Consider the following 56,234-nt stretch of genomic DNA (forward strand, 5'->3'; position numbering starts at 1 on the left):
GGGCTGCTTTGGGACCTAGGACAGGGGGGTTTACGTGGGCGGTGAGGAAAACCGTATCGGGGTTTTGGGGAGAGGGTTCTTTTTCTCCGGGCCTTGGGGGGGCAACGCTGATTCCTTCCTTTTCTCCCCCCGCGGGGCGGAGTGCTACGCGGTGCTGAACCTGTACCCGTACAACTCGGGGCACCTCATGGTGCTGCCCTACCGGCACGTGTCCGGATATGTCGACCTCACGGCGTCCGAGACCGCCGAGCTGGCCACGATGACCCAGACGGCGATCCGCACCCTCGGCGCGGTCTACGGACCGGCCGGCTACAACATCGGGATGAACCAGGGCGAGGTCGCGGGCGCCGGCATCGCGGCGCACCTGCACCAGCACGTGGTGCCGCGCTGGCTCGGCGACGCGAACTTCCTGCCCGTCGTCGGGCAGACCAAGGCGCTGCCGGAGCTGCTGGCCGACACACGGGCCCGGCTCGCCGCGGCCTGGCCCGGCGCGGGCACCGCCACCGAGCCCGACGGGGCGCGCTGATGCTCGGCGGCCTGCGGGCGACGATGCAGCGGCTGTTCACCCCGCCCGCGCGGCTGCTCCTGAGGCTCGGGGTGTCGCCGGACGCCGTGACGATCGCGGGCACGGTGGTCGTCGTCGTCCTCGCCCTCACGCTGCTGCCCACCGGGCACGTCCTGCTCGGCGGCGTCCTCATCGGCCTGTTCGCCCTCGCGGACTCGATGGACGGGGTCATGGCGCGCCTGTCGGGCCGCACCGGGCCGTGGGGCGCGTTCCTCGACTCGACCCTCGACCGGATCTCCGACGGCGCCGTGTTCGCGGGCATCACGCTGTGGTTCGTGCTCCACCCGGACCTGCCGCACGCCACGTGGGGGATCGTCGCCTCGCTCGCGTGCCTCGTGCTCGGCTCGGTCGTGCCGTACGCCCGCGCCCGCGCCGAGAGCGTCGGCGCCACCGCCGCCGTCGGGATCGCCGAGCGCACCGACCGGCTCGTGGTCGCCCTTGCGGCCGTCGCGTTCACGCAGGTGGGGCTGCCGGTCCTCGTGACCGAGATCGCGCTGACGCTGCTCGCCTTCGCCAGCCTCGTCACCGTGGTGCAGCGGGTGGCGACCGTGCGGCGTCAGCTCGCCCCGGCGGGGCCCGTCCCGCACGCACCCACCGACCGTCCCGACCCGGAGGCCTGATGCGGATCGACGTCGCCCGCCTGTACACGTTCGCCTGGCGCCACGCGCCGAAGATCCCGGAGCCGGTGCTGCGCGCGGCGTTCACCGCCGTCGCCGACCTCACGTGGCTGCGCCGCACCGAGGGGGTGCGGCGGCTCGAGGCGAACTACGCGCGCGTGCGGCCCGACCTCGACGGGCCCGAGCTGCGCCGCCTCACCCGGGCCGGCATGCGCTCGTACATGCGGTACTTCCGCGAGGCGTTCACCCTGCAGGGGGCCACCGCCGAGCAGATCACCGCCCGCGTGCGCGTGGACGGCTACGAGAACCTCGCCGGACCGGTCGCCGACGGGCAGGGCGTCTCGCTCGCGCTGGCCCACCTGGGCAACTGGGACCTCGCCGGCGCGTACGCGACGCCGCACATCGCCCCCGTGCTCACCGTGGCAGAACGGCTCAAGCCCGAGGAGCTGTTCGTCGAGTTCGTCGAGTTCCGCCGCTCGATCGGCATCGACGTGCTGCCGCTCGGCGACCACGACGTCTTCCGCAACCTCGTCCGCGGGGCCGTGAAGGGCGGGTGCATCGTGCCGCTGCTCGCCGACCGAGACCTCACGTCGTCGGGCGTCGAGGTGGACCTCTGCGGGCACCGCGCCCGCGTCGCCGCGGGGCCGGCCGCGCTGGCGCTCGCGGCCAAGGTCCCGCTCGTGCCGGTGGGGATCACCTACGAGCGGCTCACCGGCGAGCGCCGGCGGGCCGCCGGCACGGCCTGGGGCATCGTGATCCGGTTCTACCCGCCCGTCCCGGTCCCCGACGACTCCGGGCTGCACCGCAAGGAGCGCGTGGCACGCATGACGCAGGGCTGGGTGGACGCGGTCGCCGTCACCCTCCAGGAGTCCACGCAGGACTGGCACATGCTGCAGCGCGTCTTCGTCGACGACCTCGACGCCGAGCGGTACGCGCGCACCAGGGCCGAGGCGGGCGAGGCATGAGCGCCGTCCCCGGCGGCGCCACCGTCGCCGCCCCGGAGCGCCCGCTGCGCGTCGGGATCGTGTGCCCGTACTCGTTCGACGCGCCGGGCGGGGTGCAGTTCCACGTGCGCGACCTCGCGCAGGCGCTGCAGCGTGCCGGGCACGAGGTGTCCGTGCTCGCCCCGGCGGACGACGACACGCCCGTCCCGGAGGTCGTCACCGCGGCCGGCCGGGCGATCCCCGTGCGCTACAACGGCTCGGTCGCCCGACTGACGTTCGGCCCGCGGGCCGCCGCCCGGGTCCGACGGTGGGTCGAGGCGGGCCGGTTCGACGTCGTGCACGTGCACGAGCCGATGGTGCCCAGCCTGTCCATGCTCGCGCTGTGGCAGGCCGACGGGCCCGTCGTGGCCACGTTCCACACGTCGCAGGCGCGCTCGCGGGCGCTGCAGGTCGCGTACCCCCTGCTGCGGCAGTCGCTGGAGAAGATCGCGGCGCGGATCGCCGTCTCCGAGGACGCGCGCCGCACCCTCGTCGACCACATGGGCGGCGACGCCGTCGTCATCCCGAACGGCGTCTACGTCGACACCTTCGCCGCGGCCGTGCCGGACTACCGGTGGCACGGCACCCCCGAGGCGCCGACGATCGCGTTCCTCGGCCGGCTGGACGAGCCGCGCAAGGGCCTCCAGGTGCTCGCCGCGGCCGCCCCGCAGGTGCTCGAGCGCATCCCCGGGGCACGCTTCCTCGTCGCGGGCAAGGGCGACGACGGCCGGGACGACGCCCTCGAGGCGCTCGGCCCGCACGCCGGCTCGTTCGAGTTCCTGGGGGGCGTGAGCGACGAGGACAAGGCGTCGCTGCTCGCGTCGGCGGACCTGTACGTCGCGCCGCAGACGGGCGGCGAGAGCTTCGGCATCGTGCTCGTCGAGGCGATGAGCGCCGGCGCCGGCGTCGTGGCCAGCGACCTGGGGGCGTTCCGCCGGGTGCTCGACGAGGGCGCCGCGGGGCGGCTGTTCCGCACCGGCGAGCCCGACGACCTGGCCCGGACGGTCCTCGAGGCCCTGGGCGACGCCGCCGGCACCCAGGAACGGCGGGACCGGGCCGCGGCGTTCGTGCGCCGGTTCGACTGGTCCGCGGTGACCCAGCAGGTGCTCGCGGTCTACGAGATGGCCGTCGCCGCGGGGGAGGCGCTGGGCTCCCCGGTGGCCCCGTCGCGGACGGAGAGCGCCGTCGGCTGGCTGCGCACCCGGCGCGCCGCAGGAGGTGAGGGAGCATGACCTGGTCCGAGCTCGCGCTCGTCGTCCTCGTCGTCGCGGCGGTCGCGGTCTGGCTCGCCTGGATCTCGGCGTCGCGCCTCGATCGGCAGCACCGCAAGGTGGTCGCGTCACGCATCGCCCTGCAGGCCCAGCTCGCGCGCCGCGCGGGGGCCGCCGTGGACCTGGCCTCCTCGGGGCTGCTCGACCCGGCGGGGGCCGTGCTCGTCGCCGACGCCGCGTTCGCCGCCCTGGAGGACGCGGGCCCGGCGCCGACGCCCGGCGCGGAGCTCGCGCTGGACGGGCTCGGCCTCGACCGCGAGCGGGCCGAGAGCGAGCTCTCCGCGACGCTGCGCTCCGCGCTCGGCGACGACGAGGCGCTGGCGGAGCTGCGTGGGGCGCCCGGCGGCGACGAGCTCGTCGGGCAGCTCGCGGCCGCCTGGTACCGCGCCCAGCTGGCCCGGCGGTTCCACAACGAGGCCGTGGCCCAGGCGCGGCGCGTGCGGCGCACCTGGTACGTGCGCCTGCTGCGGCTGTCGGGGCACGCGGCGCTGCCGCGCACGGTCGAGCTGGACGACCAGATGCCGGAGGGGCTCTCCGCAGCCTGACGCGCGGAACTAGGATGGAAGGCGCGTGACAGCGGTCACGCGTCCTACTGCGACACGAGCGAGGTTGCGTTGAGCGAGACCATCGGCAGCGACGGCCGGATCCCCGCGGGAGAGGTGGGCACCGCCCGCGTCAAGCGCGGCATGGCCGAGATGCTCAAGGGCGGCGTCATCATGGACGTCGTCACGCCCGAGCAGGCGAAGATCGCCGAGGACGCCGGCGCCGTGGCCGTCATGGCCCTCGAGCGGGTGCCCGCCGACATCCGTTCCCAGGGCGGCGTCGCCCGCATGAGCGACCCCGACATGATCGACGGCATCATCGACGCCGTCTCGATCCCCGTGATGGCGAAGGCGCGCATCGGGCACTTCGTCGAGGCGCAGGTGCTGCAGTCCCTGGGCGTCGACTACATCGACGAGTCGGAGGTGCTCACCCCCGCCGACTACGCCAACCACATCGACAAGTGGCAGTTCACCGTGCCGTTCGTGTGCGGTGCCACCAACCTCGGCGAGGCGCTGCGCCGCATCACCGAGGGCGCGGCGATGATCCGCTCCAAGGGCGAGGCCGGCACGGGCGACGTCTCCAACGCGACGACGCACATGCGCCAGATCCGCGCGCAGATCCGCCGCCTGACCTCGCTGCCCGAGGACGAGCTGTTCGTCGCGGCCAAGGAGCTGCAGGCGCCGTACGAGCTCGTGGCCGAGGTCGCGCGCGCCGGGAAGCTCCCGGTCGTGCTGTTCACCGCGGGCGGCATCGCCACCCCGGCGGACGCCGCGATGATGATGCAGCTCGGCGCCGAGGGCGTGTTCGTCGGTTCCGGCATCTTCAAGTCGGGCGACCCCGTCGCGCGGGCGAAGGCGATCGTGCAGGCCACCACGTTCCACGACGACCCGGACGTCCTCGCGAAGGTCTCCCGCGGCCTGGGCGAGGCGATGGTCGGCATCAACGTCGACGAGATCCCCGAGCCGCACCGGCTCGCCGAGCGCGGCTGGTAGGTCCAGCGAGGCGTGCTGCTGCCCGAACCGTCCGTGCCGGGTGCGGACCTGCCTGTCCGGGCGGTCCTGCCCGCCACGGTCGAGGCGGTGCGGTCGCGCGGCACCGCGGTGCTGGTCGCGCCGCCAGGGTCGGGGAAGACGTCGCTGCTGCCGCTGGCGCTGGGCGACGCGCTCGGCGGCACGATCGTCGTCGCCGAGCCGCGACGGATGGCGACCCGCGCGGCTGCCGCGCGGCTGGCGACGCTGGTCGGCGAGCCGCTCGGGCAGCGGATCGGCTACGCGATGCGCGGGGAACGCAGCGGGGGCCGAGGTGTCCGCGTCGAGGTGGTGACCACCGGGCTCCTCGTCCGGCGCCTGCAGCAGGACCCGGAGCTCCCCGGGGTCGCCGCGATCGTGATCGACGAGTGTCACGAGCGGCACCTGGACGCCGATCTGCTGCTCGCGCTCTGCGTCGACGTCCGCGCGAACCTTCGGGACGACCTGGCGATCGTCGCGACGTCGGCCACCGCGGACACGGTCCGGCTGAGCCGCGCGCTGGGCCCCGACGTCCCGGCGCCCGTGATCACCGCGTCCGCGGCGCAGTTCGACGTGGCGACCGAGTGGGTCCCACCACCGGTCCCCGCGCCGCTGCTGCCCGGTGGGCGGGTCGACCCGCGCCTGCTGGACCACGTCGCGACCGTCGTCCGGCGCGCGCTGACCGAGAACGACGGCGACGTCCTCGTCTTCGTCCCGGGCGAGGGCGAGATCGCCGCGATGACCCGCCGGCTGGCCGGCCAGAACGTCCTGCCGTTGTTCGGCCGCCAGTCCCGGGCCGAGCAGGACCGCGCGCTGGCTCCGTCCGCCACGCGCCGGATCGTGGTCACGACGTCGGTCGCGGAGAGCTCGCTCACCGTGCCCGGAGTCAGGGTCGTGGTCGACGCGGGCCTGGCCCGGGAGCCGCGGACCGACCAGTCCCGTGGCCTCGGTGCGCTGGTCACGTGCCGGGTCTCGAGGTCGTCGGCCGACCAACGAGCGGGTCGCGCCGGGCGCGAGGCGCCCGGCCGCGTCTACCGGTGCTGGTCCGCCACCGACCACGCCCGGCTCGACGATCATGCGGCGCCGGAGATCGCGACCGCCGACCTGGCGTCCTTCGCGCTCGACCTCGCGGCGTGGGGTGCGCCCGGCGGCGCTGGCCTGACCCTGCTCGAGGCGCCGCCGGTGGCGGCGATGTCCGCGGCCACCGAGCTGCTGCGCCGCGTCGAGGCCGTGGACGACGCAGGACGGATCACCGAGCGCGGCCGGCGGATGGCGGCGATCGGGGCGCATCCCCGGCTGGCCCGGGCGTTGCTGGACGGGGCGCCGCGGGTCGGCGCCGACCGGGCGCGCGAGGTCGTCGCCATGCTCTCGGACGACTCCGGCCGCGGCTCCGGCGACGACCTGCCGGCGCGCTGGCGAGCCCTGCGCCGTGGTGAGGACCGCGCGGCCACGGCCCGCTGGCGCGAAGAGACGAAGCGCCTCGGCCGGGGCGCGACGACGGGCGACCCCCCAGGTGGGCGGGCTGGTCGGGAGACCCGCGAGGTACCGGACGACCTCGCCGCGGGGATCGTGGTGGGGCTGGCGTACCCCGACCGCATCGCCCGGGCCCGCGGGACGGACTCGACGACCTACCAGATGTCCGGTGGCACGGGAGCTGCCCTGGACCCGCAGTCGCCGTGGCGGACCACGACCTGGCTGGCGATCGCGGTCGCCGACCGGGCGCCCGGTCGCGCCGACGCCAGGATCCGTTCCGCGGCACCGATCGACGAGCAGACCGCCCGCGACGTCGCCGGCGACCTGGTCACGACCACCGACCGGATCCGGTGGGACGACGGCCGAGTCGTGACGCGACGCGTCGAGGCGCTCGGCGCGATCGTGCTGAACGACGTCCCGCTGGCGAACCCCGACCCGCTGCTCGTGCAGGCGGCCGTCCGTGACGGCATCCGGTGCAGCGGCCTGTCCGTGCTGCGCTGGTCGGAGGCGGCGCTCGCTCTGCGCGAGCGGCTCGCGTTCTGCCACGCCCACCTCGGCGCCCCGTGGCCCGCGGTCGACGACGAAGCGCTGCTGGGCGGGCTCGACGGCTGGCTGGGCGCCGAGCTCGCCTCGGTGCGAGGCGCGCGCGATCTGGCCCGCATCGACGTGGCCTCGGCGCTCCGGCGGCTGCTGCCCTGGCCCGCCGCAGGCCGGTTCGGCGAGCTCGCACCGGAGCGGCTCCAGGTCCCGTCGGGCACGCAGGTCCGGCTCGCGTACGACGGTGTCGAGCCACCGGTCCTCGCGGTGAAGCTGCAGGAGGTGTTCGGCTGGGCCGCTGCTCCGGCGGTCGCGGACGGTCGTGTCCCGGTCGTGCTGCACCTGCTGTCGCCCGCACGACGTCCGGTCGCGATCACCAGCGATCTCGCCTCCTTCTGGAAGCAGGGCTATCCCCGGGTCCGGGCCGACCTGCGAGCCCGCTACCCCCGCCATCCGTGGCCGGAGGATCCCCTCACCGCCCTCCCGACCGCACGGGTCAAGCCTCGCCGGTGAGTCGGGGTGCGACCTGATCACGTCGGTCGCGGTGACCGGCGACAGCGTGCCGGGAGCGGCCGTGCCGGTGGCTGGTTCGTGGGGTGCTCGTGGCTAGCATGGGCCTCATGGATGCACGTTCCCCGTCACTCGTGAACCACGGCATCGACGTCGAGGCCGAGCCGGCGCCCGTGCGCCTGGTGGAGCGGGGCTGGTGACGCCGGCCCTCGGGGACGACTGGGCGGTCGGGCCGGACGGGCTGCGGCAGCGGCGCGCCGCGCGAGTGATCGTGCTGGACGACGCGGACCGGGTGCTGCTGGTGCGCGGGCACGACTCCGACCAGCCGGAGCGCTCGTGGTGGTTCACCGTCGGCGGCGGCATCGACGACGGCGAGAGCGAGGTCGACGCCGCCCTGCGCGAGCTGCGCGAGGAGGCGGGGCTGGCTCTCGCCCCCGGCGACCTCGTGGGCCCGGTGCTGACCCGCGACGCGTTCTTCCACTTCTTCGCGGAGACGTGCCGCCAGCAGGAGGTCTTCTTCCTGGCACGCGTGGACGGCGGCCACCGGCCCACCGACGACGGGTGGACGGCGGAGGAGCGGGACGTGCTCGACGAGATGCGCTGGCTGACCACGGCCGAGCTGCGCGCCGAGACGCGCGAGATCTTCCCGACCACCTTGCCGGACGTCGTCGACGCCCTGGCCCGCGGGTGGGACGGCACCGTGCGCCACCTCGGGGTCCAGCACGACGACGAGCCGTCCGACCCGGAGGAGCTCGGCACCCCCGCGCCGTGACCACCGGACGCACGACGCGCGCCCCGGGCATCCGTTGGTTACCGTCGATGTGAGGCGCGTCACGCACGACGGGTGCGGTCGCGCGTGACCGGCACCGACGGGGGGCGTCGACGTGAACCGACTGACGAAGGCTGCGATCGCCGTGGGAGGTGCCGCGGTCCTGCTGGTCGGCGGCGCCCAGACGATCGCGTACTGGACCGCCGAGGGCACCTCCACGGGCACCGACGTGTCCGCGGGCACCCTCACGATGACCGACGGCGCCTGCGGGGAGTGGACCCTCGACGGGGGCGGGGCGGTGACGGACGGCATCGTGCCGGGTGACACCGTGACCACCACCTGCGCACTGACCGTCGGCGGCACCGGCGACCACCTCGCGCTGGGCGAGATCACCGTCTCGTCGCCGACGTGGGGCGAGGACAACGCCCTGACGGCGGCGCTCGACCTCAGCCTGACCGAGGCGACCCTGGGTGGTGAGACGCTGACCCTCCCGCTGACGGACCCCGTCCCGGTCGGGGCGTCGGACGAGCTCGTGGTCAACCTCGAGGCGGCGTTCGACACGGCGGCCGGGAACGACACGCAGGCGCTGACCGCCGCGCTCGAGGACGTCACGGTCCAGGTCACGCAGGCGCACGTCGTCCCGACGCCCTGAGCGCCGTGGCGCCGGCACGCCCGCGCCCGGGCACCGTGCGGCGCGCGCTCGGGCGCGTGCTCGCCGGTGTCGTGCTGCTGGTCGCCGGTGGGGCGTTGCTGCTCGTGGTCGTCGTCCCCCGCCTCGGGGGCGCGACGCCGTACGGCGTGGCGACCGGGTCGATGCGGCCCGCTCTCGACGTCGGCACGCTCGTGGTGGCGCGTCCCGCCGACGTCGAGAGCATCACCACCGGACAGGTGGTCACCTACCAGCTGCGCTCCGGTGACCCGACGGTCGTGACCCATCGCGTCGTCGGGCTGGGCACGACGGCCGGCGGTGAACGTACCCTGCTCACGCAGGGGGACGCGAACGACGTCGCCGACGCGCAGCCAGTACGTGACGTGCAGGTGCGGGGCGTGCTCTGGTACGCCGTGCCGCAGCTCGGCCGCGTCATGGGCGTGGGATCGCCGCAGCAGCGGCAGGTGATCACGACCGCCGCGGCCGTCGGCCTGCTCGGGTACGCCGGATGGCTCGTCGCAGGGGAGGCCCGGGAGCGGCGCTCCCGGAGGGGCGAGGGGCCGTCGCCGGGCCTGGAGACCTGGTGGCCGGAGCAGGTGTCGCCGCCCGGCGCGTCACGTGCCGTCGAGCCCTCCGCGGAGCCTTCCTCGGGGGAGCCTCTCTCGGGCCGGGAGCCGGTGCGGTGAGCGGAGCCCGCGAGGTCCCGTCCCCGCCTCGACCTCGTCGCCGCGGGTGGGCGGCGACTCCCGCGCGCCCGCTGGCGGCCGTCCTGGCCTCGGGCGCGTTCCTCCTCCCGGTCGCCCCGGCCGCGGCCGGCGTCGTCCCCGTCGCGGGAGGGGGAACGGGAGGAAACGCGGGAGGGGACCCCGACGGAGGCGTCGCGCTCAGCGTGGACGGCCGCGAGTGGTCGGACGACCTGAAGGTGCCGCTGTTCGAGGCCTCGCCGTGGGTGCCGGGGGAGACGCGGCGCTCGGTGCTGCTGGTGCGCAACGACGGTCGCGGCACGGCCGACGGTCAGGTGGCCGTGGCCCTGGGGGCGGGGACGGGCGACGGGGCCGGGGCGCTCGCCGACGCCCTGCGCGTCCGGGTGCGCCCCGCGGGCGACCCGTGGACCGCCACCGGGCGGCCGGTGCCCGTGCGGCTCACGGAGTCCGAGGTGCTCCCGGTGTCGCTCGAGGTGACCCTCGCTGCGTCGGCGGGCGACGACACCCAGGGCGCGACCGTGCCTCTCGACGTCGTGGTGACCCTCGTGGGCGACGCGCCGACGGGCGACCGCCCACGCGACGAGCCGGCGCCGGACGACGACGCGCGTGCCGCCGCCCTCCCGCGCACCGGCGGGTCCCCGGCGCTGCCGCTGCTGGCCGCGGCCGGCGCGGTCCTGCTGGGCGCGCTGCTGCGGTGGGCGGCCGCGGCGAGGGAGGGGCGTCGTGGTTGAACGGTTCGGCCGGCGCCCGGCGGGGATGCGCCGGGTCGCGGTCCTGGCGGTGGTGGCGCTCGTCGGCGTGCTCGCGGGCGGCGGGGTCGCGTGGGCCTGGTGGCAGGGGGAGGCCACGGCGACGGCCCCGACGTCAGCCCTCCGGGCCGGCGCCGTCGACGTCCAGGTCGTCGGGCTCGGCAACGAGCTCGTCGGTCGTGGCGGCAGCGTCACGGCGACCGCGCTGGGGCTCACCGGGGCCGTGCCGGGGTCCGGCGACTCCGAGATCATCACGGTGCGCAACGGCGGCTCGCGGCCGACGACGGTGACCGCCACGCCGACGCGGACCGGGACCCTGGGCACGTCGTTCACCACCAGCGCGTCGTTCGGCGCCGCCGACACCGGGACGGGGTGCGGCACGGGCAACGGCACCTCCACGACCATCCCCGCGGGAGGGACGGCCGCGCTGTGCGTGACCGTCGCGCTCTCCGCGTCGGCGCCGTCGTCGGTGCAGGGGCAGGCAGGCGGGGTGTCCGTCGCGCTCGCGGCCTCGCTCGGGGGCACGGCGTGGACCGACACAGGCACGGTCGTCAGCGGCGCCGTGAGCGCGGCGACCGTCCCCGCTCCCACCCTCTCGTGCGGCGCGCTCGGTCTGGTGTCCGTCACGTTCAACTGGACGGCGGTCGCCAACGCGACCCGGTACCAGTTCACCTTCGGCCCTGCCGCCACGCCGACCACCGTGCAGGTCCCCGCCGGCACCACCGCCTACCAGGTGACCGGCGTCGCGACGAACGCCACGGCACGGGTGCGCGCCGAGCGGGTCTTCACGGGCAACGTCGTGTGGACGTCCGTGTCGTCGAACACCCGCACCTACAACATCGCCCTCGGCCTGATCGGGACGTGCGCCTGATCGGGACGTGCGCCTGAGCGGCCGTCGGCCGGGCGGTTCCGTGGCCCCTACACTTCCCCGGTGACCACGACGATCGGAGTCCTCGCCCTGCAGGGCGACGTGCGCGAGCACGCCGCGGCGCTCGAGCAGGCGGGGGCGCGCGCGGTGAGCGTGCGGCGCCCGTCCGAGCTGGACGCCGTCGACGGGCTCGTCCTGCCCGGTGGGGAGTCGACGACGATCGACAAGCTGCTGCGGCTCTTCGAGCTCGCCGACCCGCTGCGGCGGCTGATCGGCGAGGGTCTGCCGGTGTTCGGCTCGTGCGCGGGCATGATCCTGCTCGCCGACCGCATCGAGGGCGGTACCGCCGACCAGCGCACGCTGGGCGGGATGGACGTCGTCGTGCGGCGCAACGCGTTCGGCCGCCAGGTGGACTCGTTCGAGGCGGACCTGCAGGTCGAGGGCGTCTCGGACGCACCGGGCGGCCGCCCGGTGCGCACCGCGTTCATCCGCGCGCCGTGGGTCGAGGAGGCGGGGCCGGACGTCGAGGTGCTCGCCCGCATCCCCGACCGCTGGGCGGACGGCTCCGCGGTGGGGCCCGCCGCCGGTAAGATCGTCGCAGCACGTCAGGGACGGCTGCTCGCCACCGCGTTCCACCCGGAGATCACGGGGGACGCGCGGGTGCACGGGCTGTTCGTCCGGATCGTCCAAGCATCGCGAAGGAGTTAGGGAGCGCATGTCAGGTCACTCCAAGTGGGCCACGACCAAGCACAAGAAGGCGGCGATCGACGCCAAGCGCGGCAAGCTTTTCGCGAAGCTGATCAAGAACATCGAGGTCGCCGCGCGCACGGGTGGCGGCGACCCTGCCGGCAACCCCACGCTGTTCGACGCCATCCAGAAGGCCAAGAAGTCGTCCGTCCCGAACGACAACATCGACCGGGCCCTCAAGCGCGGCTCCGGCGAGGGCGCCGACGCCGTCGACTACCAGACGATCATGTACGAGGGCTACGGCGCGAACGGCATCGCCGTCCTCGTCGAGTGCCTCACGGACAACAAGAACCGCGCCGCCTCCGAGGTGCGCCTCGCGTTCTCCCGCAACGGCGGCAACCTGGCCGACCCGGGCTCCGTGTCGTACCTGTTCTCCCGCAAGGGCCTCGTCGTCGTGCCCAAGGCCGACGGCGTCACCGAGGACGACGTGATGCTCGCCGCCCTCGACGCCGGTGCCGAGGACGTGAGCGACGAGGGCGAGGCCTTCGAGGTGCTCTGCGAGGCCACCGACCTCGTCGCGGTCCGCTCCGCCATCCAGGAGGCGGGCCTCGAGTACGACTCCGCCGACTCCATCTGGCACCCGTCCATGGAGGTCGAGGTCGACGTCGAGGGCGCACGCAAGATCCTGCGGCTCATCGACGCCCTCGAGGACAGCGACGACGTGCAGAACGTCTACGCGAACTTCGACGCCTCCGACGAGGTCATGGCGGCCCTCGACGAGGACTGAGCCCCCCTGGGCGGGTCCCTGAGCCGCCGAGGTCGTTCCCGATCCCGCGAGGTAGGACCTGCCTCGGCGTATCTCGGACCCCCTCGGCCCGCCGCGTGAGAGGGTGACGACGTGCGCGTGCTGGGGGTGGATCCGGGGCTGACCCGGTGCGGTGTCGGCGTCGTCGACTCGCTGCCGGGACGGCGGGCGCGGCTCGTCGACGTGGGTGTGGTGGGCAGCGACCCCGCCACGAGCATCGACCTGCGGCTGCTGCACGTCGCCGCCGGGCTGGACGAGTGGCTCGACCGGCACGTGCCCGACGTCGTGGCCGTCGAGCGGGTGTTCGCCCAGCACAACCTGGGCACCGTCATGGGCACGGCCCAGGTGGCGGGTCTGGCGATGGTCGCGGCCGCGCGCCGCGGCATCCCCGTGGCGATGCACACGCCGAGCGAGGTGAAGGCCGCCGTGACGGGCTCCGGCCGCGCGGGCAAGGAGCAGGTGCAGCGCATGATCGCGCGCATCCTCGGGCTCGACGACCTGCCGCGACCCGCCGACGCGGCCGACGCGCTCGCCCTCGCCGTGACCCACCTCTGGCGCCCGGCGGGCGCGCTCCAGGGCGGCGAGCGACACGAGCTCACCCCCGCGCAGCGCGCCTGGGCCGCGGCCGAGCAGTCGGCCCGCAAGGGCAAGCACCGCGGGGCGCCGTCCCGCACCCCGCGCTGACGGGCTGCCGCTCCCGGTCGATGCTCGTTCCGCTCGTGTCGCGGCCGACGGCGTCGGCGCCCGTTGTTACAGTGACGCCTCGTACGGGTGTTCGACACCAGACCGGCTCGACGGAAGGACCACGGTGATCGCCTCCCTGACCGGCACGGTCACGCACGTGACGCTGGAGCGGGCCGTGCTCGACGTCGGCGGGGTCGGGTACCTCGTGCACGCCACCCCGGGAACCCTGGCCGGCCTCCGGGTGGGGGAGCGGGCGCAGCTGCACACCACGCTCGTCGTCCGCGAGGACTCGATGACCGTTTTCGGCTTCGCCGAGGCGGACGAGCGCGAGGTGTTCGAGACGGCGCAGTCGGTCTCGGGCGTCGGCCCGCGCATCGCGCTCGCCATGCTCGCCGTGCTGACCCCCGACGCGCTGCGGCGCGCCGTCGCGTCCGAGGACCTCGCGGCGCTGCGGCGCATCCCCGGCGTCGGCCCCAAGAGCGCCCAGCGCCTCGTGCTCGAGCTGTCCGGCAAGCTGGGCGCACCGACCTCTGCCGCCACCGGCGCCGCCGTCCCCGATGCGCCGCCGGTCGCGGTGGGAGACCCGGCGCGCGACCAGGTGGTCGAGGCGCTCGTGGGCCTGGGCTGGGCCGCCAAGGTCGCCCAGGACACCGTCGACCGCGTCCTCGCGGACGCCGGTGACGGGGCAGCCGACGGCCCGGTCGACGTCGCCGCCACGCTGCGGGCGGCGCTGCGCTCCCTGGGCGGCCGGCGTGGCTGAGCCGCTGGAGCCGGAGTACGGCGGCGAGCGGCTCGTCACCTCCTCGGCCGACGACGTCGAGCGCGCGGCCGAGGCGGCGCTGCGGCCCAAGAAGCTGGACGAGTTCGTCGGGCAGCGGGTGGTCCGTGACCAGCTCTCCCTGGTGCTCCAGGCGGCGCTCGCGCGGGACGCGTCTCCCGACCACGTGCTGCTGTCGGGGCCTCCCGGGCTCGGCAAGACGACGCTGGCGATGATCATCGCCGCGGAGCTCGGCACGTCGCTGCGGGTCACGAGCGGCCCGGCGATCCAGCACGCGGGCGACCTGGCGGCGGTGCTCTCCTCGCTCGAGGAGGGCGAGGTCCTCTTCATCGACGAGATCCACCGGCTGGCCCGTCCGGCGGAGGAGCTGCTGTACGTCGCGATGGAGGACTTCCGCGTCGACGTCGTCGTCGGCAAGGGGGCGGGGGCGAGCGCGATCCCGCTGGCGCTGCCTCCGTTCACCGTCGTCGGCGCGACGACGCGGTCCGGCCTGCTGCCGGCCCCGTTGCGGGACCGTTTCGGGTTCACGGGGCACCTCGACTTCTACGACGCCGCCGAGCTGGAGCGCGTCATCATCCGGTCCGCCGGGCTGCTGGGCGTGGACATCCAGCACGCGGCCGCGCACGAGATCGCCGGCCGCTCGCGCGGCACGCCCCGCATCGCGAACCGGCTGCTGCGCCGCGTGCGCGACTGGGCGCAGGTGCGCGGGGACGGCAGCCTCGACCTGCGGGCGGCCCGGGCCGCGCTGGAGGTCTACGAGGTCGACCCGATCGGCCTGGACCGCCTGGACCGCGCCGTCCTCGACGCCGTCTGCCGCCGGTTCGGCGGCGGGCCCGTGGGCCTGGGCACCCTCGCGATGACCGTGGGGGAGGAGCCGGACACCGTGGAGACGGTCGCGGAGCCCTACCTCGTCCGCGAGGGGCTCCTGGGCCGTACGCCGCGCGGCCGGGTCGCGACGCAGGCCGCCTGGGAGCACCTCGGGCTCGAGCCGCCGCCCGGGGCGTGGGGAGCCCCGCTCGGGGGGACGCTGTTCGACGGGTCCGGCGCCGCCGACGGGGACGCCGGGACGCCCCAGTAGACTGGGAGAGCCCCCTGCCGCCGACGGCCCGGGGCCGGAACTCGACGGGTGCCGTGCTCGTTGGGGGCCGTGTGCGCAGGATCCTGCGCCGGCGCGCCGACCGGTGCGCCCCGACGCCCGGCAGTCGGTCGACGACCGTCGGGCAGCGACAGACAAGGACGCTCCGTGGAACTCATCATCCTCTTCGTGGTCCTCGCCGGCCTCATGTTCTTCATGAGCCAGCGGACGCGCAAGCAGCAGAAGCAGCAGGCCGAGTTCCGGTCGCAGCTCGCGCCGGGCCAGGAGGTCATGACCGGTTCGGGACTGTTCGGCACGGTCGTGGAGATCGACGAGGCGGCCGACACGGTCACCATCGAGACGGTCCCCGGCGGCGCGCAGACCCGCTGGCTGCGCGCGGCCATCGCCAAGCGCGTCGACACGCCGGTCGAGGAGCCCGTGGACGAGGCCGACGAGACCGAGGTCACAACCGACTCCTCCGCGACCGGTACGATCACCTCCGGCGACGGTCACATCGACGTCCCCGACGACCTGTCGAGCCTGGACACCGCGCAGCGGGAGTACCGGGAGCAGCAGCGTCGCGACGAGGGCGAGACCGGCACCACGAAGTGACAGCACCAGCGACATGGGACGGCGGGCGCTCGCGCCCGTCGGCCTGACGACGCGCCGGTCGGGGTGATCCCGGCCGGCGCCATCACGCGTCGGCCCCGCGGCGGCGCGCAGACGGGAAGAGACAGAAGTTGGCGAACTCACGCACGAAGCGGTCGCGTCCGGTACGCACCCTCGTGGTCTTCACGATCCTGACGATCGTCCTGCCGTTCCTCGCCCTCGGCGCCGGCGTCTTCTGGGACGCCAAGTCCGACGCCAACCCGGACGGCGCGAGCTGGGCCCCGGGGCTGGCGCTCGACCTGCAGGGCGGCACGCAGCTGATCCTGAAGGCGGACACCACCGACGGGTCGCAGGTCACGTCGGAGACGATCGACGAGTCGATCAACGTCATCCGCCAGCGCATCGACTCCTCGGGCGTCTCCGAGGCGGAGATCACCGCCCAGGGACAGAACAACATCGTCGTGGGCATCCCCGGCGAGGTGTCGCAGGAGACCATCGACCTCATCTCGCAGCCGGCGCAGATGCGCTTCCGCCCCGTCCTGACGTACGCCGCGGGCACGCCGACCCCCGAGCCGTCCGCGTCCCCCAGCGCCGACGCCGGTGACGCGGCCGACGGCGCCACCGACGAGAGCGCCACCGACGAGAACGCGGCGGACGAGGACGCTTCCGGGGACAGCCCGAGCGGCAAGGGCGCGGGCGCGCCGCTGTCCGTCCCGGCGGACGTCGACCCGTCGGCCACGCCGACCGCCACCGCGACCTCCGGCGACGACGCCGACCCGTCCCCGACGGCGACCGACGGGACCGAGGCGGGCGAGGACGCCGCCGCGGCGTCCGACCCGAGCGACCTGGCGCAGATCACGCCGGAGATCCAGAAGCAGTTCGAGGAGCTCGACTGCACCGACCCCGCGAACCTCAAGGGTGGCGGCGGGGACGACCCGGACAAGCCGCTGGTGACCTGCGGCGAGCAGGACGGGATGAAGTACATCCTCGGCCCGATGGAGGTCGACGGCGTGCACATCGCGTCGGCGAGCTCCGGCCTGGTCCCGGGCGCGAACGGCACCACCACCAACGAGTGGGGCGTCTTCCTCAACTTCGACTCCGTGGGGACCGACGAGTTCCGCGAGACCACGACCCGCCTGCAGGGCCTCGAGGCGCCGCGCAACCAGTTCGCCATCGTCCTCGACGGGCTCGTCGTCTCGGCGCCGTCCCTGTCCCCGGGCACGATCATCTCGAACGGCCAGGCGACCATCTCCGGCTCGTTCACCCGGGACACCGCCGCGACGCTCGCCAACCAGCTGAGCTTCGGCGCGCTGCCCGTGCAGTACACGGTCGAGAGCCAGGAGGTCATCTCCGCGACCCTCGGCTCCGAGCAGCTGCGCAACGGTCTGATCGCCGGCCTCATCGGTCTCGCGCTGGTCGTCGTGTACTCGCTGCTGCAGTACCGCACGCTCGGCCTGCTGACGGTCGCGTCGCTGGTGGTCGCCGGCGTCATCACGTACGTGTCGATCGCCCTGCTCTCCTGGGGGATGGGCTACCGGCTGTCGCTCGCGGGCGTCGCCGGCCTCATCGTCGCCATCGGCTTCACGGCGGACTCGTTCATCGTGTACTTCGAACGCATCCGTGACGAGCTGCGCGACGGGCGCACGCTGGCCTACGCCGTCGAGCGCGGCTGGGCCCGTGCCCGGCGTACGGTCCTCGCCGCCAAGGCCGTCAACCTGATCTCCGCGATCATCCTGTACTTCCTCGCCGTCGGCGGCGTCCAGGGCTTCGCGTTCACCCTGGGTCTGACGACCATCATCGACGTCGCGGTCGTCTTCTGGTTCACGCACCCGATGATGGAGGTCATCACCAAGGTCCCGTTCTTCCGGGACGGCCACCTCTGGTCCGGCCTGTCGCCCGAGCGGCTGCGCGCGGGCTCCGGCCCGCGGTACGCGGGCGCCGGGCGCGTGCGGATGCCGCAGCCCGCCGTGGCGGGCGCCGCGGCCGCCGCCGAGGTCCCGGACGACGCCGGGGCGTCGAGCGAGCGCGTGACGCCGGAGCCCGTGCACAGCGGCGCGCGTCAGGCGCCCGCGGCCCCCGTGACGGACGCCTCCGGGCGCCGGCTGACGATCGCCGAGCGCCGCGCGGCGGAGCGTCGGGCGGCCGCCGAGGAGGCGGACCCGGGGCCCGGCGCAGGACCGGACGACGGATCGCCCTCGGCGACCGGTGAGAACCCCTCTGGCACGAACGAGGAGAGCCGCTGATGGCCGGCATGAACTTCGCCCAGTGGGGCAACGACCTGTACACGGGCCGTCGGTCCTACCCGATCGTGCAGCGCCGCCGGCGCTGGTTCACGGTGGCGGGCGTCCTCGCGGTCGCGTCGATCGCGGTGATCCTCATCAAGGGCCTCACGCTCGGCATCGACTTCCGCGGCGGCACGGAGTTCACGGTCAACGACGTGACCTCCACCGAGCAGCAGGTGGCGATCGACACCGTGCACGAGGTGCTCCCGAACGAGGAGCCCCGCGTCGCGATCGTCGGCGGCTCGGCGGTGCGTGTCCAGACCGAGGAGGTCACGCCGGAGCAGGAGGCCGCCCTGGTCACGGGGCTCGCCACCGCCTACGGCGTCGACGAGTCCGCCGTGACGACGTCCTTCGTCGGCCCCACCTGGGGCGCCGGCGTCTCGATGCGCGCGCTGTGGGGCACCGTGGTGTTCGTCGTCGCCGCCGCGCTCTTCATGGCCGTGTACTTCCGTGCCTGGCGGATGTCCGTGGCGGCGATCGTCGCGATGCTCGCGGACCTGCTCATCTCCGCCGGCGTCTACGCGGCGATCGGCTGGGAGGTCACGCCGTCGACCATCATCGGCTTCCTGACGATCCTCGGCTTCTCGCTGTACGACAAGATGGTCGTGTTCGACAAGGTCCGCGAGAACACGGCGGACGTGCTCACGCAGACCCGCAGCACGTACGCCGAGCGGGCCAACCTCGCCGTGAACCAGACGCTGGTGCGGTCGATCAACACCTCCGTCGTGGCGCTCCTGCCGGTGGCGAGCATCCTGTTCGTCGGTGCGTTCCTGCTGGGCGCGGGCACCCTGCGCGACCTGTCGCTGTCGCTGTTCGTGGGCATCGCCGTCGGTGCGGCGTCGTCGCTCTTCCTCGCGACGCCGCTCGACGTCTCCCTGCGTGAGCGCGAGCCGAAGATCGCCGCGCACACGAAGGGCGTCCTCGAGGAGCGTGCCGGCCTGGTCGCCGAGGGCGGCCACGACGCCGAGGTCGCGGCGTACACGACCGGGTCCGCGCAGCTGATCCCGGGCCAGCACCAGGGCAACCGTGCCCAGCCGCGCCGCAAGCGCGGCCACTGAGCCGGGGGCGAGCATGGTCGACGAGACGACCGGCCCGACCGGCGGCGCCGTGGACGACATCGTCGTCGACGGGCTGGGAGGGCTCGGCCCGGAGCGGGCGGCGGAGGTCCGGGCGCTGATCCGGGACGTCCCGGACTACCCCCATCCGCCCGTCGTGTTCCGCGACATCACCCCGCTGCTCGCGGACGGCCCGGCGCTGGCGGACGTCGTGGAGGCGTTCGCCCGCCTCGTCGACGCGGACGGCGGCGTGGACGTCGTCGCGGGCATGGAGGCACGGGGCTTCCTCCTGGGCGCCCCGCTCGCCACCCGCCTCGGGGTCGGGTTCCTGCCGCTGCGCAAGGCGGGCAAGCTCCCGCCGCCGGTGGAGAGGGTGGACTACGACCTCGAGTACGGCTCGGCCGCGATCGAGCTGCGCACGGGAACACTCGAGGCGGGTGCGCGTGTTCTGCTGGTCGACGACGTGCTCGCCACCGGCGGCACGGCGTACGCGGCGGCCGAGCTCGTGGAGCGTTCGGGCGGTCAGGTGGTCGCGCTGGCGTTCCTGCTCGAGCTCTCCGGCCTGGGCGGACGCGACAGGCTGACCGGGCGGACGGTCGAGGCTCTGCTGCGCGTGGAGTCGTAGACTTGCCGTCCCGGCCGACGGCGACCCCGCGGTGGTTGCGGAAGGAGGCGCAGATGAGTGACGAGACGAAGGTCGCGCGCGCCGCCGCCGCGCCCCAGGGATCGACCGGGCAGGGCTCGGCGTCGGGCCGCGGCGCGGGCTCCGGGCGCAGCGTGCGCAACCGGCTCGTGCGGCTCGGCGTGCGGGGCGCGCCTCCCACGACCCCCGCGCTGGAGCCCGTCCTGCAGGCCGTGCGCACCAACCACCCGAAGTCCGACCTCTCGGTGCTCGAGCGTGCCTACGCGACGGCCGAGCGATGTCACCGGGGCCAGGAGCGCAAGTCCGGCGACCCGTACATCACGCACCCGGTCGCCGTGGCGACGATCCTCGCCGAGCTCGGCTTCGACGGCGCGACCCTGGCGGCCGCGCTGCTGCACGACACGGTCGAGGACACGGACTACGGGCTCGACGAGCTGACCCGCGAGTACGGCGAGGAGATCGCCATGCTCGTCGACGGCGTCACCAAGCTGGACAAGGTGAAGTACGGCGACGCCGCGCAGGCGGAGACCGTGCGCAAGATGGTCGTCGCGATGGCCAAGGACATCCGCGTGCTGGTCATCAAGCTCGCGGACCGGCTCCACAACGCCCGCACCTGGAAGTACGTCTCCGGCACGTCGGCGCAGCGCAAGGCGCGCGAGACGCTCGAGATCTACGCCCCGCTGGCCCACCGGCTCGGCATGAACACGATCAAGTGGGAGCTGGAGGACCTGTCCTTCCAGACCCTGTACCCCAAGGTGTACGACGAGATCGTGCACCTGGTGGCGGAGCGCGCGCCCGCTCGCGAGGAGTACCTGTCGGTGGTGCGCGAGCAGATCTCCGCCGACCTGCGCAGCGCCAAGATCAAGGCGACGGTCACCGGCCGGCCCAAGCACTACTACTCGATCTACCAGAAGATGATCGTGCGCGGGCACGACTTCGCGGAGATCTACGACCTGGTCGGCACGCGGGTCCTCGTGGACACGGTGCGGGACTGCTACGCGGTGCTCGGCGCGCTCCACGCGCGCTGGAACCCGGTCCCGGGCCGGTTCAAGGACTACATCGCGATGCCGAAGTTCAACATGTACCAGTCGCTGCACACGACGGTCGTGGGACCGGGCGGCAAGCCGGTCGAGATCCAGATCCGCACGCACGACATGCACCGCCGGGCGGAGTACGGCGTCGCCGCGCACTGGAAGTACAAGCAGATGGCGCCGGCGGGCAAGGCGGCGTCGGACGACCCGCGGGCCAACGACATGGCGTGGCTGCGCCAGCTCGTGGACTGGCAGCGCGAGACCGCCGACCCGAGCGAGTTCCTCGACTCGCTGCGCTACGAGATCGGCGGCGCGGAGGTGTACGTCTTCACGCCCAAGGGCGAGGTGATGGCGCTGCCCGCCGGAGCGACGCCGGTCGACTTCGCGTACTCGGTGCACACCGAGGTGGGGCACCGCACCATGGGCGCCCGCGTCAACGGGCGGCTCGTCCCGCTGGACTCGACGCTGCAGAACGGCGACACGGTCGACATCCTCACCTCCAAGGCGGAGTCCGCCGGCCCGTCCCGCGACTGGCTCGCCTTCGTGAAGTCGGCGCGCGCCCGCAACAAGATCCGCCAGTGGTTCACCAAGGAGCGGCGCGAGGAGGCGATCGAGCAGGGCAAGGACGCCATCACCAAGGCGATGCGCAAGCAGAACCTGCCGATCCAGCGCCTGCTCAGCCACGAGGCGCTCGTCGGGCTGGCGAACGACATGCGCTATGCCGACGTCTCCGCGCTGTACGCGGCGGTGGGCGAGGGGCACGCGTCGGCGCCGCACGTCGTCGACCTGCTGGTGAAGTCGTTGGGCGGCGAGGAGGGCACGGAGGAGGACGCCGCGGAGGCCGCGGCCCCCGGTCGCCCGTCGCGCCGGGGCCGCACCGGCGACCCGGGCGTCGTCGTCAAGGGCGTGGACGACATCTGGGTGAAGCTCGCCAAGTGCTGCACCCCGGTGCCCGGCGACTCCATCGTCGGCTTCGTGACCCGCGGCGCGGGCGTCAGCGTCCACCGGGCGGACTGCGCCAACGCCGAGCAGCTGGCCAAGGCCCAGCCCGAGCGCATGGTGGACGTGTCCTGGACCACGGGTGCCAACACGATGTTCCTGGTGCAGATCCAGGTCGAGGCGCTCGACCGGTCGCGGCTGCTCTCCGACGTCACGAAGGTGCTGTCGGACTACCACGTCAACATCCTGTCGGCATCGGTCTCGACGTCGTCGGACCGGATCGCGCTGTCGAAGTTCGTCTTCGAGATGGCGGAGCCCGGACACCTGCAGCAGGTGCTCACCGCGGTCCGCAAGGTGGACGGCGTCTTCGACGTCTACCGCATCACCGGGACGAAGGCCGCCGACGTCCACCAGGAGTCGGCGGGGGTCTGAGCGCATCGAGCCCGGCCTCGGCCGGTCGGCGGCGGCCCGCTGCCTGCGCCCGTGCCACGACGTCGCGACGACCGTCCGGGAGGACCTCCGCATGCCAACCCTGAGCTCGCCCCGCACCCGCCGCTTCGTCACCCGGTTCAACGCCGGCGTGCTCGCCTGGCGCGGCTCGCCCCGCTGGGGCGGACCGCTGCGCCGTGCCCTCACGATCGTCCGGTACACCGGGCGCCGGTCGGGGCGCCACGTCACGATCCCCGTCGGGTTCCGCCGCCGGGGGGACGAGGTCGTCATCGGCGTGGGCGTGCCGGACGCCAAGAGCTGGTGGCGCAACTTCCTGGGCGAGGGCGCCCCGCTGACGGTCGAGCTCGACGGCGCCGAGCGCCGGGGGCACGCCGTCGCGCACCGGGACGACGCCGGGAGGGTGACCGTCCGGGTGCGGCTCGAGGGCGCGCGGCCCCGGCGAGCGGAGGTGCCCGGCCCCCTCCCGGAGTAGGTTCGCCAGCATGACGCTGCCGCTCGAACCGCCGGTGCTGCCCATGCTCGCGAAGTCGGTGCCGGACGTGCCGGACCAGCCCGACGGCGAGGCGGTGTGGGTGTACGAGCCGAAGTGGGACGGGTTCCGCGCCCTGGTGTTCCGCGACGGCGACGACGTGCGGATCGACTCGCGCAACGGGCGGCCGATGCAGCGCTACTTCCCGGACGTGGTGGACGCGGCGCTCGACGCGCTGCCGGAGCGCTGCGTCGTCGACGGCGAGATCGTGGTCGCCCGCCCCGGGGACGGCGCGGCTCGGGCGGCGCACCTCGACTTCGACGCGCTCGGGCAGCGGATCCACCCCGCCGACTCCCGGGTGCGGCTCCTCGCGTCCGAGACCCCGGCCAGTCTCGTCGTCTTCGACGTCCTGGCCCTCGGCGAGGACGACCTGTCCGGGCGGCCCCTGCGGGACCGGCTCGCGGCGCTCGACGGCCTCGGCCTCGACGGGCCGCAGGTGCACGCCACGCCCCGCACGCAGGACGCCGCCGTCGCGCGCGACTGGTTCCAGGCGTTCGAGGGCGCGGGCCTCGACGGCGTCGTCGCCAAGCGTCTCGACGACGCGTACCAGCCGAACAAGCGCGTGCTGCTGAAGATCAAGCACGCGCGGACGGCCGACGTCGTGCTGGCGGGCTATCGGCTGCACAAGACGTCGACGCCCGAGAAGCCGCTCATCGGCTCGCTGCTCCTCGGCCTGTACGCGGAGGCCGACGATCCGGACAGCCTGCAGTTTGTCGGCGTCTCGGCGTCGTTCCCCGCAGCGCGGCGGGCGACCCTGCACGCGGAGCTCGCGCCCCTCGTCGTGGAACCGGGCACCGAGGACGCCGCCGCGCACCCGTGGGCCGACTGGCAGGACCCGGCGGTCGCCGACGGCAGCGCCGGGGAGCGGCGCCCGGGTGCGCAGTCGCGCTGGAGCGCGGGCAAGGACCTGTCGTTCACGCCGCTGCGCGTCGAGCGGGTGCTGGAGGTGGGGTACGACCACATGGAGGGCTCGCGCTTCCGGCACACCGCGCAGTTCAAGCGCTGGCGGCCCGACCGTGAGCCGGCGTCGTGCACGTACGCCCAGCTCGAGGAGCCGGTCGGCTACGACCTGGCCGGCCTCCTGCCCGGGGCGCCGGGCACCGCCTGAGCCCGGACGTGCGGCGGACCACCGATGAGTCGAGGACTCCTGGGAGGTCTGGGGGGCATGGGAACCCTCAGGTACGGACTGATGAGCTGTTCGCTCGACGGCTACGTGGCCGACGCGTCGGGCGACTTCGACTGGGGCGCGCCGGACGACGCCGTGCACGCCTTCATCAACGACCAGGTCCGGGACGTGCGGACCTTCGTCGTGGGGAGGCGCATGTTCGAGACGATGCGCGTGTGGGACACGTGGGAGCGCGGGCAGAGCGACGCCGCGGACGAGTTCGCCGAGATCTGGACCGGGATCGACAAGATCGTCTGCTCGGACTCCCTCGTCGCCGCCCGGGAACCCCTCGACGCGCCGCGCACCACGCTCGAGCCACGGCTCACCCCCGGGCGGCTGGCCGAGATCGCGGCCGGGACCGACGGCGTCGTGGAGGTCTCCGGCCCGACGACCGCCGCGGGGGCGCTCCTGGCCGGGGTGGTCGACGAGATGACCGTGCGCGTGGTGCCGCACGTCGCGGGCGGCGGCCTGCGCCACCTGCCCGACGGCATGCAGGTCGATCTCGCCCGCGCCGAGTGCGTCCCGCTCCGCGACGGGTCGGTCTTCCTGCGCTACACCCGTCCCTGACGGAGGAGGGGCCGGTCAGCTGCGCTTGCGGTCGGTGTCCCGGCTGGGCTGCACGCGCTTCGGCTCGCCCGGCATCTTCGGGTACTCCGGCGGGTAGGGCAGGTCGCCGAGACCGTGCTCCTCCTCGTCGCGCCGCGCGAGCTCCAGCGCCGCGTCGAGGGAGCAGTCGAGTGCCGGGTCGCGGTCGGCGCGCAACGCGGCGAACAGGTCGCCGCGCTCGGCGAACCGGGCGGGCGCGGTCGTGACGTCGAAGTCGTCGGGGTGCACCTCGCCGACCTCGTCCCACTCCAGCGGGGTGGAGACGGTGGCGCGCTTGTTCGCCCGGACGGAGTACGCGGACGCGATGGTGCGGTCGCGCGCCATCTGGTTGTAGTCGACGAAGATCTTCTCGCCCCGCTCCTCCTTCCACCACTTCGTGGTGACCTGGTCGGGCAGGCGTCGCTCCAGCTCGCGGCCGACCGCGATCGTGGCGCGGCGGGCCTGCTGGAACGACCATCGCGGCGCGAGCGGCACGAAGACGTGCAGGCCGCGCCCGCCCGACGTCTTCGGGTAGCCGGTGAGCCCGAGCTCCGTGAGCAGCTCGCGCAGGTGCGGCGCGACGGCCGCGGCGTCGTCGAAGGAGGTGCCGGGCTGCGGGTCGAGGTCGATGCGCAGCTGGTCGACCGCCTCGACGTCGTCGCGGCGCACCGGCCACGGGTGGAAGGTCAGGGTGCCGAGGTTCGCGGCCCAGGCGACGACGGCGAGCTCGGTCGGCGCGACCTCGTCGGCGGTGCGCCCGCTGGGGAAGGCGATGGTCGCGGTCTCGACCCAGTCGGGCGCACCCTTCGGGAGGCGCTTCTGGTAGAACGCGTCGCCGCGGTTGTCGGCGCGCGTCGCCATCACCGCCTCCGGCCACCAGCCCTTCGGCCAGCGCTCGAGCGTCGTGGGCCGGTGCAGGAGCGCGCCGAGGATCCCGTCACCCACCGACAGGAAGTACTCGACGATCTCCCGCTTCGTGAGGCCCGGGCGGTCGGGCAGCTCGGGGAAGACGACACGGTCGGGGCTGGAGACGCGCACGGCGCGGCCAGCGGCGTCGAGCTCGACGGCGGGTGCGGCGGAGGCCATGCGGCTCAACCTAGGGCAGGGCGGCGGGCGCCGCACGGAGGGCGCCGGCCCGGGCCAGCACGCGGCGGGCACGCGGCCGCCCGACGACGCGGGCCCGGCGCTCCAGCAGCGCGGCCGCGTCCGCGAGGGCGAGGCCGCAGGCGTCCGCGACGGTCCGGGCGAGCCGTGCCGCGTCGTCCTCGACCGGGACGTGCACCGCCACGTCGACGACGGTCCGCAGCGGCGCGGTCACGCGGGCCCCGGCCAGCTCGACGACGTCGCCGCGCAGCAGCGGTGCCTGCCACACGAGGCCGGCACCCCAGAGCTCGGGCCGGTGCCCGCCGGCCGCGTAGGCGACGTCGAGATGTTCGGTGGCACGCGGGCCCGCCGCCCGGCCGACATGCACCCACGCCGCCGTGCGCCCGGCGGCCACGGCTCCCGCCGGCAGCGACCCGGCCAGCAGCGCGGCCCGCAGCAGGGGAGTCACGGGCGTGCCGGCGACGACCGCCGCGTCGTCCCGCACCGTCTCGAGGGCGCCGTCGCGCACGAGGACGTCCCACGCCGCCCGGCCGCCGACGTCCGCCGGTCGCACGAGGAGCCCGCGCGACCGGCGCGGGGGCGCGAGCAGGTCGCCGAGGCGTGGCGGCGGGGAGGAGGGCCCGTGGCGTGCGCCCGGGGGCGGAGCGGGTGGCGCGGGGGGTACGGCGAGGAAGACGAAGGGGCTCACGACGCGGAAACTATCCGGTCGTGAGCCCCTTCGGCTCAGCGCCTGTGGATCGTCGCGGACGCGCGACGACCCGTCGGCGGCCCGCACGGTCAGCCGCGGGTGTCCTCCGCGGCGCGGACCACCTGCTCGAGCCAGGCGCGCCGCGCGGCGAGCGCCGTCTCGGCCTCCTCGACGCGCCGCGCGTCACCCGACTCGCGCGCCTCGGCGAGGTCACGCTCGAGGCCCTCGATGGCCGCCTCCAGCTGTGCCGCTGCGCCCTCGGCCCGCGCGCGGGTCTCGGGGTTGGTGCGGTCCCAGCGGGCCTGCTCGGCGCCCCGGACCGCGGTCTCGACGGCGCGCATGCGCCCCTCGACACGCTGGATGTCGGCGCGCGGCACCTTGCCGGCCTCCTCCCAGCGGTCCTGGAGGTCGCGCAGCTTCTCCTTCGCGGCCGCGAGGTCCTTGACGGGCAGAAGAGCCTCGGCCTCGGCGAGGAGCGCCTCCTTGACCTCGAGGTTCTGCCCGTACTCGGCGTCGATCGCCGCGTTCTCGGCGTCCCGGGCACCGAAGAACGCGTCCTGCGCCGCCCGGAACCGGGACCAGAGCGCGTCGTCGTCCTTGCGGCTGGCGCGCCCCGCGGCCTTCCACTGCGTCATGAGGTCGCGGTAGGCGGCAGCGGTGGCCCCCCAGTCGGTGCTGGTCTGGAGGGACTCCGCCTCGGCGACCAGCTTCTCCTTGGCCGACTTGGCGGCGGAGTTGCGCTGCTCGAGGTCGGCGAAGAAGTGGCGCCGCTCGCGGTCGAACGCGGTGCGTGCGTGGCTGAACCGCTTCCAGAGCGCCTCCTCGGAGGGGCGGTCGATGCGCGGCCCGGTGCGCTGCGACTCCTTCCACCGGTCCAGGAGGGCACGCAGCTCCTCGCCGGCCGGGCGCCACTGCATCTTGCTGGGGTCGGTGGCGGCGATCTTCTCCGCGGCCTCGACGATGGTGGTCCGGGCGGCGACGGCCTCGGCCTTGGCGGCCGCGCGCTCCTGCTCGAGGGCGGCACGACGCTCCGCCGCTCGTGCCCTGAGGCCCTCGACGCGGGTCCGCAGGGCGTCCAGGTCGCCGACGGCGGCCGGCTCGCCGGTCTCCTCCGCGAGCTTCGCGAGGGTCTGGTCGATCTCGCGGACGGACAGGTCCGCGCTGTCGAGACGGGTCTCGAACAGCGCGACCTTGGCGTCGAGGTCGAGGTAGCGGCGCACGTAGAGGCTCATCGCCTCCGAGGCGTCCACGCCCGGGAACTGGCCCACCTGGCGCTCGCCGGCGGCCTCCCGCACGAACACCGTGCCGTCCTCGTCCACGCGACCGAACGCCTCTGCGGCGGCCGCCGCGGCGGCGTCGAGGGCCGGCGGCACGACAGGGGCCACGGGGGTGGTGGGCTCGGCGGGCGGCACGTCCGCCGGCGTGGGCGCGGCGGGGCGGCGCAGCGCCGACGGCTTGGGCGCGCCCGGGCGGGGCGGCTTCGGCACGCCGGACGGCTTCGCCGGGGCCGGGGCAGGAGCAGGCGCGGGGGCCGGAGCAGGCGCCGGGGTCGGCTCGGCCGGAGCCGCGTCGACGGACTCGGGCCCGGCAACCGTCTCGGCGGGGTCGGCCGTCCCGGCGGCCGGGCTCTGCGGCTCGGCCGCCGGCGCGGGCGCGGTCCCGGGCTCCGGGGTCGTCTCCGCGGGTCCGGCCTCGGGGGTCGTCTCCGTGGGTCCGGCCTCGGGGGGCGTCTCCGTGGGTCCGGCCTCGGGGGGCGTCTCCGTGGGTCCGGCCGGCGGAGCCGTCTCTGCGGTCTCGCCCGCGGCGGGCTGCGGGTCCGCCGCGGGGGCGGGCGGGGTCGCCTCGTCCGGGGTCGTCTGCGATGGAGTCTCGGCCGTCTCCTCGGTGCCGGCCGGGGTCTCCTCGGGGCCGGTCGAGCCGGGGGTGCTCTCGCTCACTGGGTCTCCACTCCTTCGATGATGACGGGGCTCGTGGGGGAGCCGTCGCCGGCCCCTCCCTCGACGCCCGCGTCAGCGACTGCCTGGACGGCGTCCAGGCCGGACGTGACGGTGCCGAGCACCGTGTACCCGCCCGCGGTGTCGGACGGGATGGTCGAATCCTGGTACACGACGAAGAACTGCGAGCCGATCGACTCGCCGTCGTCACCGCGGCGGGCCATCGCGATGGTCCCGGCGGGGTAGACGTCGTCCTCCGGGGCGTTCTCGATCGGGCCGTACGAGTAGCCGGGATCACCGGTCCCGGTGCCCGTGGGGTCGCCGCACTGCAGCACGTAGATGCCGGAGGTGGTGAGGCGGTGGCAGGCCGTGCCGTCGAAGTACCCCTGCTTCGCGAGCGACACGAAGCTCGCGACGGCCTGCGGGGCGGCAGCCCCGTCGAGATCGACGACGACCTGCGAGTCGCCCGCCCCCGTGCACAGGTCGAGCGTCGCGGTCCACGTGCGGCCCTCGGCGGCCGAGGGGTCGGGCCGGTCGCCGCCGGAGCGTGCGCCGTACTCCGCGGGCGGGCAGGATCCGGCGGCCTGCGGCGTCGAGGAGGCCGCAGGGCCCGCGACGCCGCCGAGGTTCGCGACGACGAACCCGCCGCCCACCAGCGCGAGGATCGCCACGATCGCCACGATCGCGAACGTCCGCTGCCGCCGGGCGCGCGCCTGCGCCTGCCGCTGCTCCCACTTCTCCTGCCGCTTGCGGGCGTACTCCCGCTCGCGCTTGGTGGCCGCCAACTCGCGGACCTCCTCGACTCGTCCCCGTCGCCGCACGGGAAGTTCCGCGCGCGGGGGACAGTCTAGGGCGCGGGACGCAGGTCACATCCGCAGGGCGGTCGTGGCCGTGGCCCATGACGTGGCCCCGACGCCGGCCGCCGGCCGCTAGCGTGGCGCCGTGCAGATCCTCGTCGTCGTCGCCCCCGTCTTCGCCACCAACTGCTGCGTCGTGGTCGCCGGCGCCGACGGCCGGGACGCCGACTGCGTGGTCGTCGACGCCGGGGCGGGCGTGGCGCCCGAGGTCGAGCGCCTGGTCGCCGAGCGTGGCCTGGTCCCGCGCGCCGTCGTCGCGACCCACGGGCACGTGGACCACACCTGGGACGCGGCAGCGCTCTGCGAGAGGTACGACGTGCCGCTGCGCATCCACCCGGCCGACGCCTACCGGCTGGCCGACCCGTTCGGCACGCTGGGCCTCGCCGCGGTGCGCGACGGCGGCGACCCGGGGGTGAGCGGCGCCCTCGCGCAGGCGCTCGCGGCCACGGGTCGGCGGGCCGAGGACTACCGTGCGCCCGTCGCCGTCGAGCCGCTCGACGTCGGCCCGGGCGGCGAGGGCGAGCTCGTCGCGGGCGCGGTGCGGCTGCGGACGCTGCACGCGCCGGGGCACACCGAGGGCTCGACGCTCCTCGTCGCCCAGGAGGCCGGCGTGGTCCTCGCGGGGGACGTCCTGTTCGCGGGCGGGGTGGGCCGCACCGACCTGCCGGGCGGCGACGCCGCGACGATGGCGCGCACGCTGCGTGACGTCGTGGGTCGGCTCGACCCGGGACTCGGCGTCGTGCCCGGGCACGGCCCGACCACCACCGTCGACCGGGAGCTGGCGACCAACCCCTACCTGCGCTGACCCCGTGCCGGCCCCGTACCGCCCGTGCTGGGACAGGGTCCCGCGACGGCTCCGCCGTCTGGGAAGATGAGGCCCATGGCACGCCCCACCCCGCTCTCCGGCTTCCCCGAATGGCTCCCCGACGGCCGCGTCGTCGAGCAGCACGTCCTCGACACGCTGCGGCGCACGTTCGAGCTGCACGGGTTCGCCGGCATCGAGACGCGGGCGGTGGAGCCGCTCGACCAGCTGCTGCGCAAGGGCGAGACCTCCAAGGAGGTCTACGTGCTGCGCAGGCTGCAGGAGGAGGGCGACGCCCCGGGCGACCGCGCGGAGAAGCAGCTCGGCCTGCACTTCGACCTCACCGTCCCGTTCGCGCGCTACGTGCTCGAGAACGCCGGCCGGCTCGCCTTCCCGTTCAAGCGCTACCAGATCCAGAAGGTGTGGCGGGGCGAGCGTCCCCAGGACGGCCGCTTCCGTGAGTTCGTCCAGGCCGACATCGACGTCGTCGGCGCGGGCGAGCTGCCCTATCACTACGAGGTCGAGCTCCCGCTGGTGATGGCCGCGGCGCTCGGCGCCCTGCGCGACGTCGGGGTGCCCGAGGTCCGCATCCTCGTGAACAACCGCAAGGTGGCCGAGGGCTTCTACCGCGGGCTCGGCCTCGACGACGTCGAGGGCGTGCTGCGCCAGGTCGACAAGCTCGACAAGATCGGTCCCGACGCCGTCGCGGAGCTGCTGCAGGCGGAGCAGGACGCCACGCCCGAGCAGGCCAAGGCATGCCTCGAGCTCGCCGCGATCTCGGGCACGGACACGACCGTGGTGGACCGGGTCCGGGCGCTCGCCGCGTCCTACGACGCGGTCACGGAGCTGCTCGAGACGGGCCTGGGGGAGCTCGCCGCCCTGATCGAGGCGGCGGCGCGCCGCGCGCCCGGCGTCGTCGTCGCCGACCTGAAGATCGCACGCGGCCTCGACTACTACACCGGGTCCGTCTACGAGACCGTGCTGGTGGGGCACGAGCAGCTCGGCTCGATCTGCTCGGGCGGGCGCTACGACACCCTCGCCTCCGACGGCAAGAACACCTACCCGGGCGTCGGCCTGTCGATTGGTGTCTCCCGCCTGGTCTCCCGGCTCCTGTCCGCGGGGCTGGTCGCCGCGACCCGCGGCGTGCCCACGGCCGTGCTGGTCGCGGTCACGGACGAGGCGCACCGAGACCGGTCCGACGCCGTCGCCGCGGCCCTGCGCGCGCGCGGCGTCCCGGCGGACGTCGCGCCGACGGCGGCGAAGTTCGGCAAGCAGATCAAGGTCGCCGACCGGCGCGGCATCCCGTTCGTGTGGTTCCCGGCGCAGCCCGGCGAGGACGGCACGGAGCCCGACGCGCTGGCCGGCGAGGTCAAGGACATCCGCTCGGGCGAGCAGGTCGACGCCGACGCCGCGTCGTGGGAGCCGCCCGCGGAGGACCTGTTCCCGCGGGTCGTCCCGGGCGCGGCGGGGTGAGGCTCAGGCCTCGATGAGCGCGACGACGTTGCGCGCCGGGTCCCGGAACCAGCCGATGGTCGGGCCCTGGCGCGGGTCGGCGCTGCGCACGACGCCGTCGGCGTCCTGCGCGAACCCCGGGTAGCGCACCAGGTCGACGCCGGCGGCGTGCAGGTCCGCCGCCGCGGCGACGACGTCGGGCACGACGAGGTTGAGCACGGTGTGGCTCGCCGGCTCGTGGGCCTCGCCCTTCGGGTACACGAAGACCGCCGTGCCGCCGGTGACGTCCAGCTCGAGCCCCATGGGCGTACGCGTCACGCGCAGCCCCACGACGTCCCGGTAGAACGACTCGACGGCGTCGAGGTCGTCGACGGAGAAGCTGCTGAAGCCGCGCTGCACGGTGATCACGGGTACTCCTCGGGTCGGGAAGCGGCCGGCGGCGACCGGCCTGAGGGGTGGACCCCGCGCCCGGGCGGAACTGATCGGGGGACCTCCCGCGGGGGTTGTCCCCCGAACACCCTGAGGCGCCCCTGAGATTCACCCTGATCTCGCTGCTGACCTGGCCGGACGGCGCCCGGGGAACGGTACGGTGACCGCCGTGAGCATCTACGTGGTCCTGTCCCGCAGCAGCACCGTCCTGTCGCGGACGATCCGCCTCGCGACGCGGGACGAGTACACGCACGCGGCGCTGGCGCTCGACGCCGACCTCGAGCTCATGTTCAGCTTCGGGCGCCGCCGCGCGTCCAACCCGTTCGTCGGCTGCTTCAAGCGCGAGCGGCTCGACGACGACCTGTACCGGGGGATGGACCGGCTGCCGGGCGTCGTCCTCGAGGTCCCCGTGACACCCCGCCAGCGGGACGCCGTGGGCGCGCGCGTCGCGGAGTTCCTCCTCGACAGCCACACGTACGCGTACAACGCCCCGGGCCTCGTGACCGGGCTGCTCGGCCGGGGGTCCGAGGACGACCGGCGGTTCTTCTGCTCCGAGTTCGTCTACCACGTGCTGCGCGACGCGGGGGTGTGCGACCTGGGCGTCCCGCGCTGGAAGGTGCGACCGCAGACGCTGCTGGCGGTGCCGGGCACCGTCGTCTACCGCGGGGACCTCAAGCGCTACCGGCCGTCGGACCTCGCCGCGGCGCCGGTCCCGGCGCTCACGCTCCAGGGGACGGACGGGCTGTTCGCCACGTCGCGGTCGGGGGTCTCGCTGGCGCTGTGACCGGGCCGCGCGCCCGGGACCCGTCCAGGGCGTGCCCAGGGCGTCGTGCGACGCTGGGGCCCATGCCGAGCCGAGTCTTCCTGCACGTGGGTGCGCCCAAGTCCGGCACCACCTACCTGCAGTCCCGTCTCCACGCGAACCGCCGTGACCTGCGACGGCACGGGGTGCTGTACCCGAGCGGTCCGCTGGGGGATCCGCGGCTGCACTACTTCGCCGCGCTGGACGTCACGGGGGCGCGCCACGGCATCGACCCGCGGCGCCTGGACGGGGCGTGGGACCGCCTGGTGCGCCAGGTGCGGCGGGCGCGTGGCGACGTCGTCGTCAGCCACGAGCTGCTGGCGAGAGCGGACCCGGACCAGGCGGCCCGGGCGCTCGCGGACCTGGCCGCGACCGGCGCGGAGGTCCACGTGGTCCTCACCGCCCGAGACCTCGCGCGCGAGCTCGCGAGCGGATGGCAGGAGACGCTGAAGTTCGGCTCGAGGACGACGCTGCGCGCCTCCCTCGACCGCGCCAGGGCGGGTCGGTCCGCGTTCCTGAGGTCCTTGGACCCGACCCACGTGCTGCCCGTGTGGGCCGCGGGCCTCCCCGCGCCGCGCGTCCACGTGGTGACGGCCCCGCCGGCGGGCGGCGCCGGGGACGCGCTCTGGCTCCGGTTCCTGGACGCGATCGACGTCGACCCCGCGTGGGCGCCGCGGGACGCCGAGCGGTCGAACGCCTCGGTCGGGGCGCCCGAGGCCCAGGTGCTGCGCGGGCTCAACCGTCGGCTCGGCGACGAGGTGCGGCGCGGCGGCGCCCTCTCGCCGATCGTGGACGGCATCGTCGCCGGCGACGCGCTCGCCCCGCGGCGGTCCACCCCCGTCGCCCTGGGGCCCGACGACCATCCGTGGGTGGCGGACCTCAGCGAGACCTGGGTCGCCTGGCTGCGCGACCAGGACGTCACCGTGCACGGCGACCTGGACGACCTGCTGCCGGTGGCGCCGGGGGACGACTGGGCCGACCCCGACAGACCCAGGCCGCGCGAGGTGACCGCGGCCGCCCTGGACACGGTCGTCGTGCTGCTCGCCGAGCTGGCCGGCCGCCCGCTGCCGTGGGGCGAGCGGGGCCGCCGGGCGCTCGCGCGGCTCCGCCGGTGACAGAGGACGTCCGGGCCTGGACAATCGATCGAACATCTGTTCGAATGATTGCGTGAGATGGGAAGGTCAGACTGTCGGCGCGGACGACGGTGCCCTGCCGGGGCTCGAACGGTCCGCCCTGGGGCGGCTCGGCCTCGTGCGCACGGTGCGGACGCCGGAGTTCGCCGACGTGACCTTCCACGAGGTGCTCGCCAAGAGCGCGCTGTCCAAGGTGCCCGCCGCTTCGAAGATGCCGTTCGGGTGGACCGTCAACCCGTACCGGGGATGCAGTCATGCGTGCAGATACTGCTTCGCCCGCCCCACCCACGAGTACCTCGACCTGGACGCCGGCCGTGACTTCGACTCCCAGGTCGTGGTGAAGACGAACGTGGCCGAGGTGCTGCGCGCCGAGCTGGCGCGGCCGTCGTGGACGCGGGAGCCGGTGGCGATGGGCACCAACACCGACCCGTACCAGCGGGCCGAGGGCCGGTACCGCCTGATGCCCGGCATCGTCGGAGCGCTCGCTGACTCGGGCACGCCGTTCTCGATCCTCACCAAGGGCACGCTGCTGCGTCGCGACCTGCCCCTGATCGCCGACGCGGCGCAGCGCGTGGAGGTCGGGCTCGGCGTCTCCCTCGGCTTCGCCGACTCGCCCGCCGACGAGGAGCTGCAGCAGTCGGTCGAGCCGGGGACGCCGACACCCCGCGCGCGCCTCGACCTGATCCGCGCGGTGCGGGCGGCGGGCCTGCCCTGCGGCGTCATGGTGGCCCCGGTGCTGCCGTGGCTGACCGACTCCCGCGACCACCTGCGCCGCCTGCTGGACGCCGTCGCGGAGGCCGGCGCCACGGGAGTCACCGTGGTGCCTCTGCACCTCAAGCCCGGCACCCGCGAGTGGTACCTGCAGTGGCTGGAGCGCGAGCACCCGCGTGCCGTCGCCGGCTACGGGCGCGTCTACGCCCGCGGCACCTACGCGCTCGAGGCCTACCGGCAGTGGCTCTGGGACCGGGTGGAGCCCCTCCTCACCGAGCGCGGCTTCCGCTCGTCCGGGCACCGCTCGCGCTCGGGCGCGACGGGGCGGTTCCCGGACGACCTGAAGCCGCACGACGAGGGCGACTACCCGGCCGGGGCGCTCGCGGGGATGCCGCGCGACGGCGGCGGGCTCCAGGTGGCCGGCACGGGCGTCGAGCAGGTGCTCTTCTGAGGGCTGGTGCTCTTCTGGGGCACAGACGGGCTCAGCGCAGGAACGAGAACCACAGCACGAACAGGCACAGCAGGAACATGCCCGTGGCGTTGACGAAGAAGTTGCGGCCGAAGTCCCGCGCCCGGACGTGGAACGTCAGGGCGAGCACGAAGTACACGACCAGGCAGACGGCGGTGACGAGCCCGAGGTAGGGGATCCAGATTCCCGCGACGAGCCCGGCCGCGGCGGCGGCCTTGATCCACGGCATCACCCACCACCAGCGCTCCGGGAAGTTCACGTCCCGGAAGCACTGCGCGATGAACGCCACCGGCTTCACGCACAGGAGCGCGTCGCCCGCGGAGACGAACGCGAGCACGAGCACGGGCCAGACGGGGTCGGGCAGCGTCGCCATGGGGTCGACGCTACGGCCCGCCGGGCGGGCGCGCGGTGGGTGTGACCAGGCTCTCAGGCGCCCTCGACCAGTCGGGCGGGGAACCCGCCGGTCGCGACGGGGCCCCACCGCTCCACCGTGATGCGCAGGACGCTCTTGCCCTGACGCAGCATCGCCTCCCGGTACTCGTCCCAGTCCGGGTGCTCCTTCCCGGCGGCGGCCCGGTAGTACTCGACCAGCGGCTCCACCGAGTCCGGCACGTCGATCACCTCGGCCGTGCCGTCCACCTGCACCCAGGCGTCGTCGAAGTCGTCGCCGAGGGCCAGGAACGACGCCCGCGGGTCGCGCCGCAGGTTCACGGCCTTCGCGCGGTCCGGGTACGTCGAGACCACGACCCGGCCGGCGGCGTCCACGCCGAACGTCACCGGGCTCAGCTGCGGCGAGCCGTCCCGCCGGGTGGTGACGAGGACGCCGTGGTGGCGCGCCCGCAGCACTTCCAGCAGCTCGTCGCGGTCGACGGTGGTCGTGGTGGCGATCCGTGGCGCCATGGGAATCTCCTCGCGGAAGGGGTTCGGCCACCGACTAGACTCGCACGGGCGCCTCGCGCGTCCGCGCGTCGCCACCGGCGACGCCGTCCCCACCCCGTTCGAAAGGAACACTCCGTGCTCCGCACCCACACGGCCGGCTCACTGCGGGCCGAGCACATCGGTCAGACCGTCACCCTCACGGGGTGGGTCGATCGGCGCCGGGATCACGGGGGAGTGGCCTTCATCGACCTGCGCGACGCGTCCGGCATCGCGCAGGTCGTCATCCGCGACGAGGCGGTGGCGCACCCGCTCCGCTCCGAGTTCGTGCTCCAGGTGACAGGTGTGGTCGGTCGCCGGCCCGAGGGCAACGCCAACCCGAACCTCGCCACCGGGGAGATCGAGGTCGTGGCGAAGGACGTCGTGGTGCTCAACGAGTCCGCGCCGCTGCCCTTCCAGGTCTCGACGGCGCTCGCGGACACCGAGGTGATCGGCGAGGAGGCGCGCCTCAAGCACCGCTACCTCGACATCCGCCGCCCCGCGCCGGCGCACGCCCTGCGGCTGCGCGCCAAGGCGAACCAGGCCGCCCGCCGCGTGCTCGACGAGCACGACTTCGTCGAGGTCGAGACGCCCACGCTGACCCGCTCGACGCCCGAGGGCGCGCGTGACTTCCTCGTGCCCGCGCGCCTGGCGCCCGGTTCCTGGTACGCGCTGCCGCAGAGCCCCCAGCTGTTCAAGCAGCTGCTCATGGTCGGCGGGCTGGAGCGCTACTACCAGATCGCCCGCTGCTACCGCGACGAGGACTTCCGCGCCGACCGCCAGCCGGAGTTCACGCAGCTGGACGTCGAGCTGAGCTTCGTCGACCAGGACGACGTCATCGCGCTCGCCGAGCAGGTCCTGGTCGCCCTGTGGAAGCTCGTCGACGTCGAGATCCCCACGCCGATCGCCCGCATGACCTACGCGGAGGCCATGCGCCTGTACGGCACGGACAAGCCCGACCTGCGCTTCGGCAACCCCCTCGTCGAGCTCACGGACTACTTCGCCGAGACGCCGTTCCGCGTCTTCCAGGCCGAGTACGTGGGCGCCGTCGTGATGGCCGGGGGCGCGTCGCAGCCGCGCCGGCAGTTCGACGCCTGGCAGGACTGGGCCAAGCAGCGCGGCGCCAAGGGCCTCGCGTACGTCACCTACGGCGAGGACGGCACGCTGGGCGGCCCGGTCGCCAAGAACCTGTCGGACGCCGAGCGCGAGGGCCTCGCGGCCGCCACCGGCGCGCAGCCGGGCGACGCCGTGTTCTTCGCGGCCGGCAGGACCGCCGAGGCGCGTGCGCTGCTCGGCGCGGCCCGCCTGGAGATCGCGCACCGCACCGGTCAGGTCGACGAGGACGCCTGGGCGTTCGTCTGGGTGGTGGACGCGCCGCTGTTCAAGCCCACGGGCGAGGACGACGACGTGGACCTGGGCCACTCGGCCTGGACGGCCGTGCACCACGCGTTCACGTCGCCCAAGCCGGAGTGGATCGACAGCTTCGAGTCCGACCCGGGCAACGCGCTCGCCTACGCCTACGACATCGTCTGCAACGGCAACGAGATCGGCGGCGGCTCCATCCGTATCCACCGCCGCGACGTGCAGGAGCGCGTGTTCGACGTCATGGGCATCGGCCCCGAGGAGGCGCAGGAGAAGTTCGGTTTCCTCCTCGACGCGTTCAAGTTCGGCGCCCCGCCGCACGGCGGCATCGCGTTCGGCTGGGACCGCATCGTCGCGCTGCTGACGAAGTCGGCGTCGATCCGCGACGTCATCGCGTTCCCGAAGTCGGGCGGCGGCTACGACCCGCTCACCGAGGCCCCGGCCCCGATCACGCCGGAGCAGCGCAAGGAGGCGGGCGTCGACGCCGTCCCGCAGGACGAGGCTGCCCCGGCCGCGGGGGCGTGACGCTCGCTCTCGACGGGCACGGCCTCGCCCCGGTCACCGACGTGGCCGGGGCGAGGCTGCCCGACCGCTGGGCCCTGCACCCGGTGGTCGTCGCCGAGCACGCCTTCCACGGGTGGGACGCCAGCCACGTCTGGTGGGACGACGACGCACTGCTCGTGCGCCTGCGGTGGCGCGAGCGCACGGACGGCGAGCGGCCCTTCGCGGTCGAGGCGGACGCCGCGGGCACGAGCCTCCTCGGCGTCGGGACGGCCGACGGCGCGGCGCGGCTCCTCCTGCGGGCCCGCACGGACCTGCGGTCGCAGGGCGGCGCGCTGCGCGTGCGGCGCGCGTCGCTGCCGCGCGGGACCCACGCCGCCCTGGCCGTCCAGGCTCCCCGTGCCGGTGCCGCGCCGGAGCCCTTCGACCGGCAGCCCGCCGGCGCGTGGGACTGGTTCGGCACCACCGCGGCGCCCGGCGCCCAGCCGGGCGAGGAGCGGGTCGCCGAGCTCGACGGCCCCCACGCCCGCGACGAGCTCGCCCGTGCGCTCGCCGTCGCGAACCCCCACGGCGAGCTGCCGCCGGACGAGCCACGGTCGCGCTGGTGGGGCTGGCGCGACGACGCCGGCGTGCTGCGGGGCGTCGCGGGCGCGTCCCGGCGGGTCCCCGGCCAGCCGTGGGTGCTCGGCTCGATCGGGACCGACCCCGCGTGGCGCGGTCGCGGGATCGCGGCCGCGGTGACCGCCGCCGCCACCCGAGCCGGTCTCCACGAGGTCGCCCTGGTGACCCTCGGCATGTACGCGGACAACGACGCGGCGCGCCGCGTCTACCTCCGCCTGGGCTACGTCGTCGCGCAGCGGTTCGAGAGCTGGCGGCCCTGACCGGGCGCACCCCGCCGGTTCGCTCCCGACCTGCCCGACGGCCCGCGCCGTGCGCTGCTCACGCCGTGCCCGACGCCGGTGACCCCGGCCGCCGCGCGTCGGCGAGGTAGCCGTCCGGCCGCACCAGCAGGGTCGCGTCGCGACCGTCGGCGCGTCGCACGTGGACCCGCTCGCCGGCGTCGAGCTCGCCGGGCGCCCTGGGCACGTCCTCCGGTGGGCCCGCCTCGGGGCCGACGAGGACGAACCGCCCCGCGCGCAGCGCCTCCGCGAGGCGCGGCCCCGCGGGTCCGGGCACCAGCGGCAGGTCCGGCACGCGGCTCCCGGCCGCCGGGTGCGCGCCGGGCGGGGCGGGGTACCGCACGCCGAGGGCGGAGACCGACGCGGCGGCGCGTCGGCGGGCTGCCGCGACCCGCGACAGCAGGGTGGCACCGATGGCGCGCAGGACGGCGGCCGTGGGCCCCGGACGCGTGGCGAGCCGCAGCATCGTGCCGCTGGTGCGCAGCACCTGGGTCCCGACGGGGTGACGCTCGGCCGCGTACCCGTCCACCAGGTCGTCGTCGGCGCCGCGGACGACGGGGGCGAGGCGCCAGGACAGGTTCGCGGCGTCCTGCAGGCCGGTGTTCATGCCGAGCCCGCCCGCCGGGCTGTGCACGTGCGCGGCATCGCCCGCGAGCAGCACGCGCCCGGCCCGGTAGCGGGTCGCCTGGCGCTCGTCGGCCGCGAAGCGGGTGCCGAACCGCAGCTCGGCCATCCCGTGGTCGTCGCCGAGCGTCGCCCGTGCGAGGGTGCGCACCTCGTCGAGGTCCACGGGCCCGTCTCCGCCGTGGTCGAGGGCCTCGTCCCAGCCGATGAACCGGTACCAGTCGTCCCCGAACGGGGCGAGGAAGCCCAGCGCACCGCTGGCCGACGCGACGGTGAGCGCGTCCTCGGGCGGACGGGCCAGGCGGACGTCCGCGAGCACCATGGCGCGGATCACGGTCGCGCCGGGAAAGGCGATGCCCGTGGCCCGCCGCACGGTCGACCGGACGCCGTCGGTGCCGACCACCCACGGTGCGCGAAGTCGCACGGGTGCCTCCGGCGCGCCGCCGCCCTCCTCGACCGCCACCACCGTGGCACCGTCGTCGTCCTGGGTGACGTCGGTGACGCGCAGCCCGTGCCGGAACTCCGCGCCGGCGTCCTCCGCCCGGCGGCGCAGCAGGCGCTCCACCTCGTACTGCGGGGTCACGAGCACGAACGGGAACCGGCCAGGCAGCGCGTCGAGGCGGACGTCGACGCGACCGAACACGCGGATCCGGCGCACCCGGCGTCCGGTCTCCAGGAGCTCGTCGGCCAGCCCGCGTGCGTCGAGCACCTCGAGGCTGCGGGCGTGCACGGCGAACGCGCGGGTGAGGTTGCTGAGTCCGGCCGGGCGCCTCTCGACCACCACGACCCGCGCGCCCGCGCGGGCCAGGTCCCCGGCCAGGAGCAGTCCCGTGGGCCCCGCCCCGACGACCACGACGTCGGCGTCCATGCGGCCCACCCTAGGGCGGGCCACGTCACAGCCGCAGGGTGGCCCCGCGCGCCCGGTCCGTGGGTGGGGCTCCGTAGGCTGAGGCGCATGGACCTGTTCGACGCCGCGCTCACCGGCACCCGCGGCACGCCGGCGACCGGCCGCACCGGCCCGAGCGCCCCTCTCGCCGTGCGCATGCGCCCGGCCGCCCTCGACGAGGTCGCGGGCCAGGCGCACCTGCTCGTGCCGGGCTCGCCGCTGCGCCGGCTCGTGGAGCCGGACGACGAGTCGGCCCGCCGGGCCGCCCCGGGGTCCGTGATCCTGTGGGGGCCTCCCGGCGTGGGGAAGACGACCCTCGCGTACCTCGTCGCGACGGTCTCCGGCCGGCGCTTCGTCGAGCTCTCCGCGGTCACCGCCGGCGTGAAGGAGGTGCGCCAGGTCGTCGAGGACGCCCGCCGGCGCCTCGCCACGGGCGGTGAGGAGACCGTGCTCTTCATCGACGAGGTGCACCGCTTCTCCAAGACGCAGCAGGACGCGCTGCTGCCGAGCGTCGAGAACCGGTGGGTGACGCTGGTGGCGGCCACCACGGAGAACCCGTCGTTCTCGGTCAACTCCCCGCTGCTGAGCCGATCCCTGCTGCTCACGCTCAAGCCGCTCACCACCGACGACGTCCGCGCCCTCGTGCGCCGCGCCGTCGCGGACGAGCGCGGTCTGGACGGCGCCGTCGAGCTGGCGGACGACGCGGAGGACCAGCTCGTGCGCATGGCGGGCGGGGACGCGCGCAAGGCCCTGACCATCCTGGAGGCGGCCGCCGGCGCGGCCCTGGCCGACGCCACCCCCGGGCGTGACCCCGGGGACCCGGTCGCCGTGGACCTCGACACGGTCGAGCGGGCCGTCGACGTCGCCGCCGTGCGGTACGACCGTGACGGCGACCAGCACTACGACGTGGTCTCCGCGTTCATCAAGTCGATCCGGGGCTCGGACGTGGACGCCTCCCTGCACTACCTGGCGCGCATGGTGGCCGCGGGCGAGGACCCGCGGTTCATCGCCCGACGCCTGGTGATCTCCGCGGCGGAGGACGTCGGCATGGCCGACCCGTCCGCCCTGCAGACCGCCGTCGCGGCCGCGCAGGCCGTCCAGCTCATCGGGATGCCCGAGGGACGGATCGTCCTCGCGGAGGCGGTCGTGCACCTGGCCACCGCGCCGAAGTCGAACCGGGCGTACCAGGGGATCGACGCCGCGCTGGCGGACGTCCGCGCGGGCAAGGTGGGCGTCGTGCCGCCGCACCTGCGCGACGCGCACTACGCGGGCGCCGAGGGCCTCGGCCACGGCAAGGGATACCGGTACGCGCACGACGCGCCGCACGCCATCGCGGCCCAGCAGTACCTCCCCGACGAGCTCGCCGGTCGGCGCTACTACGACCCGAGCGACCGGGGCTTCGAGAAGCAGGTCACCGACCGGGTGGCGCGGACCCGGCAGATCCTCGACGACGCCTGACGCGCCCCGCCGGTCGGTGACCCGTCGTCACGCCGCCTCGAGCTCGACGAGGGTGCTCGCCATCGTCCGGTAGACCTCGTCCCATGCGGCCGCCACCTCGGGCGTCACCGCGTCGCCCAGCACGGCGATGATGGCCGCGAACAGGTGCTCGTGCACCACCTCGTACTGCGCGGGCTCGACGCCGACCGCACGGTGCCGGCGGGCGACGGGCGCGAGCACGTCGCGGGGGTCGGCGTCCTCGTCGGCGACGAGCAGCGCCGCGCAGGACGTGATCGCGGCCGCGAGCGCCCTCTGCTGCGAGCCGTCGGCGATCCGCTCGGGGGAGAACATCGAACCGAGCAGGCCGGGGTGCTCGTCCAGGAGGGTCCGGTAGAAGATCGTGGTGATGTCGTCGATCGAGTCCTCGACCACGGGGAGGGTGGAGCGGACCACCTCGGCGGAGCGGGGCGAGAGCGTGACGGGGGAGGGCATCCTGGCGACTCCTTCGGGCGACGTGCCGGCGCCGTGCCGGCGGTGCACAGTCAAGCGCCCGGTCGGCGCCGGCGACAAGGCCTTGCGGGGGAGGGCGGGTAGAGCCTCGGCAGGCCGGGGCGCCCCGCGGGATGCGGTAAGATGCTGCGGTTGCCGTTTCCGGCGACCACCTGGGACCTCGGCCCCGTGAGCACCCGCCCCGTGCAGGAGCTCCATCGGCTGGTCCCGCACCCGGACCTCCCCTCGCGGGGCGGACGTCGGGTGTGACCTCATCCATCACCACAGGACAGGAAGCAACAGTGACCGCTGTCACCAAGTCGCGCCGCCAGGTCCGCCTGAGCCGCAAGCTCGGCATCGCGCTGACCCCCAAGGCCGTCCGCCACTTCGAGAAGCGCCCGTACCCCCCGGGTGAGCACGGCCGCGCCCGCCGCCGCACCGAGTCGGACTACGCGGTCCGCCTCCGCGAGAAGCAGCGGCTGCGCGCCCAGTACATGCTTCGCGAGAAGCAGCTCCTCAAGGTCTACGAGAACGCCCGCAAGCACCCGGGCCTGACCGGTGAGGTCATGGTCGAGGACCTCGAGACGCGTCTCGACGCGCTCGTGCTGCGCGCCGGCTTCGGCCGCACCATCCTGCAGGCCCGCCAGGCCGTGACGCACCGTCACATCCTGGTGGACGGCAAGATCGTCGACCGTCCGTCGTTCCGCGTGAAGCCGGGCCAGACCATCCAGGTCAAGCCCAAGTCGCAGACCACCACGCCGTTCCAGGTCGCCGCCGCCGGTGCGCACCGCGACGTCCTGCCGGCCGTCCCGGGCTACCTCGAGGTCAACCTCGAGAAGCTGTCGGCCACGCTGACCCGCAAGCCGAAGCGCGCTGAGGTCCCCGTGACCTGCGAGGTGCAGCTCGTGGTCGAGTTCTACGCGCGCTGATCTCGAGCGTCACCGCGGAGGACTCCGCACCCAGGACGCCCCGTCACCCGCCGTCGCGGGGGGCGGGGCGTCCGCCGTCTGGGTCCGCCGTCTGCAGGGAGCCACCCGGGATAGGGTGACGACCGACCGTCTGACACCTGTGCGAGGAGAGATCTGATGTCGATGGGTGACGTGGCCGGGCTCATCGCGGCCGTCGCGTTCGTGCTGCTCGTGGGCCTGCTCGCGATCCCGCTCGTGAAGCTGGGCCGCGTGCTCGACGAGGCGACGCGCTCCATCCGCGAGGTGACGGAGCACTCGGTGCCGATCCTCGACGAGGCGGCCACCACGGTGGCCTCCACCAACGACCAGCTGGTCAAGGTGGACACGATCACGACGTCGGCGGCCCAGGTCAGCGAGAACGTGTCGGCGCTGGCCGGCCTGTACGCCTCGACGCTCGGCCGCCCCCTGGTCAAGGTCGCGGCGTTCTCCTACGGCGTGCGCCAGGCGTTCGCGCGGGCCTCGCGCTCGAGCCGCGGCGACGACGCGAAGGCCGGCCGCTGATGCGCCGCCTGTTCTGGGTCGGCGTGGGCGTCGTGGTGACGGTCGTCGTCGTTCAGCGGGGCCGCAAGATCGTGGCGCAGTACGCGCCCGAGGCGGTGGTCGACCGCGCGGAGCGTGCGGCGCAGGACGCCGGACGGCGGGCGGAGACGTTCGTCGCGACGTTCCGGCGCGAGTTCTCTCAGGCGCGCAGCGCCCGTGAGGCCGAGCTCACCGCGGCGCTGCTGGCCGAGGGGCAGCCGGACCCGGACGACGTCCGCGCGAGCGGGCTGCGTCCCGCCGACCTGCGCGGGGGCCCCGGGCGCGCCCGGCACGCGGCCGCGACGCGCGACGGACAGCCCGGCCGGTATCCCGACGCCGAGGCGGAGATCGCCGCCGACGAGGCGGACCTCGGCTACTCGTTCTGAGAATTCCCGTTCCGACCATCTCCCGGTGGGCGCGAGAATGGGGGACGGCCGCCGCCGGAGCGGGCGGCCACCCGCACCCGACCCCGCACCCAGCGGTACCAGCTCGACAACCGGCTCGACGTCAGCCCCGACATCGGCCTCGACCTCAGCCTCGACCTCATTGAAGGACACCATGCGCACCGCCGAGATCCGCAAGCGTTGGCTCGACTACTTCGAGTCGAAGGACCACGCGATCGTCCCGAGCGCCCCCCTGGTCTCGCCCGACCCGTCGATCCTGTTCACGATCGCCGGCATGGTGCCCTTCATCCCGTACATCCTCGGTACGGAGCCCGCGCCGTGGCCGCGGGTCGCGAGCGTGCAGAAGTGCATCCGCACCAACGACATCGAGAACGTGGGCCGCACCACGCGGCACGGCACGTTCTTCCAGATGAACGGCAACTTCTCGTTCGGGGACTACTTCAAGCGCGAGGCGATCGACTTCGCGTGGGAGCTCCTCACGACCGACCAGGGCCAGGGCGGCTACGGCCTCGACGGCGACCGCCTCTGGGTGACGATCTGGGAGGAGGACGCCGAGGCCTTCGACGCGCTCACGAAGGGCGTCGGGCTCGACCCGAAGCACGTGGTGCGCCTGCCCCGCGAGGAGAACTTCTGGGACACGGGCCAGCCCGGCCCGGCGGGCCCCTGCGCCGAGTGGCACTACGACCGCGGACCCGCGTACGGCCCCGACGCCGTCGGCGGCACGGTCGACCCGGGCGGCGACCGCTACCTGGAGATCTGGAACCTCGTCTTCGACCAGTTCGTGCGCGGCGAGGGCCAGGGCAAGAACTACCCGCTGCTGGGCGAGCTCGAGCACAAGAGCATCGACACGGGGGCGGGCCTGGAGCGCATCGCGTACCTGCTGCAGGGCAAGGAGAACCTCTACGAGATCGACGAGGTGTTCCCCGTCATCGCGCGCGTGGAGGAGCTGACCGGCAAGCGCTACGGCGCCGACCCCGAGGACGACGTGCGGATGCGCGTGATCGCGGACCACGTCCGCTCGTCGCTCATGGTGATCGGGGACGGCGTGCGCCCGTCGAACGAGGGCCGCGGCTACGTGCTGCGGCGCCTCGTGCGCCGCGCCGTGCGCGCGGTGCGCCTGCTCGGCGTCGACGAGGTCGCGCTGCCGTCGCTGCTGCCCGTGTCGAAGGACGCGATGAAGGCGTCGTACCCGGAGCTGGAGGCCGACTTCGGCCGCATCAGCGACGTCGCGTACGCCGAGGAGGACGCGTTCCGCCGCACGCTCGCGCAGGGCACCACGATCCTGGACACCGCCGTGGGCCGCGCCAAGTCGCGCGCCTCGGACGGTGCCGACGGCGGCACCCCGGTGCTCGGCGGCGCGGAGGCGTTCCAGCTGCACGACACCTACGGCTTCCCGATCGACCTCACGCTCGAGATGGCGGCCGAGCAGGGCGTCCAGGTGGACGAGAAGGCGTTCCGCGACCTCATGGCGGAGCAGAAGCAGCGTGCCCGCGCCGACGCGCTCGCGAAGAAGACGGGCCACGCCGACCTGCGCTCGTACGAGCACCTGAACAAGGAGCTCTCCGCGCCGGTCGAGTTCCTCGGGTACACGGACACGGAGTCCGCGGTGACGGTGGCCGGTCTGCTGGTCGACGGCGTGCCCGCCCCCGCGGCGACCGCGCCCGCCGACGTCGAGGTCGTGCTCGACCGCACGCCGTTCTACGCGGAGGCCGGCGGCCAGCTCGCCGACCAGGGCACGATCGTGCTCGACGGCGGGGCGACCATCGAGGTCGACGACGTGCAGCGCCCGGTCAAGGGCCTGTCTGTGCACCGCGGCCGCCTGGTCGAGGGCACGGTGGCGCTGGGCGACCCCGGCACCGCGACGATCGACGTCGCGCGTCGTGTCGCGATCAGCCGCGCCCACTCGGCGACGCACATGATCCACAAGGCGCTGCACGAGATGGTCGGGCCGGACCGTACCCAGGCCGGGTCGGAGAACGCGCCGAGCCGCGTGCGCTTCGACTTCCGGTCCCCGACCCCGGTCGCCGCGGACGCCCTCGGCGAGATCGAGGAGCGCGTCAACGCGCGGCTCACCGAGAACCTCGAGGTGACCGACGCGACCATGCCGATCGCCCGCGCCCGCGAGCTGGGCGCCATGGCGCTCTTCGGCGAGAAGTACGGCGACACCGTGCGCGTCGTGTCCATCGGCGGTGACTGGTCGCGCGAGCTGTGCGGCGGCACGCACGTCAAGGCCACCGGCGAGGTGGGTCGCGTCGCGCTGCTCGGCGAGGCCTCGATCGGTTCCGGCGTGCGTCGCGTGGACGCCCTCGTGGGCGACGGCGCGTACGGCTTCCAGGCCAAGGAGCATGCCCTCGTGGGTCAGCTCACGGGCCTGCTGGGCGCCCGCCCGGACGAGCTCGCCGACCGCGTGGGCTCGCTGCTCACGCGCCTCAAGGACACCGAGAAGGAGCTCGCGGGCCTGCGCCAGGACCGCATCCTCGCCGCGGCGGGCACCCTCGCCGCACAGGCGGAGCGCGTGGGTGAGGTGCGGGTCGTCGCGCACGACGCCGGCGAGGTGGCCTCGGCCGACGACCTGCGTGCGCTGGCGCTGGACGTCCGCGGCCGCCTGGGCGACGCCGAGCCGGTGCTCGTCGCCGTCGGCGGCGTCGCGGGCGGGCGGCCCCTGGTGGTCGTGGCCACGAACGCGGGCGCCCGCGACGCGGGCCTGCGGGCCGGCGACTTCGTCAAGGCCGCGGCGAAGACCCTCGGCGGCGGGGGCGGCGGCAAGCCGGACCTGGCCCAGGGCGGCGGCACCGACGCGTCGGCGCTGCCGGCCGCGTTGGCCGGCGTCGCCGAGGGCGTGCGCGCCGCGCAGGCGGGCGCGTGACGGGACCGTCGCCGGAGCAGGACGCGCCCCGCGGGCTGCCGCGGGGCGCGCGCCTCGGGGTGGACGTCGGCAAGGCGCGCATCGGGCTCGCGGGCAGCGATCCCGACGGCCTCGTCGCGACGCCGGTCGAGACCGTGCCACGCGTGCTGGAGGTGCCCGCGGGCGCCGACGGCGCGCCCACGGTGACGCCCGACGTCGCCCGGATCGCGACGGAGGTCGAGGAGCGGTTCGCCGCGGTCGTGTACGTCGGTCTGCCGCGCCACCTGTCCGGGGCGGAGGGCGCGGCCACCGCGGACGCGCGCGACTTCGCCTCCCGCCTGGCGGCCGCCGTCGCCCCCGTCGAGGTGCGTCTCGTGGACGAGCGGATGACGACCGTGACGGCGCACGCGCAGCTGCGGTCGGCGGGGCGACGCACCAAGACACACCGGTCTGTCGTCGACCAGGCCGCAGCCGTTATCATTCTGCAATCTGCACTCGACGTGGAGCGGTCGGCGGGGGAGCGCGCCGGTGAGCTCGTCGAGCAGCAGCGACCGGGCGCCTGACCAGCCCGGACAGCAGCAGCCGACCCATCGTGCCCACCCCAGGCCCTGTCAGAAGGAAGAACCCGGCGTGACGGACCTCTTCGAGCATCCCGCCCTCCAGGAGGCGCCCGCGGCACCCACGCGGCGCCGCTCGGCCGCCGGACGGAGGGCCGCCGCCAAGCGCAAGCGCCGCCGCAGGCAGCGCACGGCCGTGGTGCTGGTGGTGGTCCTCGGGTTCGTGGGCGCGGGGGCCTACCTGCTCTGGGACCGCATGGACTCGCTCGTCGGCGACCTGCCGTTCATCGGGTCGCAGAACGACGACTACCCGGGACCGGGCGGAGACCCCGTCGACGTCGTCATCCCCGAGGGCGCCACCGGCGGCCAGATGGGCACGGTGCTGCAGGAGGCCGGGGTCGTGGCCAGCGTCGGAGCGTTCACGGACGCGTTCGGCCAGAACCCGGCCGCCGCCGGCATCCAGCCCGGCACCTACCAGCTGCAGGCCGAGATGAAGGCGTCGGACGCCGTCGCCGCGCTGGTGAAGAACGAGAAGCTGCAGACGAACGTGACCATCCCCGAGGGGTACACGGTCGCGCAGATCGTCGACAAGGTCGGCTCGGTCACGGACATCACGCCGAAGCAGCTCGAGAAGGCGCTGAAGGACCCGGAGTCCTTCGGACTGCCGAAGCAGGCCGACGGCAACGCCGAGGGCTGGCTGTTCCCGAAGACCTACACCGTCCAGCCGGGCGACGACGCCACGACGCTGCTCACGGCGATGGTGAACCAGACCAAGCACGAGCTCGAGTCGGCGGGGATCGACAAGGGCGACTGGGAAGAGGCCCTCAACAAGGCCTCGCTCATCGAGCGAGAGGCTCGAGACGCCGAGGACCGACCCAAGATGGCGCGGGCGATCGAGAACCGACTGGATCGAGGAATGACCCTCGACATCGACGCGGCGGTCGCCTACGGCGCAGGCAAGCCCGGCACCCAGCTGACCAACGACGACAAGGCCGACACGAGCAACAAGTACAACCTGTACAAGCATCTGGGGCTCCCCCCGACGCCGATCAGCAACCCCGGTGCCTCCTCGATCGAGGCCGTCGCGAACCCCGCCGACGGCGACTGGATCTTCTGGGTGGCCGTCAACCTCGACACGGGCGAGACGAAGTTCTCCGAGACTTACGAGCAGCACCAGAAGTACGTCGACGAGCTGCGCGCCTGGGAAGACGAGAACGGATACTGACGTGGCCGTTCTTCGTCGAGCGGCGGTGCTGGGCCACCCCGTCGCGCACTCCCTCTCGCCCATCCTGCACACCGCCGCGTACGACGCGCTCGGACTCGAGGGCTGGGAGTACACCGCGATCGACACCACGGTCGAGGACCTGCCGGCGCTCGTGCGGAGCCTCGATCTCGGCTGGGCCGGCCTGAGCGTGACCATGCCCCTCAAGCACGCGGTCATGGACCTCGTGGACCACGTCGACCCGCTCGCCGTGGCCGTGGGCGCCGTCAACACGGTGCTCGTCGGTCCCGCGCAGTGCGGCGTGACGCTCACGGGCACCAACACGGACGTGTACGGCCTCGTCACCGCGCTCCGCGAGGGGTTCGCGGCCCAGGGGCGTGGTGCCGGCGCAAGCGCGGAGAGCGCCGTCGTCCTCGGCGGCGGCGCCACCGCCGCGTCCACGCTCGCGGCGCTGGGCGAGCTCGGCTGCACGACGCCGCGCGTGCTGGTCCGTTCCCTCGGCCGCACGTCGGGGCTTCAGGAGGCGGCCGCGCGGATGGGCGTCAGCCCGCGCTTCGAGGTCCTCGACCCGTCGGCCTCGCTGGGCGCGCTGCGGGACGCCGACGTCGTGGTCTCCACGATGCCGGCCTACGCCGCCGACCCGGTCGCGGCCGCGATCGCCGCCCACGGCGCCGCGCCGTCGGGCGTGCTGCTCGACGTCGTCTACGACCCGCGCCCCACCGCGCTGGCGACCGCCTGGTCGGACGCGGGCGGCATCGTCGTCGGCGGCGAGCGGATGCTGCTGCACCAGGCGGTGGAGCAGGTGCGCCTGATGACGGGGCGCACGGCCCCGGTCGCGGCCATGGACGCTGCGCTCGGCCGTGCCCTGGCGACCCCGGCGTCCGCCCGCTGACCACCGGACGGACCCGCGGCGCGAGCGTGGAAGAATCGCAGGCATGCTGCGCTGGATGACGTCGGGGGAGTCGCACGGTCCGTCACTCGTGGGGGTGCTGGAGGGACTGCCCGCCGGCGTCGAGGTGGTGACCGCGGACATCCAGGCGGCGCTCGCGCGCCGGCGGCTCGGGTACGGCCGCGGCGCCCGCATGAAGTTCGAGCAGGACGCGGTGCGCGTGCTCGGCGGCCTGCGCCACGGCGTCACGCAGGGCGGCCCGCTGGCCTTCGAGATCGGCAACACCGAGTGGCCCAAGTGGACCGACGTCATGTCGCCGGACCCCGTCGACCGCGACGCGCTGCTCGTCGACGCCGGCACCGGTGACGAGCGCGAGATCGCGCGCAACCGGCCGCTCACCCGTCCCCGCCCGGGCCACGCCGACCTCGTCGGGATGCGCAAGTACGGCTTCGACGACGCCCGGCCGGTGCTCGAGCGCGCGTCGGCCCGCGAGACCGCGACGCGTGTCGCGCTGGGCCTGGTCGCGGCGAAGTTCCTCGAGCAGGCGGTCGGCGTCCGGCTCGTCTCGCACGTCGTGGCGATCGGCCCGGTGGAGGTCCCCGAGGGCGCCGAGCTGCCCACGCCCGACGACGTCGCCGCCCTGGACACCGACCCGGTGCGCTGCTTCGATGCCACGACGAGCGCGGCGATGGTCGCGGAGATCGACGAGTGCCGCAAGGACGGCGACACCCTCGGCGGCGTCGTCGAGGTGCTCGCCTACGACGTGCCGACCGGCCTCGGCAGCTACGTGCAGGGCGACCGGCGCCTCGACGCCCGCCTGGCGGGCGCGCTCATGGGCATCCAGGCGATCAAGGGTGTCGAGGTCGGCGACGGCTTCCGCACCGCGCGCCGCCGGGGCTCGGCCGCGCACGACGAGATCGAGCGCGGGGACGACGGCCACATCCACCGCCGCTCCAACCGCGCGGGCGGCATCGAGGGCGGCATGTCGAACGGCGAGGTGCTGCGTGTGCGCGCCGCGATGAAGCCGATCTCCACCGTGCCGCGGGCCCTCGCGACGGTCGACGTCGCCACGGGGGAGGCCGTCACGGCGCACCACCAGCGCTCGGACGTGTGCGCGGTGCCGCCCGCCGCCGTCGTCGCGGAGGCGATGGTGGCGCTCGAGCTGGCGCAGGCCGTCGTGGAGAAGTTCGGCGGCGACTCGGTGGCCGAGGTGCGGCGCAACGCGGAGGCGTACCTCGCCTCGATCCCCGAGCTGCTCCGATGAGCGCGGGCGTGCCCCGCGCGGTCCTCATCGGTCCGCCCGGCAGCGGCAAGACGACCGTCGGCCGCCTGCTCGCGCAGCGGCTCGGCGTCGCGTTCCGGGACACGGACGCGGACGTCGAGGAGACCGCGGGCAAGCCCGTCGCCGAGATCTTCGTGGAGGACGGCGAGCCGCACTTCCGCGAGCTCGAGCGGGAGGCCGTCACCACGGCTCTGGCCTGCCACCCCGGCGTCCTCGCCCTCGGCGGTGGCGCGGTGATGGACGAGCACACCCAGCGGGCGCTCGAGGGCTACGTCGCGGGCGGCGGCACCGTCGTCTTCCTCGACGTCTCCCTCGCGCACGCCGCGCCCCGCGTCGGATTCAACCAGTCCCGCCCGCTGCTCGTGGGCAACCCGAGAGCGCGATGGGTCGAGCTGATGCAGGCGCGCCGGCCCACCTACGAGCGGCTCGCCACGGTGCACGTCGTCTCCGACGAGCGGCCCCCGCAGGAGGTCGCCGCACAGGTGCACGCCGGCGTCAGGGGCGCACCGGCCCAGGAGGGCACGCCTCAGGAGGGCACGCCTCAGGAAGGCACGGCTCAGGAAGGCGCGGCGCAGCACGACGCGGCCGCGGGCACATCGGCACAGGAGGTCCAGTCATGACGGTCCGCGTGACCGTGCAGGGCAGCACGAACGAAGCACCGTCCTACGACGTCGTCGTCGGGCGGCACCTGCTCGGCGAGCTGCCGGGCCTGCTCGGGGAGGGCGTGCGGCGGGTGCTGGTCATGCACCCGGCGTCGCTCCAGGCCACCGGGGAGGCGGTCCGCGAGGACCTCGTGGGCCAGGGCTACGAGGCGTTCGCCGTCGAGCTGCCCGACGCCGAGGAGCAGAAGACCGCCCAGGTCGCCGCGTTCTGCTGGCAGGTGCTGGGCCAGGCCGACTTCACGCGGTCGGACGCGATCGTCTCCGTCGGCGGCGGGGCGACGACCGACCTGGCCGGCTTCGTCGCGGCCACCTGGCTGCGGGGCATCAAGGTCGTGCACGTGCCGACCACGCTGCTCGCGATGGTCGACGCCGCGGTGGGCGGCAAGACGGGCATCAACACGGCCGAGGGCAAGAACCTCGTGGGCGCCTTCCACCCGCCCGCGGGGGTGCTGTGCGACCTGGCGGCCCTGGAGACCCTCGACCGCTGGGACCTCGTCGCCGGCATGGCGGAGGTCGTCAAGACCGGCTTCATCGCCGACCCGCGCATCCTCGAGCTCGTGGAGGAGCACGCCGACGAGCTGCGGGAGTGGAAGGGCTCGGACGCCTCGCCGGAGACCTGGGCCGTGCTGACGGAGCTCATCGAGCGGTCGGTGCGGGTCAAGGCCCGCGTCGTGGGGGAGGACCTCACGGAGCAGGGCCTGCGGGAGATCCTCAACTACGGGCACACCCTGGGGCACGCGATCGAGCTCACCGAGCGCTACCAGCTGCGGCACGGCGCCGCCGTCGCGATGGGGATGGTCTTCGCGGCCGAGCTCGCCCGCCTCGGGGGCAAGCTCGACGACGCCGTCGTGGACCGGCACCGCGCGATCCTGGACTCCCTCGGCCTGCCCACCACCTACCGCGGCGACCGCTGGGACAAGCTCCTCGCGGCCATGCAGCGCGACAAGAAGACGCGCGGCAACCTGCTGCGCTTCGTCGTGCTGGACGACGTCGCGAAGCCGACGCGCCTCGAGGGGCCGGACCCGACGCTGCTCGCCGCCGCGTACGCGGAGATCTCGAAGGAGCCGCCGGCCGGCCGGCCCGGCGTGACGGTCCAGCTCGGGCTCTAGCCCGCGCCCCCGCCGGCCGGGCGCGCGGACTCGCGCTCGGCGTCCCACCCGCGCACGACGTCCTGGCACGCCGGGATGTCGTCGTCCGCGACGAGCAGCACGAGGTTGCCGTCGTGGTCGCTGTACAGGTGCTCCACGACGATGCCTGCCTCCGCGAGGTGGCGCGCGAACGCGCCCATCTGCCCGGGGACGTCCTGGGCGAGGCGGGTCGTGACGACGTCGCGGGCGACCGCGGGTCCGAGACCCGCCGCCGCCAGCGCGGCGACCGCGCGGGGTCCGTCGTCGACGAGGAAGTGGGCGACGCGGCCGCCGTCGAGGCTGGTCACGCCGCCGCCCTCCAGACTGACACCGGCGAGCCCGAGCGTCTCGCCCAGGTCGGCCAGTGCGCCGGGCGTGCCGGGCAGACGGACCTCGAGGTCCTGCGGGGCGGGGGCAGCAGCGGCGGTCATGCGCCGACCGTAGACGCGAGACGTCTCGGCGTCCGCCGAAGCGTCGCCACCGTATCGTCGGGGCCATGGCTGGTGACGGGCGGGACCGGGACTTCACCGCCGTCGGGCGTGCGCTCGCCGCGCCGGCCCGGTCGGTGTTCCTGGGGCTGCTCATGGACGGCACGGCCCGCCCGGCGGGGGAGCTGGCCCGCGCGGCCGGCGTGCGGGCGTCCACCGCGTCGGAGCACCTCGCGGTGCTCCTCGAGGCCGGCCTGGTGACCTCACGCGCGCAGGGGCGTCACCGGTACTACGAGCTCGCGGGCCCGGAGGTGGCGGATGCGCTGGAGGCGCTCGGCGGCCTGACGGGACCGGCGCCCGTGACGGGGTACCGCCGCAGCCGCGAGGCCGACCGCCTGGCGGAGGCGCGGTTCTGCTACGACCATCTCGCGGGGCGGCTCGGTGTAGGGCTGACCGGCGCGTGGGTGGCGTCCGGGTGGCTGGTCGGGGAGTCGCTCGCGCTCACCGACGCCGGGACCCACGGGCTGCGCGACCTCGGCGTGGAGGTCGACGCGGCCGTCCGCGCCCGCCGTCCCACGGTGCGGGCCTGCGTCGACTGGACCGAGCGGCGCGTGCACCTGGCCGGCGCGCTCGGCGCCGCCGTCGGCGCCCGCTTCCTCGACGCGGGGTGGGTGGCGCGGACGACCGGGCGGGGGCTGCGGCTCACCCGGAGCGGGCAGGCCGTGGTGCGCGAGGCATGGGGCGTCGAGCTCGCCCCGGCCGGCGGGGGCGCCGGACACGGCCGGGCCTGACGGTCGGGACGCTCAGGCCCACAGGCCGCGCGCGACGAGCACGTCGCGCAGCAGGTCGGCGCGGTCGGTGACGATCCCGTCGACGCCCAGGTCGAGGAGACGACCCATCTCCCCAGGGGTGTTGATCGTCCACACGTGCACCTGCCGCCCGGCGCGGTGGGCGGCGGCGACCGTCCTCGCGTCGACCACCGGCACGCGGCCCTCGGAGACGGGGACCTGCAGGGCGTCCACGTCGCGCAGCGCGCGGCGGGTGATCGCGTCGACCCGGAGGCGGGCCCCGGCGAGGAAGCGCGCCACCTCGCGGCGCCCGGCCGACGTCGCGACCGGGCGGGACAGGCGGGCGAGGGTCGCGCGGCGGCGCCCGACGTCGAACGACGTGACGCAGACCCGGTCGTGCGCGCCGGTGCGCTCGATCGCCTCGGCGGTCGGCGCCACCCCGGAGTCCTCCTTGACGTCGATGTTGACCCGCAGGTCGGGCCAGGTGCCGAGCACGTCGTCGAGACGTGGGACCGGCTCGCTGCCGCCGATGCGTGCGTGCCGCACGATCGACCACGGCAGGTCGGCCACGCGCCCGGTCGCGTCGGTGGTGCGGTCGAGGGAGGCGTCGTGCAGGGCGACGGCGACGCCGTCGGCGGTGCCGTGCGCGTCCGTCTCGACGTAGCGGAAGCCCAGGTCGACCGCGGCGGCGAACGCCGCCAGGGAGTTCTCCAGGTTCTCCCGGCCGTGCGAGAAGCCGCGGTGGGCCAGCGCGACGACGGCCAGCGGCGCGCCGTCGGCGCCGCGGGGGTCGAGGTACGGGTGCGCGGGGACAGGTCTCACGGCTGCGCCTCTTCCTCGCGCACGGTGTCGCGGGTGTCGCGGGTGTCGCGGGTGTCGTCGGTGTCGCGGAGGTCGTCGGCGACGGCGGTCAGGGTCCCGGGGACGGGCGGGCGGGCCTGCGGCAGGCGGGCGGCGAGCCATGCCAGGACGCCGTCGAGATAGGCGTGCCGCGGCGTGTCGGCGGACAGGGCGAGGTCGTGCACGCCGCCGGGCACGACGAGCGGGATCGTGTCGGGCCCGACCCGGGGGGTCAGGGCCGCGATCCGGCCGACGTCGAGCACGGTGTCCTGCGCGTCGAGAAGCGGGTTGTCGGGCCGGTCGGGGCCGGAGGTGTCGCTGCGAGCGACCAGGACCGGCCCGGGGACGGCGAGACCGCGGGCCAGGCGGGCCTGCGCGCGCGTGACCGTGCGGAGCCAGCCGGCGCGCGCCGGGAGCCCCTCGGGGCGCTTGAGCGTCGTGTCGAAGTCCCACCGGCCGCCGTGGGAGGCGTGCTGGGCCGTGGCGTACTCGGAGGGGTGCGCGCTGACGACGGCGAGCGGGCGACGTCGGCCCAGGACCTCGAGCACCGCGGAGCGGCCCGCGTCCGCGAGCCGGGAGCCGCTGAGGGAGAAGAACGGCGAGTTCAGCACCAGGAGGTCGGGCCCGTGCGCCGGGTCGTGACGGACGGCGTGCGCCCACAGCGCCGCGCCCAGGCCGCCCGTCGAGTGCGCGTGCACCACGAGCGGCAGGCCCGGCTCGAGCTCCCGGACGGCGTGCGCCGCGGCGGACAGGTCGGCGCCCGCCTCGCGCAGGCTCGCGACGTAGTGCGGGGGCAGCGGGTCGTCGGCCCCCGGGCCGGCGTCGAGCAGGGAGCGCCCCGCGCGGCGCAGGTCGACGGCGTGGAACGCCAGGCCGGCGTCGACGAACGCCCGGGCGAGGTGCGCCTGGAAGAAGTAGTCGTTGTACCCGTGCACGTGCAGCACGACGGCGCGCGGCCGCGCCGGCCGGTCGACGGCCCGCACCAGGGTCGCGGGGCCGAGCGGCCGCTCCTCGAAGCCGGGGCCGAGGAGCCGGTCGGGCCGCCACCGCCGGGCGGGACCGGGGCGCCGGGGCGGGCGCGGGGCGGGGGCGTGCACGGCGCGATCGTATCCGCGGGCGTCGGTCGCGGCGCGCCGTCGACCGCGGTGCGACGCGCCCCTCCCGCCGGGCGCCCGCGTCGGGCAGACTGCGCCTCATGAGCGACCGACCGGCGGTGCCGGAACCCGTACCCGACGCCGCGCCCACCGCCTCGCCCGGGTCGCCGCACGCCTCACCTCACGGCCCGCGGCACGACGGCGCGGCGAGGCCGGGCGTCGCGGAGGCGCCGGTGCCGCGCCGCCAGGTCGTCTCCTGGGCGATGTGGGACTGGGCCACCCAGCCGTTCAACACCGTGATCGTGACGTTCGTCTTCACGGCCCTGTACCTCACGAGCGACGCGTTCCTGACGCCCGAGGTGGCCGCGCTGCCCGCGACGGACCCGGTGCACGAGCGCGCCCTGGCCGGGCTCACGAGCGGGCTGGGGCTCTGGATCACGATCGGGGGCCTGCTCGTGGCGCTCCTCGCGCCGGTGCTGGGGCGTCGCGCCGACGTCGAGGGACGCCGCAAGGCCTGGGTGGGCGGCGCGACGCTGGTCATGGTCCTGGCGAT

General features: G+C 74.9%; 56 protein-coding genes and 1 pseudogene (1 of these 57 cut by a window edge). 45 read left to right on the forward strand and 12 right to left on the reverse strand.

All coding sequences use genetic code 11. The annotated features are described in order from the left end of the window. Positions 1–118: 118 nt before the first annotated feature. From ACFVS0_RS01860 to ACFVS0_RS01980, 25 genes and pseudogenes are all read left to right on the forward strand, one after another. Positions 119–526 (forward strand): annotated as a pseudogene (locus ACFVS0_RS01860) (HIT family protein); the annotation flags it as partial. Next, positions 526–1,185, forward strand: coding sequence for a phosphatidylinositol phosphate synthase (gene pgsA / locus ACFVS0_RS01865; protein ID WP_430551195.1), 660 nt, complete (start codon positions 526–528; stop codon positions 1,183–1,185). The pseudogene ACFVS0_RS01860 and the gene pgsA, both read left to right, overlap by 1 nt. Beyond that, on the forward strand, positions 1,185–2,147 hold the full coding sequence (locus tag ACFVS0_RS01870) for a phosphatidylinositol mannoside acyltransferase (RefSeq protein ID WP_430551196.1): 963 nt from the start codon (positions 1,185–1,187) through the stop codon (positions 2,145–2,147). The genes pgsA and ACFVS0_RS01870 overlap by 1 nt, the downstream gene beginning before the upstream one ends. Next, entirely contained in the window at positions 2,144–3,397 is a 1,254-nt protein-coding gene (locus ACFVS0_RS01875; protein ID WP_430586997.1) for a glycosyltransferase family 4 protein, read from the forward strand. The genes ACFVS0_RS01870 and ACFVS0_RS01875 overlap by 4 nt, the downstream gene beginning before the upstream one ends. After that, positions 3,394–3,981, forward strand: coding sequence for a hypothetical protein (locus ACFVS0_RS01880; RefSeq protein WP_430562254.1), 588 nt, complete (start codon positions 3,394–3,396; stop codon positions 3,979–3,981). Before ACFVS0_RS01875 ends, ACFVS0_RS01880 begins: the two co-directional genes overlap by 4 nt. Before the next feature lie 69 nt (positions 3,982–4,050). Further along, positions 4,051–4,971, forward strand: a complete 921-nt coding sequence (pdxS, locus tag ACFVS0_RS01885) for a pyridoxal 5'-phosphate synthase lyase subunit PdxS (protein WP_430551199.1) — start codon at positions 4,051–4,053, stop codon at positions 4,969–4,971. A 12-nt stretch (positions 4,972–4,983) separates the two neighbouring features. Continuing rightward, complete coding sequence (gene hrpB, locus ACFVS0_RS01890) at positions 4,984–7,509, forward strand: ATP-dependent helicase HrpB (protein ID WP_430586998.1); 2,526 nt, start codon at positions 4,984–4,986, stop codon at positions 7,507–7,509. A 193-nt stretch (positions 7,510–7,702) separates the two neighbouring features. Beyond that, the gene (locus ACFVS0_RS01895) at positions 7,703–8,278 is read left to right on the forward strand and encodes an NUDIX hydrolase (RefSeq protein WP_430551201.1); all 576 of its coding nucleotides are present in this window, start codon (positions 7,703–7,705) and stop codon (positions 8,276–8,278) included. 112 nt (positions 8,279–8,390) lie between these two features. After that, the gene (locus ACFVS0_RS01900) at positions 8,391–8,927 is read left to right on the forward strand and encodes an alternate-type signal peptide domain-containing protein (RefSeq protein ID WP_430551202.1); all 537 of its coding nucleotides are present in this window, start codon (positions 8,391–8,393) and stop codon (positions 8,925–8,927) included. Between the two features lie 5 nt (positions 8,928–8,932). Further along, on the forward strand, positions 8,933–9,610 hold the full coding sequence (locus ACFVS0_RS01905; RefSeq protein ID WP_430586999.1) for a signal peptidase I: 678 nt from the start codon (positions 8,933–8,935) through the stop codon (positions 9,608–9,610). A 203-nt stretch (positions 9,611–9,813) separates the two neighbouring features. Beyond that, entirely contained in the window at positions 9,814–10,359 is a 546-nt protein-coding gene (locus ACFVS0_RS01910; RefSeq protein ID WP_430587000.1) for a hypothetical protein, read from the forward strand. Further along, positions 10,352–11,248 carry a hypothetical protein gene (locus tag ACFVS0_RS01915; RefSeq protein WP_430587001.1) on the forward strand — a complete coding sequence of 299 codons (897 nt, stop codon included), beginning with the start codon at positions 10,352–10,354 and terminating at the stop codon, positions 11,246–11,248. The genes ACFVS0_RS01910 and ACFVS0_RS01915 overlap by 8 nt, the downstream gene beginning before the upstream one ends. Positions 11,249–11,308: 60 nt before the next feature. After that, on the forward strand, positions 11,309–11,953 hold the full coding sequence (gene pdxT, locus ACFVS0_RS01920) for a pyridoxal 5'-phosphate synthase glutaminase subunit PdxT (RefSeq protein WP_430584887.1): 645 nt from the start codon (positions 11,309–11,311) through the stop codon (positions 11,951–11,953). A 7-nt stretch (positions 11,954–11,960) separates the two neighbouring features. After that, entirely contained in the window at positions 11,961–12,719 is a 759-nt protein-coding gene (locus tag ACFVS0_RS01925) for a YebC/PmpR family DNA-binding transcriptional regulator (protein WP_430551207.1), read from the forward strand. 111 nt (positions 12,720–12,830) lie between these two features. Continuing rightward, positions 12,831–13,421, forward strand: coding sequence for a crossover junction endodeoxyribonuclease RuvC (gene ruvC, locus ACFVS0_RS01930; protein ID WP_430587002.1), 591 nt, complete (start codon positions 12,831–12,833; stop codon positions 13,419–13,421). A gap of 124 nt (positions 13,422–13,545) precedes the next feature. Continuing rightward, positions 13,546–14,181 carry a Holliday junction branch migration protein RuvA gene (ruvA, locus tag ACFVS0_RS01935; RefSeq protein ID WP_430587003.1) on the forward strand — a complete coding sequence of 212 codons (636 nt, stop codon included), beginning with the start codon at positions 13,546–13,548 and terminating at the stop codon, positions 14,179–14,181. Continuing rightward, positions 14,174–15,277, forward strand: a complete 1,104-nt coding sequence (ruvB, locus tag ACFVS0_RS01940) for a Holliday junction branch migration DNA helicase RuvB (protein ID WP_430551210.1) — start codon at positions 14,174–14,176, stop codon at positions 15,275–15,277. The genes ruvA and ruvB overlap by 8 nt, the downstream gene beginning before the upstream one ends. Positions 15,278–15,442: 165 nt before the next feature. Next, entirely contained in the window at positions 15,443–15,886 is a 444-nt protein-coding gene (yajC, locus tag ACFVS0_RS01945) for a preprotein translocase subunit YajC (RefSeq protein WP_430551211.1), read from the forward strand. A gap of 128 nt (positions 15,887–16,014) precedes the next feature. Further along, entirely contained in the window at positions 16,015–18,126 is a 2,112-nt protein-coding gene (gene secD / locus ACFVS0_RS01950) for a protein translocase subunit SecD (RefSeq protein ID WP_430587004.1), read from the forward strand. Then, positions 18,126–19,223 carry a protein translocase subunit SecF gene (gene secF / locus ACFVS0_RS01955; protein WP_430551213.1) on the forward strand — a complete coding sequence of 366 codons (1,098 nt, stop codon included), beginning with the start codon at positions 18,126–18,128 and terminating at the stop codon, positions 19,221–19,223. The genes secD and secF overlap by 1 nt, the downstream gene beginning before the upstream one ends. A gap of 13 nt (positions 19,224–19,236) precedes the next feature. Then, on the forward strand, positions 19,237–19,845 hold the full coding sequence (locus tag ACFVS0_RS01960; protein WP_430551214.1) for an adenine phosphoribosyltransferase: 609 nt from the start codon (positions 19,237–19,239) through the stop codon (positions 19,843–19,845). A 53-nt stretch (positions 19,846–19,898) separates the two neighbouring features. After that, complete coding sequence (locus ACFVS0_RS01965; protein WP_430562246.1) at positions 19,899–22,265, forward strand: RelA/SpoT family protein; 2,367 nt, start codon at positions 19,899–19,901, stop codon at positions 22,263–22,265. Between the two features lie 91 nt (positions 22,266–22,356). Then, positions 22,357–22,755, forward strand: a complete 399-nt coding sequence (locus ACFVS0_RS01970) for a hypothetical protein (protein ID WP_430587005.1) — start codon at positions 22,357–22,359, stop codon at positions 22,753–22,755. Positions 22,756–22,765: 10 nt separating this feature from the next. Beyond that, positions 22,766–23,920, forward strand: coding sequence for an ATP-dependent DNA ligase (locus ACFVS0_RS01975; RefSeq protein WP_430584883.1), 1,155 nt, complete (start codon positions 22,766–22,768; stop codon positions 23,918–23,920). A gap of 57 nt (positions 23,921–23,977) precedes the next feature. After that, entirely contained in the window at positions 23,978–24,544 is a 567-nt protein-coding gene (locus ACFVS0_RS01980; RefSeq protein WP_430587006.1) for a dihydrofolate reductase family protein, read from the forward strand. 15 nt (positions 24,545–24,559) lie between these two features. Here the strand turns inward: ACFVS0_RS01980 and ligD are convergent, their stop codons facing one another. The 4 genes from ligD to ACFVS0_RS02000 form a co-directional block, all read right to left on the reverse strand. Next, a complete protein-coding gene (gene ligD / locus ACFVS0_RS01985; protein WP_430587007.1) occupies positions 24,560–25,648 on the reverse strand; it encodes a non-homologous end-joining DNA ligase in 1,089 nt (362 codons plus the stop codon). A 10-nt stretch (positions 25,649–25,658) separates the two neighbouring features. Next, entirely contained in the window at positions 25,659–26,354 is a 696-nt protein-coding gene (locus tag ACFVS0_RS01990; protein ID WP_430551220.1) for a hypothetical protein, read from the reverse strand. 89 nt (positions 26,355–26,443) lie between these two features. After that, positions 26,444–28,291: a DUF349 domain-containing protein gene (locus ACFVS0_RS01995; RefSeq protein ID WP_430587008.1), complete on the reverse strand. Its 1,848-nt coding sequence runs from the start codon at positions 28,289–28,291 to the stop codon at positions 26,444–26,446. Further along, on the reverse strand, positions 28,288–29,073 hold the full coding sequence (locus ACFVS0_RS02000) for a peptidylprolyl isomerase (protein WP_430587009.1): 786 nt from the start codon (positions 29,071–29,073) through the stop codon (positions 28,288–28,290). Before ACFVS0_RS02000 ends, ACFVS0_RS01995 begins: the two co-directional genes overlap by 4 nt. A 157-nt stretch (positions 29,074–29,230) precedes the next feature. On the opposite strand from ACFVS0_RS02000, the gene ACFVS0_RS02005 reads away from it, so the two are divergent. Both ACFVS0_RS02005 and hisS read left to right on the forward strand, forming a co-directional pair. After that, positions 29,231–29,950 carry an MBL fold metallo-hydrolase gene (locus ACFVS0_RS02005; RefSeq protein ID WP_430587010.1) on the forward strand — a complete coding sequence of 240 codons (720 nt, stop codon included), beginning with the start codon at positions 29,231–29,233 and terminating at the stop codon, positions 29,948–29,950. A gap of 75 nt (positions 29,951–30,025) precedes the next feature. Continuing rightward, the gene (gene hisS, locus ACFVS0_RS02010) at positions 30,026–31,420 is read left to right on the forward strand and encodes a histidine--tRNA ligase (protein ID WP_430587011.1); all 1,395 of its coding nucleotides are present in this window, start codon (positions 30,026–30,028) and stop codon (positions 31,418–31,420) included. 3 nt (positions 31,421–31,423) lie between these two features. Here hisS and ACFVS0_RS02015 read toward each other — a convergent pair whose 3' ends face one another. Further along, positions 31,424–31,807 (reverse strand): VOC family protein, encoded by a 384-nt coding sequence (locus ACFVS0_RS02015; protein WP_430587012.1) that lies wholly within the window; start codon positions 31,805–31,807, stop codon positions 31,424–31,426. A gap of 190 nt (positions 31,808–31,997) precedes the next feature. Between ACFVS0_RS02015 and ACFVS0_RS02020 the strand changes: the two genes are divergently transcribed. The 3 genes from ACFVS0_RS02020 to ACFVS0_RS02030 all read left to right on the forward strand — a co-directional run bounded on the left by ACFVS0_RS02020 (position 31,998) and on the right by ACFVS0_RS02030 (position 34,925). Beyond that, positions 31,998–32,612, forward strand: coding sequence for a hypothetical protein (locus tag ACFVS0_RS02020; protein WP_430587013.1), 615 nt, complete (start codon positions 31,998–32,000; stop codon positions 32,610–32,612). 62 nt (positions 32,613–32,674) lie between these two features. Further along, positions 32,675–33,745, forward strand: coding sequence for a hypothetical protein (locus ACFVS0_RS02025; RefSeq protein ID WP_430587014.1), 1,071 nt, complete (start codon positions 32,675–32,677; stop codon positions 33,743–33,745). A gap of 52 nt (positions 33,746–33,797) precedes the next feature. Beyond that, entirely contained in the window at positions 33,798–34,925 is a 1,128-nt protein-coding gene (locus tag ACFVS0_RS02030; RefSeq protein WP_430587015.1) for an Rv2578c family radical SAM protein, read from the forward strand. A gap of 31 nt (positions 34,926–34,956) precedes the next feature. On the opposite strand, the gene ACFVS0_RS02035 is transcribed toward ACFVS0_RS02030, so the two are convergent. Together ACFVS0_RS02035 and ACFVS0_RS02040 are read right to left on the reverse strand one after the other, a co-directional pair. Next, positions 34,957–35,316, reverse strand: a complete 360-nt coding sequence (locus tag ACFVS0_RS02035; protein WP_430551229.1) for a DoxX family protein — start codon at positions 35,314–35,316, stop codon at positions 34,957–34,959. A 53-nt stretch (positions 35,317–35,369) separates the two neighbouring features. Next, on the reverse strand, positions 35,370–35,843 hold the full coding sequence (locus ACFVS0_RS02040) for a PPOX class F420-dependent oxidoreductase (RefSeq protein WP_430587016.1): 474 nt from the start codon (positions 35,841–35,843) through the stop codon (positions 35,370–35,372). 114 nt (positions 35,844–35,957) lie between these two features. Between ACFVS0_RS02040 and aspS the strand changes: the two genes are divergently transcribed. Both aspS and ACFVS0_RS02050 read left to right on the forward strand, forming a co-directional pair. After that, positions 35,958–37,745, forward strand: coding sequence for an aspartate--tRNA ligase (gene aspS / locus ACFVS0_RS02045; RefSeq protein ID WP_430551231.1), 1,788 nt, complete (start codon positions 35,958–35,960; stop codon positions 37,743–37,745). Continuing rightward, complete coding sequence (locus ACFVS0_RS02050; protein ID WP_430587017.1) at positions 37,742–38,602, forward strand: GNAT family N-acetyltransferase; 861 nt, start codon at positions 37,742–37,744, stop codon at positions 38,600–38,602. Before aspS ends, ACFVS0_RS02050 begins: the two co-directional genes overlap by 4 nt. Positions 38,603–38,660: 58 nt before the next feature. Here ACFVS0_RS02050 and ACFVS0_RS02055 read toward each other — a convergent pair whose 3' ends face one another. After that, the gene (locus ACFVS0_RS02055) at positions 38,661–40,136 is read right to left on the reverse strand and encodes an FAD-dependent oxidoreductase (protein ID WP_430587018.1); all 1,476 of its coding nucleotides are present in this window, start codon (positions 40,134–40,136) and stop codon (positions 38,661–38,663) included. 63 nt (positions 40,137–40,199) lie between these two features. Here ACFVS0_RS02055 and ACFVS0_RS02060 point away from each other — a divergent pair, with 63 nt between their 5' ends. Continuing rightward, positions 40,200–41,588, forward strand: coding sequence for a replication-associated recombination protein A (locus tag ACFVS0_RS02060; RefSeq protein ID WP_430587019.1), 1,389 nt, complete (start codon positions 40,200–40,202; stop codon positions 41,586–41,588). A 27-nt stretch (positions 41,589–41,615) separates the two neighbouring features. Here ACFVS0_RS02060 and ACFVS0_RS02065 read toward each other — a convergent pair whose 3' ends face one another. Beyond that, entirely contained in the window at positions 41,616–42,059 is a 444-nt protein-coding gene (locus ACFVS0_RS02065; RefSeq protein WP_430551235.1) for a globin domain-containing protein, read from the reverse strand. Positions 42,060–42,358: 299 nt separating this feature from the next. Here ACFVS0_RS02065 and rpsD point away from each other — a divergent pair, with 299 nt between their 5' ends. The 10 genes from rpsD to aroB all read left to right on the forward strand — a co-directional run bounded on the left by rpsD (position 42,359) and on the right by aroB (position 52,513). After that, entirely contained in the window at positions 42,359–42,985 is a 627-nt protein-coding gene (gene rpsD / locus ACFVS0_RS02070) for a 30S ribosomal protein S4 (protein ID WP_430587020.1), read from the forward strand. Between the two features lie 156 nt (positions 42,986–43,141). Beyond that, on the forward strand, positions 43,142–43,525 hold the full coding sequence (locus tag ACFVS0_RS02075; protein WP_430545449.1) for a DUF948 domain-containing protein: 384 nt from the start codon (positions 43,142–43,144) through the stop codon (positions 43,523–43,525). Further along, complete coding sequence (locus tag ACFVS0_RS02080) at positions 43,525–43,929, forward strand: hypothetical protein (RefSeq protein ID WP_430587021.1); 405 nt, start codon at positions 43,525–43,527, stop codon at positions 43,927–43,929. The genes ACFVS0_RS02075 and ACFVS0_RS02080 overlap by 1 nt, the downstream gene beginning before the upstream one ends. A gap of 172 nt (positions 43,930–44,101) precedes the next feature. Then, positions 44,102–46,813, forward strand: coding sequence for an alanine--tRNA ligase (gene alaS, locus ACFVS0_RS02085; protein WP_430587022.1), 2,712 nt, complete (start codon positions 44,102–44,104; stop codon positions 46,811–46,813). Continuing rightward, positions 46,810–47,355 (forward strand): Holliday junction resolvase RuvX, encoded by a 546-nt coding sequence (gene ruvX / locus ACFVS0_RS02090; protein ID WP_430551239.1) that lies wholly within the window; start codon positions 46,810–46,812, stop codon positions 47,353–47,355. The genes alaS and ruvX overlap by 4 nt, the downstream gene beginning before the upstream one ends. A 67-nt stretch (positions 47,356–47,422) precedes the next feature. Continuing rightward, positions 47,423–48,574: an endolytic transglycosylase MltG gene (gene mltG, locus ACFVS0_RS02095; protein ID WP_430562229.1), complete on the forward strand. Its 1,152-nt coding sequence runs from the start codon at positions 47,423–47,425 to the stop codon at positions 48,572–48,574. 1 nt (position 48,575) lies between these two features. Beyond that, positions 48,576–49,463, forward strand: coding sequence for a shikimate dehydrogenase (locus ACFVS0_RS02100; protein WP_430587023.1), 888 nt, complete (start codon positions 48,576–48,578; stop codon positions 49,461–49,463). 43 nt (positions 49,464–49,506) lie between these two features. After that, positions 49,507–50,724, forward strand: coding sequence for a chorismate synthase (gene aroC, locus ACFVS0_RS02105; protein WP_430584863.1), 1,218 nt, complete (start codon positions 49,507–49,509; stop codon positions 50,722–50,724). Beyond that, complete coding sequence (locus ACFVS0_RS02110; protein WP_430587024.1) at positions 50,721–51,362, forward strand: shikimate kinase; 642 nt, start codon at positions 50,721–50,723, stop codon at positions 51,360–51,362. Before aroC ends, ACFVS0_RS02110 begins: the two co-directional genes overlap by 4 nt. Further along, positions 51,359–52,513, forward strand: coding sequence for a 3-dehydroquinate synthase (gene aroB / locus ACFVS0_RS02115; protein ID WP_430551244.1), 1,155 nt, complete (start codon positions 51,359–51,361; stop codon positions 52,511–52,513). The genes ACFVS0_RS02110 and aroB overlap by 4 nt, the downstream gene beginning before the upstream one ends. On the opposite strand, the gene ACFVS0_RS02120 is transcribed toward aroB, so the two are convergent. After that, on the reverse strand, positions 52,510–52,962 hold the full coding sequence (locus tag ACFVS0_RS02120) for a hypothetical protein (RefSeq protein ID WP_430587025.1): 453 nt from the start codon (positions 52,960–52,962) through the stop codon (positions 52,510–52,512). The genes aroB and ACFVS0_RS02120 overlap by 4 nt on opposite strands. 65 nt (positions 52,963–53,027) lie before the next feature. Between ACFVS0_RS02120 and ACFVS0_RS02125 the strand changes: the two genes are divergently transcribed. Further along, positions 53,028–53,750 (forward strand): ArsR/SmtB family transcription factor, encoded by a 723-nt coding sequence (locus ACFVS0_RS02125; RefSeq protein ID WP_430587026.1) that lies wholly within the window; start codon positions 53,028–53,030, stop codon positions 53,748–53,750. Between the two features lie 12 nt (positions 53,751–53,762). Here ACFVS0_RS02125 and ACFVS0_RS02130 read toward each other — a convergent pair whose 3' ends face one another. Further along, complete coding sequence (locus tag ACFVS0_RS02130) at positions 53,763–54,569, reverse strand: glycerophosphodiester phosphodiesterase (RefSeq protein WP_430587027.1); 807 nt, start codon at positions 54,567–54,569, stop codon at positions 53,763–53,765. Beyond that, entirely contained in the window at positions 54,566–55,684 is a 1,119-nt protein-coding gene (locus ACFVS0_RS02135) for an alpha/beta hydrolase (RefSeq protein ID WP_430587028.1), read from the reverse strand. Before ACFVS0_RS02135 ends, ACFVS0_RS02130 begins: the two co-directional genes overlap by 4 nt. Positions 55,685–55,782: 98 nt before the next feature. On the opposite strand from ACFVS0_RS02135, the gene ACFVS0_RS02140 reads away from it, so the two are divergent. Further along, positions 55,783–56,234 carry the 5' end (the start) of an MFS transporter gene (locus ACFVS0_RS02140; RefSeq protein WP_430587029.1) on the forward strand. It continues 1,018 nt past the right edge of the window, so only the first 452 of its 1,470 coding nucleotides appear in the window; it begins with the start codon at positions 55,783–55,785; its stop codon lies beyond the right edge, outside the window.

This window comes from Isoptericola sp. NPDC058082, assembly GCF_042885055.1.
Classification (GTDB): domain Bacteria; phylum Actinomycetota; class Actinomycetes; order Actinomycetales; family Cellulomonadaceae; genus Isoptericola.

What these genes read in the sequence shown, in the direction of transcription:
- pgsA (WP_430551195.1), top strand. Translation starts at nt 526, where the DNA reads ATGCTCGGCGGCCTGCGGGCGACGATGCAGCGGCTGTTCACCCCGCCC.
- ACFVS0_RS01870 (WP_430551196.1), top strand. Translation starts at nt 1,185, where the DNA reads ATGCGGATCGACGTCGCCCGCCTGTACACGTTCGCCTGGCGCCACGCG.
- ACFVS0_RS01875 (WP_430586997.1), top strand. Translation starts at nt 2,144, where the DNA reads ATGAGCGCCGTCCCCGGCGGCGCCACCGTCGCCGCCCCGGAGCGCCCG.
- ACFVS0_RS01880 (WP_430562254.1), top strand. Translation starts at nt 3,394, where the DNA reads ATGACCTGGTCCGAGCTCGCGCTCGTCGTCCTCGTCGTCGCGGCGGTC.
- ACFVS0_RS01925 (WP_430551207.1), top strand. Translation starts at nt 11,961, where the DNA reads ATGTCAGGTCACTCCAAGTGGGCCACGACCAAGCACAAGAAGGCGGCG.
- secF (WP_430551213.1), top strand. Translation starts at nt 18,126, where the DNA reads ATGGCCGGCATGAACTTCGCCCAGTGGGGCAACGACCTGTACACGGGC.
- ACFVS0_RS01960 (WP_430551214.1), top strand. Translation starts at nt 19,237, where the DNA reads ATGGTCGACGAGACGACCGGCCCGACCGGCGGCGCCGTGGACGACATC.
- ACFVS0_RS01965 (WP_430562246.1), top strand. Translation starts at nt 19,899, where the DNA reads ATGAGTGACGAGACGAAGGTCGCGCGCGCCGCCGCCGCGCCCCAGGGA.
- ACFVS0_RS01970 (WP_430587005.1), top strand. Translation starts at nt 22,357, where the DNA reads ATGCCAACCCTGAGCTCGCCCCGCACCCGCCGCTTCGTCACCCGGTTC.
- ACFVS0_RS01975 (WP_430584883.1), top strand. Translation starts at nt 22,766, where the DNA reads ATGACGCTGCCGCTCGAACCGCCGGTGCTGCCCATGCTCGCGAAGTCG.
- ACFVS0_RS01980 (WP_430587006.1), top strand. Translation starts at nt 23,978, where the DNA reads ATGGGAACCCTCAGGTACGGACTGATGAGCTGTTCGCTCGACGGCTAC.
- ligD (WP_430587007.1), bottom strand. Translation starts at nt 25,648, where the DNA reads ATGGCCTCCGCCGCACCCGCCGTCGAGCTCGACGCCGCTGGCCGCGCC.
- hisS (WP_430587011.1), top strand. Translation starts at nt 30,026, where the DNA reads ATGGCACGCCCCACCCCGCTCTCCGGCTTCCCCGAATGGCTCCCCGAC.
- ACFVS0_RS02025 (WP_430587014.1), top strand. Translation starts at nt 32,675, where the DNA reads ATGCCGAGCCGAGTCTTCCTGCACGTGGGTGCGCCCAAGTCCGGCACC.
- ACFVS0_RS02035 (WP_430551229.1), bottom strand. Translation starts at nt 35,316, where the DNA reads ATGGCGACGCTGCCCGACCCCGTCTGGCCCGTGCTCGTGCTCGCGTTC.
- ACFVS0_RS02040 (WP_430587016.1), bottom strand. Translation starts at nt 35,843, where the DNA reads ATGGCGCCACGGATCGCCACCACGACCACCGTCGACCGCGACGAGCTG.
- ACFVS0_RS02060 (WP_430587019.1), top strand. Translation starts at nt 40,200, where the DNA reads ATGGACCTGTTCGACGCCGCGCTCACCGGCACCCGCGGCACGCCGGCG.
- ACFVS0_RS02065 (WP_430551235.1), bottom strand. Translation starts at nt 42,059, where the DNA reads ATGCCCTCCCCCGTCACGCTCTCGCCCCGCTCCGCCGAGGTGGTCCGC.
- ACFVS0_RS02075 (WP_430545449.1), top strand. Translation starts at nt 43,142, where the DNA reads ATGTCGATGGGTGACGTGGCCGGGCTCATCGCGGCCGTCGCGTTCGTG.
- ACFVS0_RS02080 (WP_430587021.1), top strand. Translation starts at nt 43,525, where the DNA reads ATGCGCCGCCTGTTCTGGGTCGGCGTGGGCGTCGTGGTGACGGTCGTC.
- alaS (WP_430587022.1), top strand. Translation starts at nt 44,102, where the DNA reads ATGCGCACCGCCGAGATCCGCAAGCGTTGGCTCGACTACTTCGAGTCG.
- aroC (WP_430584863.1), top strand. Translation starts at nt 49,507, where the DNA reads ATGCTGCGCTGGATGACGTCGGGGGAGTCGCACGGTCCGTCACTCGTG.
- ACFVS0_RS02110 (WP_430587024.1), top strand. Translation starts at nt 50,721, where the DNA reads ATGAGCGCGGGCGTGCCCCGCGCGGTCCTCATCGGTCCGCCCGGCAGC.
- aroB (WP_430551244.1), top strand. Translation starts at nt 51,359, where the DNA reads ATGACGGTCCGCGTGACCGTGCAGGGCAGCACGAACGAAGCACCGTCC.
- ACFVS0_RS02120 (WP_430587025.1), bottom strand. Translation starts at nt 52,962, where the DNA reads ATGACCGCCGCTGCTGCCCCCGCCCCGCAGGACCTCGAGGTCCGTCTG.
- ACFVS0_RS02125 (WP_430587026.1), top strand. Translation starts at nt 53,028, where the DNA reads ATGGCTGGTGACGGGCGGGACCGGGACTTCACCGCCGTCGGGCGTGCG.